General features: G+C 31.4%; 44 protein-coding genes and 10 pseudogenes (1 of these 54 running past the window's edge). 36 read left to right on the forward strand and 18 right to left on the reverse strand.

Annotated elements, in window-relative coordinates; genetic code table 11:
* Positions 1-1,162: 1,162 nt before the first annotated feature.
* Positions 1,163-1,537, reverse strand: a complete 375-nt coding sequence (locus G9F74_RS23575; RefSeq protein ID WP_098133011.1) for a hypothetical protein — start codon at positions 1,535-1,537, stop codon at positions 1,163-1,165.
* Between the two features lie 1,192 nt (positions 1,538-2,729).
* On the opposite strand from G9F74_RS23575, the pseudogene G9F74_RS30590 reads away from it, so the two are divergent.
* Positions 2,730-3,716 (forward strand): annotated as a pseudogene (locus G9F74_RS30590) (HAMP domain-containing protein); the annotation flags it as partial.
* Positions 3,717-3,839: 123 nt separating this feature from the next.
* Positions 3,840-4,658: a methyl-accepting chemotaxis protein gene (locus G9F74_RS30595; protein ID WP_395940742.1), complete on the forward strand. Its 819-nt coding sequence runs from the start codon at positions 3,840-3,842 to the stop codon at positions 4,656-4,658.
* A 204-nt stretch (positions 4,659-4,862) separates the two neighbouring features.
* Here G9F74_RS30595 and G9F74_RS23585 read toward each other — a convergent pair whose 3' ends face one another.
* Both G9F74_RS23585 and G9F74_RS23590 read right to left on the reverse strand, forming a co-directional pair.
* Entirely contained in the window at positions 4,863-5,024 is a 162-nt protein-coding gene (locus G9F74_RS23585; RefSeq protein WP_016107704.1) for a hypothetical protein, read from the reverse strand.
* Positions 5,024-6,139, reverse strand: a complete 1,116-nt coding sequence (locus G9F74_RS23590; protein ID WP_165406280.1) for a tetratricopeptide repeat protein — start codon at positions 6,137-6,139, stop codon at positions 5,024-5,026. Before G9F74_RS23590 ends, G9F74_RS23585 begins: the two co-directional genes overlap by 1 nt.
* 308 nt (positions 6,140-6,447) lie before the next feature.
* Here G9F74_RS23590 and G9F74_RS23595 point away from each other — a divergent pair.
* The 4 genes and pseudogenes from G9F74_RS23595 to G9F74_RS23610 all read left to right on the forward strand — a co-directional run.
* Positions 6,448-6,682: pseudogene (locus G9F74_RS23595) on the forward strand (hypothetical protein); the annotation flags it as partial.
* A pseudogene (locus tag G9F74_RS30455) lies at positions 6,671-7,115 on the forward strand (Holliday junction resolvase RecU); the annotation flags it as partial. The pseudogenes G9F74_RS23595 and G9F74_RS30455, both read left to right, overlap by 12 nt.
* 133 nt (positions 7,116-7,248) lie before the next feature.
* Positions 7,249-7,506 carry an ArpU family phage packaging/lysis transcriptional regulator gene (locus tag G9F74_RS23605; protein ID WP_165406281.1) on the forward strand — a complete coding sequence of 86 codons (258 nt, stop codon included), beginning with the start codon at positions 7,249-7,251 and terminating at the stop codon, positions 7,504-7,506.
* Positions 7,507-7,628: 122 nt separating this feature from the next.
* Positions 7,629-7,997 carry a hypothetical protein gene (locus G9F74_RS23610; protein ID WP_098631050.1) on the forward strand — a complete coding sequence of 123 codons (369 nt, stop codon included), beginning with the start codon at positions 7,629-7,631 and terminating at the stop codon, positions 7,995-7,997.
* A gap of 1,484 nt (positions 7,998-9,481) precedes the next feature.
* On the opposite strand, the gene G9F74_RS23615 is transcribed toward G9F74_RS23610, so the two are convergent.
* Positions 9,482-10,768, reverse strand: a complete 1,287-nt coding sequence (locus G9F74_RS23615; protein WP_165406300.1) for a glycosyltransferase family 2 protein — start codon at positions 10,766-10,768, stop codon at positions 9,482-9,484.
* Positions 10,769-11,053: 285 nt separating this feature from the next.
* Here G9F74_RS23615 and G9F74_RS23620 point away from each other — a divergent pair, with 285 nt between their 5' ends.
* The 9 genes from G9F74_RS23620 to pseI all read left to right on the forward strand — a co-directional run bounded on the left by G9F74_RS23620 (position 11,054) and on the right by pseI (position 20,388).
* Positions 11,054-11,821 (forward strand): glycosyltransferase family 2 protein, encoded by a 768-nt coding sequence (locus G9F74_RS23620; RefSeq protein WP_016107717.1) that lies wholly within the window; start codon positions 11,054-11,056, stop codon positions 11,819-11,821.
* A gap of 4 nt (positions 11,822-11,825) precedes the next feature.
* On the forward strand, positions 11,826-13,229 hold the full coding sequence (locus tag G9F74_RS23625) for a CDP-glycerol glycerophosphotransferase family protein (protein WP_016107718.1): 1,404 nt from the start codon (positions 11,826-11,828) through the stop codon (positions 13,227-13,229).
* Between the two features lie 229 nt (positions 13,230-13,458).
* A complete protein-coding gene (locus tag G9F74_RS23630; protein WP_033668408.1) occupies positions 13,459-14,484 on the forward strand; it encodes an SDR family NAD(P)-dependent oxidoreductase in 1,026 nt (341 codons plus the stop codon).
* On the forward strand, positions 14,481-15,443 hold the full coding sequence (locus G9F74_RS23635; RefSeq protein WP_016107720.1) for a dTDP-glucose 4,6-dehydratase: 963 nt from the start codon (positions 14,481-14,483) through the stop codon (positions 15,441-15,443). The genes G9F74_RS23630 and G9F74_RS23635 overlap by 4 nt, the downstream gene beginning before the upstream one ends.
* A complete protein-coding gene (gene pseC / locus G9F74_RS23640) occupies positions 15,443-16,648 on the forward strand; it encodes a UDP-4-amino-4,6-dideoxy-N-acetyl-beta-L-altrosamine transaminase (protein WP_165406282.1) in 1,206 nt (401 codons plus the stop codon). The genes G9F74_RS23635 and pseC overlap by 1 nt, the downstream gene beginning before the upstream one ends.
* Entirely contained in the window at positions 16,649-17,644 is a 996-nt protein-coding gene (locus G9F74_RS23645) for a glycosyltransferase family protein (protein ID WP_165406283.1), read from the forward strand.
* Between the two features lie 39 nt (positions 17,645-17,683).
* Positions 17,684-18,784 (forward strand): UDP-2,4-diacetamido-2,4,6-trideoxy-beta-L-altropyranose hydrolase, encoded by a 1,101-nt coding sequence (gene pseG / locus G9F74_RS23650; RefSeq protein ID WP_016107723.1) that lies wholly within the window; start codon positions 17,684-17,686, stop codon positions 18,782-18,784.
* Position 18,785: 1 nt separating this feature from the next.
* Positions 18,786-19,346, forward strand: coding sequence for a UDP-4-amino-4,6-dideoxy-N-acetyl-beta-L-altrosamine N-acetyltransferase (gene pseH / locus G9F74_RS23655; protein ID WP_165406284.1), 561 nt, complete (start codon positions 18,786-18,788; stop codon positions 19,344-19,346).
* Positions 19,339-20,388 carry a pseudaminic acid synthase gene (gene pseI / locus G9F74_RS23660; protein ID WP_165406285.1) on the forward strand — a complete coding sequence of 350 codons (1,050 nt, stop codon included), beginning with the start codon at positions 19,339-19,341 and terminating at the stop codon, positions 20,386-20,388. The genes pseH and pseI overlap by 8 nt, the downstream gene beginning before the upstream one ends.
* A gap of 780 nt (positions 20,389-21,168) precedes the next feature.
* On the opposite strand, the gene G9F74_RS23665 is transcribed toward pseI, so the two are convergent.
* The gene (locus G9F74_RS23665) at positions 21,169-21,501 is read right to left on the reverse strand and encodes a phosphoglycolate phosphatase (RefSeq protein ID WP_165406286.1); all 333 of its coding nucleotides are present in this window, start codon (positions 21,499-21,501) and stop codon (positions 21,169-21,171) included.
* A 1,258-nt stretch (positions 21,502-22,759) separates the two neighbouring features.
* On the opposite strand from G9F74_RS23665, the gene G9F74_RS23670 reads away from it, so the two are divergent.
* Positions 22,760-23,938, forward strand: a complete 1,179-nt coding sequence (locus G9F74_RS23670; RefSeq protein ID WP_165406287.1) for an FtsW/RodA/SpoVE family cell cycle protein — start codon at positions 22,760-22,762, stop codon at positions 23,936-23,938.
* Between the two features lie 311 nt (positions 23,939-24,249).
* Here the strand turns inward: G9F74_RS23670 and G9F74_RS23675 are convergent, their stop codons facing one another.
* The 3 genes from G9F74_RS23675 to G9F74_RS23685 all read right to left on the reverse strand — a co-directional run bounded on the left by G9F74_RS23675 (position 24,250) and on the right by G9F74_RS23685 (position 25,963).
* Entirely contained in the window at positions 24,250-25,227 is a 978-nt protein-coding gene (locus tag G9F74_RS23675) for a CgeB family protein (protein ID WP_165406288.1), read from the reverse strand.
* A 31-nt stretch (positions 25,228-25,258) separates the two neighbouring features.
* Positions 25,259-25,504 carry a CGEA protein gene (locus G9F74_RS23680; RefSeq protein WP_165406289.1) on the reverse strand — a complete coding sequence of 82 codons (246 nt, stop codon included), beginning with the start codon at positions 25,502-25,504 and terminating at the stop codon, positions 25,259-25,261.
* Positions 25,505-25,729: 225 nt separating this feature from the next.
* Positions 25,730-25,963 (reverse strand): CGEA protein, encoded by a 234-nt coding sequence (locus G9F74_RS23685; protein WP_165406290.1) that lies wholly within the window; start codon positions 25,961-25,963, stop codon positions 25,730-25,732.
* A gap of 1,319 nt (positions 25,964-27,282) precedes the next feature.
* Here G9F74_RS23685 and G9F74_RS23690 point away from each other — a divergent pair.
* The 16 genes and pseudogenes from G9F74_RS23690 to folE all read left to right on the forward strand — a co-directional run bounded on the left by G9F74_RS23690 (position 27,283) and on the right by folE (position 41,859).
* Positions 27,283-28,482 (forward strand): NAD(P)/FAD-dependent oxidoreductase, encoded by a 1,200-nt coding sequence (locus G9F74_RS23690; RefSeq protein WP_165406291.1) that lies wholly within the window; start codon positions 27,283-27,285, stop codon positions 28,480-28,482.
* 66 nt (positions 28,483-28,548) lie between these two features.
* On the forward strand, positions 28,549-29,970 hold the full coding sequence (locus G9F74_RS23695; RefSeq protein WP_165406292.1) for an MBL fold metallo-hydrolase: 1,422 nt from the start codon (positions 28,549-28,551) through the stop codon (positions 29,968-29,970).
* Between the two features lie 30 nt (positions 29,971-30,000).
* Positions 30,001-30,444 (forward strand): annotated as a pseudogene (locus G9F74_RS23700) (Rpn family recombination-promoting nuclease/putative transposase); the annotation flags it as partial.
* Positions 30,445-30,921: 477 nt separating this feature from the next.
* Entirely contained in the window at positions 30,922-31,956 is a 1,035-nt protein-coding gene (locus tag G9F74_RS23705; RefSeq protein WP_165406293.1) for a bis-aminopropyl spermidine synthase family protein, read from the forward strand.
* A 20-nt stretch (positions 31,957-31,976) separates the two neighbouring features.
* Positions 31,977-33,644, forward strand: a complete 1,668-nt coding sequence (locus tag G9F74_RS23710) for a carbamoyltransferase family protein (RefSeq protein WP_165406294.1) — start codon at positions 31,977-31,979, stop codon at positions 33,642-33,644.
* Positions 33,645-33,657: 13 nt separating this feature from the next.
* On the forward strand, positions 33,658-34,416 hold the full coding sequence (locus tag G9F74_RS23715; RefSeq protein WP_098133044.1) for a DUF5591 domain-containing protein: 759 nt from the start codon (positions 33,658-33,660) through the stop codon (positions 34,414-34,416).
* Positions 34,382-35,161 carry a glycosyltransferase family 2 protein gene (locus tag G9F74_RS23720; protein WP_098133045.1) on the forward strand — a complete coding sequence of 260 codons (780 nt, stop codon included), beginning with the start codon at positions 34,382-34,384 and terminating at the stop codon, positions 35,159-35,161. The genes G9F74_RS23715 and G9F74_RS23720 overlap by 35 nt, the downstream gene beginning before the upstream one ends.
* Before the next feature lie 11 nt (positions 35,162-35,172).
* Positions 35,173-35,973, forward strand: a complete 801-nt coding sequence (locus G9F74_RS23725) for a class I SAM-dependent methyltransferase (RefSeq protein ID WP_098141268.1) — start codon at positions 35,173-35,175, stop codon at positions 35,971-35,973.
* A 125-nt stretch (positions 35,974-36,098) separates the two neighbouring features.
* Positions 36,099-36,755, forward strand: coding sequence for a PIG-L deacetylase family protein (locus tag G9F74_RS23730; RefSeq protein ID WP_098133047.1), 657 nt, complete (start codon positions 36,099-36,101; stop codon positions 36,753-36,755).
* Between the two features lie 17 nt (positions 36,756-36,772).
* On the forward strand, positions 36,773-37,771 hold the full coding sequence (locus G9F74_RS23735; RefSeq protein ID WP_098141270.1) for an ABC transporter ATP-binding protein: 999 nt from the start codon (positions 36,773-36,775) through the stop codon (positions 37,769-37,771).
* Positions 37,768-38,559: an ABC transporter permease gene (locus G9F74_RS23740; RefSeq protein WP_098141272.1), complete on the forward strand. Its 792-nt coding sequence runs from the start codon at positions 37,768-37,770 to the stop codon at positions 38,557-38,559. Before G9F74_RS23735 ends, G9F74_RS23740 begins: the two co-directional genes overlap by 4 nt.
* A gap of 2 nt (positions 38,560-38,561) precedes the next feature.
* Positions 38,562-39,350, forward strand: a complete 789-nt coding sequence (locus G9F74_RS23745) for an ABC transporter permease (protein ID WP_098133050.1) — start codon at positions 38,562-38,564, stop codon at positions 39,348-39,350.
* A 12-nt stretch (positions 39,351-39,362) separates the two neighbouring features.
* Positions 39,363-40,028, forward strand: coding sequence for a 7-cyano-7-deazaguanine synthase QueC (gene queC, locus G9F74_RS23750; RefSeq protein WP_098141276.1), 666 nt, complete (start codon positions 39,363-39,365; stop codon positions 40,026-40,028).
* The gene (gene queD / locus G9F74_RS23755) at positions 40,028-40,519 is read left to right on the forward strand and encodes a 6-carboxytetrahydropterin synthase QueD (RefSeq protein ID WP_000426940.1); all 492 of its coding nucleotides are present in this window, start codon (positions 40,028-40,030) and stop codon (positions 40,517-40,519) included. Before queC ends, queD begins: the two co-directional genes overlap by 1 nt.
* A complete protein-coding gene (queE, locus tag G9F74_RS23760; protein ID WP_000036267.1) occupies positions 40,512-41,228 on the forward strand; it encodes a 7-carboxy-7-deazaguanine synthase QueE in 717 nt (238 codons plus the stop codon). Before queD ends, queE begins: the two co-directional genes overlap by 8 nt.
* Before the next feature lie 43 nt (positions 41,229-41,271).
* On the forward strand, positions 41,272-41,859 hold the full coding sequence (gene folE / locus G9F74_RS23765) for a GTP cyclohydrolase I FolE (RefSeq protein WP_000054142.1): 588 nt from the start codon (positions 41,272-41,274) through the stop codon (positions 41,857-41,859).
* Positions 41,860-41,987: 128 nt separating this feature from the next.
* On the opposite strand, the pseudogene G9F74_RS23770 reads toward folE, so the two are convergent.
* Positions 41,988-42,235: pseudogene (locus G9F74_RS23770) on the reverse strand (tyrosine-type recombinase/integrase); the annotation flags it as partial.
* Between the two features lie 1,112 nt (positions 42,236-43,347).
* Here G9F74_RS23770 and xerS point away from each other — a divergent pair.
* The gene (gene xerS, locus G9F74_RS23775; RefSeq protein ID WP_097888080.1) at positions 43,348-44,421 is read left to right on the forward strand and encodes a tyrosine recombinase XerS; all 1,074 of its coding nucleotides are present in this window, start codon (positions 43,348-43,350) and stop codon (positions 44,419-44,421) included.
* Positions 44,422-44,865: 444 nt separating this feature from the next.
* Here xerS and G9F74_RS23780 read toward each other — a convergent pair whose 3' ends face one another.
* The 4 genes from G9F74_RS23780 to G9F74_RS23795 form a co-directional block, all read right to left on the reverse strand.
* Positions 44,866-45,912, reverse strand: coding sequence for a M4 family metallopeptidase (locus G9F74_RS23780; RefSeq protein ID WP_165406295.1), 1,047 nt, complete (start codon positions 45,910-45,912; stop codon positions 44,866-44,868).
* Between the two features lie 171 nt (positions 45,913-46,083).
* Entirely contained in the window at positions 46,084-46,527 is a 444-nt protein-coding gene (locus G9F74_RS23785; RefSeq protein WP_001289218.1) for a hypothetical protein, read from the reverse strand.
* Positions 46,528-46,879: 352 nt separating this feature from the next.
* Complete coding sequence (locus tag G9F74_RS30200; RefSeq protein ID WP_260408078.1) at positions 46,880-47,062, reverse strand: histidine phosphatase family protein; 183 nt, start codon at positions 47,060-47,062, stop codon at positions 46,880-46,882.
* Between the two features lie 496 nt (positions 47,063-47,558).
* Positions 47,559-48,524: a S8 family peptidase gene (locus G9F74_RS23795; RefSeq protein ID WP_165406296.1), complete on the reverse strand. Its 966-nt coding sequence runs from the start codon at positions 48,522-48,524 to the stop codon at positions 47,559-47,561.
* 460 nt (positions 48,525-48,984) lie between these two features.
* On the opposite strand from G9F74_RS23795, the gene G9F74_RS23800 reads away from it, so the two are divergent.
* Together G9F74_RS23800 and G9F74_RS23805 are read left to right on the forward strand one after the other, a co-directional pair.
* On the forward strand, positions 48,985-49,632 hold the full coding sequence (locus tag G9F74_RS23800) for a YukJ family protein (protein WP_165406297.1): 648 nt from the start codon (positions 48,985-48,987) through the stop codon (positions 49,630-49,632).
* Between the two features lie 520 nt (positions 49,633-50,152).
* Entirely contained in the window at positions 50,153-51,094 is a 942-nt protein-coding gene (locus G9F74_RS23805; protein ID WP_165406298.1) for an endonuclease I family protein, read from the forward strand.
* Positions 51,095-51,385: 291 nt separating this feature from the next.
* Here G9F74_RS23805 and G9F74_RS23810 read toward each other — a convergent pair.
* Together G9F74_RS23810 and G9F74_RS23815 are read right to left on the reverse strand one after the other, a co-directional pair.
* Positions 51,386-52,431 (reverse strand): annotated as a pseudogene (locus G9F74_RS23810) (SpoIID/LytB domain-containing protein).
* Positions 52,432-52,498: 67 nt separating this feature from the next.
* Positions 52,499-54,261: pseudogene (locus G9F74_RS23815) on the reverse strand (peptidoglycan-binding domain-containing protein).
* Positions 54,262-55,148: 887 nt separating this feature from the next.
* Between G9F74_RS23815 and G9F74_RS23820 the strand changes: the two are divergent.
* Positions 55,149-55,982: pseudogene (locus G9F74_RS23820) on the forward strand (peptidoglycan-binding protein).
* Between the two features lie 755 nt (positions 55,983-56,737).
* On the opposite strand, the pseudogene G9F74_RS23825 reads toward G9F74_RS23820, so the two are convergent.
* The 3 genes and pseudogenes from G9F74_RS23825 to G9F74_RS23830 form a co-directional block, all read right to left on the reverse strand.
* Positions 56,738-57,112 (reverse strand): annotated as a pseudogene (locus tag G9F74_RS23825) (phosphodiester glycosidase family protein); the annotation flags it as partial.
* Between the two features lie 366 nt (positions 57,113-57,478).
* A pseudogene (locus G9F74_RS30700) lies at positions 57,479-57,634 on the reverse strand (alpha/beta hydrolase); the annotation flags it as partial.
* Positions 57,635-57,671, reverse strand: the 3' portion of a protein-coding gene (locus tag G9F74_RS23830; RefSeq protein ID WP_165406299.1) for an alpha/beta hydrolase. Its footprint extends 1,346 nt past the window's final position; the window shows 37 of its 1,383 coding nt (coding positions 1,347-1,383); the start codon falls outside the window, past its right edge; its stop codon occupies positions 57,635-57,637. It abuts the pseudogene before it with no gap.

Here is a 57,671-nt window from a genome sequence, read left to right on the forward strand (position 1 = left end):
AAAATAACCCTTGGAACAAGGGAGTTAGCTCGGCTGTCTTAGGACGAATTCGTTAGCTACCAAAAGTAACGACTAACCGAGAAGCCCCCACTTCAAACAGTCCGTTAGGACGTTAAGTGGCGGGTAGTTCACTGTGTTATTAAGCTACATCTTGAATACAAAGGATGCATTGGTCATTCTCACGAATGGATAAAATACGAGACTGGGAAGTTCCCTGAAAGTTACAGCAAAATAAAGTGGTAAGTACTTAATACAAGTGTATGTTAAAGAAGGATTTGCGGAGGATGTAATGAGAAAAAAGAACCCTGTAGGGTTCTTTTTCAAGGCATATTAACAGTAAGGAGAATCATGAAATGCTACTTCAAATCTTTATTAGGGAAAAGATTTTGAAAAAACTCAACATACGTCTATTTTTACATAAATGTAAGATATAGTAAATTGATAATATGTATACTTACTATTACCAATATTCAATTAATATAATTGAAACTATACGTATAATGTTAATAAACGTTTAGAAATCTAATATTAGATTTCATTGGTTAAAAAACTTAAGATATATCATTTCAAAAACTAACTAACATTTAAACGATTTCAATTGAAATCGGGTGTGTATTAACTCATACAAGCCTAATAAAATAAACAAAGACCCTGTAAACATACAGGGTCGGATACAGGGTTAAGGGAACGCATAGTTTCTTAAAATCATAATAACATGTATTTTTTGGATAGATATAAGAGGATTTTGACAAAATTAAGAACAAGACAGAAAATCTTTAAAAGAGCAAATGTGGTGCTGGAATTTTGATTCAGAATTAAACTACATGTTGATATTGTTACAAATTCTTGCGCATCGTGATCAAATTGTCTTTAAAGAAGAGGTTTAGATTAGAAGGATTATTGAATCTTCCTGAAAAAGAAAATGTTCTTTAGATTAACAGAAGAAAAGACACCTTTCGGGTGTCTTTTCTTTGAAAATACTCTATAATTAACTTTGGGGAAGGTAATGTTAGAGTATTCGTTTAGCATTATCTTTATATTTAATAAACCATGAAATTGAAAGGTTTTGTGGTTTATTTTTTTTGAACAATAGGTATTACAATTACAGTATTGGCAGTGTGCTATTGATCATAATAAGCATTTGGAGAAGTAGATTAAAAGTCTAACATCGAATAACGGTTCCGGAATATAGTGTTGCGAAATGATCTCCCATATCCCAGACGGTACTTGCCTGTATATAGCCCTTAAAGCCATCTGAAGAGTAATAAATCTCTTTTGGTATACTTTCTTTAGATTGGAAATGTGCTTTAGAGTATTTTACATAATGGTTTTTAATAACTTTTGATTCAGGCAGAATAGTGTTTTTTTGTTCCAATGCTTGTCTAGCACTAGCGGGTGGTATGAATTTTACAGTGTTTTGGTAATTATGATCTAAGGTGTCAGCTTGTACACTGTGTGAAGAAACAAAGACGCTTAAACTACTTCCCACAATTAATGTTGTAAATGCTAACTTTGAGAATTTTGTTAATCTACTCATCTTATAATCTCCTTTTCATTATTTTGTAAGGTATCTCCTTACACCTCACAGTCTATATCCACTACACAAGGGTGTACATACATATTGATAGACAAAATTCTACAAAATACCTCATGTTTTTGGGTTTGTGTATAATAATCCAATGTTTAATATTTTTCAGAAGTAAAAAGGTAGAGTTTATATAATAGAAAATGAATAATTTATGCAGAGCTTGTATATAAAATTATTGTTTAAATATTCTAAAATGAGTTGATAAAGATGCTGGGATGATTTTAGAAAACAAATAATTTTATAGGTGAAATTTAGATTCTAATTCTCTTTTTAAGTTTATTTATAGCAGCATTCACATGTGTGGATTATTGAGATTTAAATATAAAATATCTAAAGAATTTAGTGAAAGCAAACACTTTAAATATAAAAAAGTGAGAAAAATGATAAACATTCTTCTCACTTTCATCAATTAGGGTGGCATATACATAAATATGCGTTTGAGTGGATTTTGGATGAAAAATCCACATGCATAGTATAACAAAATATTTAAGGTTTTTTGCATGTAATATTGCATATGAAAAATATATAATTTATAAATTTTAATATTTAAAACTTATATATACATGTTACAATGAAATTCTCTAATTTATTTTATTCTTCTATTCGGAATTTATGGTTTAGTGATTCAATAAAACAAAAGTGACTGTAGTAAATAAATAAATGAATGAAATGATGCAGTTAGAATGGTTAAAAGGCAGTTAAATATAATTATTAAAAGAATAAATTCATTTAGTTATGTTTAGTGAATTTATTATGGTAAGGATTTCACTCGATTTGAATAGCGCTCAATTAAACTTTTATCCAAACAAAGTCAATAATTATTTTTTAAATAAAGTATGGTTTCATCCAGTTTATTTGGAATAATTCGTAGTCTAATAATTGCTTAATCTAGAAAAATAACATATTCGAAAGGAGGATAAAAAACGCAGCTTTTTAAATTTAAATATATATATATGAATATGTTTATAAAAGAGTGTAATGTTGATTTCATTTCGAATAATACTATAAATGAGCGTAGAGAGAAAATAAAGGAGCAAACATTTAAATAAAATATTTGAGTAGTATGAATGAAAAGGAGAAGTATATAGTGTTTAATATAAAAAGTAAATTAGAGCAAATAAAGCTTAAAACAAAGTTATCTATGGCATTTATAGCGATATTAATTATACCTAGTCTTATCGTTGGAATAACATCTTATGATGAGTCGAAAACAGATCTTAATGAAACAATTCTACAAACTGCGAAAGATAATGTGAGTATTTTAAATAAGATAGTTGATGATGAATTAGAAAATAAACATATAGATGTAACTCATTTTGCAAAGATACTCACACAAGGTGATTATAATCCTGATCAATTGCAAAATGTACAGAATAACTTTGATCAATATATACAGTTACATCCAGAGATAGAAACGATTTATACTACATCTAGTAATAATCAATTTATTCATGCACCTGTTGGAAAAATACCAGAAGGGTTTAATCCGTTAGAAAGTAGTTGGTATAAGGACGCAGTAAAAGCCAATGGAGAAATTATTGTTTCGTCTCCCTATAAATCAAAGGCTACAGGAAATATGGTAATTGCAATTGCAAAGCAAAATGCAGATAAAAGTGGTGTCATTGGTGTGGATTTAAATATTAATGATATTGTAAAAACATCCAAAATGATAAAAATTGGCAAGCAAGGATTTGTATCTATAGTAAGTCAAGATAAAACTATAGTTGTACATCCATCATTAAAGCCTGGAGAGAAGTTAGAGAAGACTTTAGCGGATGAACTGTACAAGAAAGAAAATGGAGTAATTACGTATAGCCTTAATGGTGAAGACCGAAACATAAGCTTTAAGACAAACAAAAAAACAGGTTGGAAAATAGCTGGTGTAATGCCCACGAAAGAAATTGAAGAGGCTACCAATCCTATTTTTTATAAAACGCTCTCTATAATAGGGGCTTCATTATTATTAGGTGGAATTGTAATTTTCTTCATACTTAGATCTATTATTAACCCATTAAGACAATTGGTTATTTCAGCTCAAAGAATTAGCCAGGGAGATTTAACTGAGAAAATAGATATTCGTTCAAAGGATGAACTTGGTCAATTAGGTGGTAGTTTCAATACAATGGCAGAGTCGTTACGTAATATTATTTCTCAAATTAACACATCTGCAGGACATGTAGCTGCTTCTTCTGAGGAATTAACTGCAAGCGTAGAGCAAGCAAGTGATGCGACAGAACAAATTACAAGAGAGATGGAAGAAATCTCGAATAGTGCAGAAGTTCAAAATAATGAAGTGGAGTCTGGAGCTAAATTAATTGGTGAAGTAACACGAAATATTCAATACGTAGCTACTAATGCTTCTGAAGTATCGGCTTCATCCATATACACAAAACAAAAAGCCAATGAGGGTGAACAATTAGTAGAACAAACTGTAACACAAATGCATTCTATACATCACTCTGTTTCACAATCCGATTATGTAATTAAATTATTAGATAAAAAATCGCAGAAAATCGGAAGTATATTAGAGGCGATTCAAAATATTGCGGAACAAACAAATTTATTAGCATTGAATGCAGCGATTGAAGCAGCTAGAGCAGGAGAACAGGGACGAGGATTTGCAATTGTTGCCGATGAAGTTAGAAAGTTGGCGGAGCAATCATCCGAATCTTCAATGGAAATTGGAAGTTTAATCAACGAAATACAAGCAGATGTACATGAGACTGTAAAAGCTATGAATGAAGTAGGAGTAGAAGTACAGTCGGGAATTCAGGTTGCGAATGATACAAAACAAAGTTTTTATGAGATTTCAAAATCTGCAAATGATATTGTATCAAAAGTGCATGGTATGGTGGGACTATCAAATAAAATGACAACTGATGCAATGAAAGTCGATACATCGATTGATCAAATAGCTATGGCTGTGAAAGAGAATTCTTCAAGCGTGCAAACGATAGCAGGCTCATCTGAGGAACAACATGCTTCTATGGAAGAGATAAACTCTTCAGCAATACAATTAGCACAGATGGCGGAAGAACTTCAAGAGTTAATTGGTGGATTTAAGATATAAGTTCAGATTCTAGGATAGAATCCTAGAAAGCGTGTTAAAGAATAAGAATTAAAAAGCTTATATTATGTAAATAATTATAATATATATTTTATAAAAAGATTAACTACTTTAAATGGTAGTTAATCTTTTTTAGTGTATCGTAAAACTTATGTTTAGAAAGAAGAAAGCTACAGGAAAAGTATAGTTCATATTTCGGCATTTAAATTAAATTTGTTGTGGTGCACCACCATGATCGCCAACACTATATGAAGGAGCAGGATAATGTCCATGTGTAGCAAGCTGATCTGTTTTAGAATATTGAGAAACTCCCACCGTTAACGCCCCAATAAAAGCAATACCAGATAAGAATAAGCTAATTTTTTTCATTATTTTAACACTCCTTTTTCGATTGATTTTCGTCTTGCTCGATAACAAATTTGGAAATAGTCACTTACTTTTTTGTGATTCTCTAATTGTCTACATTTTGTAGCAAATAATTCAGCGTATTCGACAACATATTCCCATAACTCTTCTTTCTCAAAGTATAACATTCCTTCTCGAATGATTTTTTCTGATTCTTCCAATGGAATGTTTTCGTTTAATCTTTTTAAAATAAAGAAGTGATGTATATATTCTTCGTTATGAATTTCTCTGCAAATCTTTAATCCCTTATCAATGAGTTTGCTAGCTATCAATTGTTCCCCTAATTTATAATGTTCCTTAGCTTGTAGGAAGATAGCCTTAAAGTGTGTAGGGATTTTATCCGTTACTTCTGAAAGATGACGAATAGCTAAAATAGACATGCTTTGATCAGAATAGAGCCACCCCATAGTACTTCTTACATATAACAACGAATCTTCTTCCTTATTCTTTTTTAGTAAATCAATTGCAGAATGTAGATATTCTTCTGCTTGTTCGTACTGCTTTAAATAGATACAGCAGCCACCTAGTAAGCTATTACAAAAAGCTGTTTTTACTTCATAACCTTCATACTTCGAAAAAATTGCTCTCGATTTATTTGCGTATTCAATAGAAGCGACCATGTTATAGGTATGATGATAAAAAGTAGCGATTCTATAGTAGAATTCAGCATGTTCAATTTCATCTGGTATATCTACTAATATCTTTTCTGTCAGTTTATAATGTTCCTCTGCCTCAGTATAATTTGATATAAAAGTGGAATGAATGGATTTAAAAAAGTGATAATAGAAGCGTAGAAAATGGTCTGTAGGCATATCATAATCGCTAATAGCATCAAAATTATTTTGTTGAATACCAAGGCTATCTGTTAAGACAGTGTAACGAAATTCCAGTAATGAGTAATACAGTAACAAATTTTGATCCTGACGTTCTTGATTCGGCTCAATGCTTAACTTGCCAATCTTTTCATCAATATTCTTTTTTAGATTAGTAGCTTTTACAACTTGTTGAGATAGCATAGATCGATACCAGTCGTTCAATAGAGAGGTTAATTGCTCATTTTCATTTACTGAAACACTCATTATATACTCCCCCATCCTATAGAAATGTCCTAATCCAATTTAATTGTTACTATCATAGCAAAATAGAAGAAAAAATGGAGTAATTTTACAACTTTTTCAAGGAAATTCAGAAAATGATCAATTCTTGTCGAATGTACTTAGAATTTAAGTAATCTCTTGGGCAATTCTTGTTTGTGTGAAAGGAGGGTACTTGAAAATGAAAGTAGAACGAATCTTTGAAGAAGGAGTCTTTTGTCGGAAAAGATAAAAGGGAGAGAAAGTCATGTTAGGAAAATTAGGTGAATCAACATATCACTGTATTAACAGAAATGAACAGTCAATACAGTGATATGTTGATGGATATAGGTATATAAAAGGTGTCTAATGAAAAAGAAGAGTTGCTTTTAGATAGTAAGAATGGAACGGCAATTCTTTTACTAGAAGAGACAATACGTTTAGAGTGGGAGGGAACAACACAGCGTGTTATTCGTACGATATTTGACTAAAAACAATGCAGCATATTCTAACACGGTAGTAGGAGAAGTTATTTCTTATAAAGGACGAGCAGTAGCATTTGAAGCGAAGTCTACAAATGAGATAAATCGATTTGATTTAATTTAAAGAACATTGCACAGCGTCAATTGGATTACTTAGAGAAGGCGGAGGAAATGGGGGCGGTTTCTTCCTTATAGGGTTCAGCAGGGACAAGTCAATATTCGTGGTACTACCATTAGTCATTCGGTCTTATGTAAGGATGTCGCAATAGCCAAAAGGAAAAAAGTCCATACCAAGAGCAGACTTTGATATTTATGGGTACCTAGTAGAACAAACTGAACGAGCACCAGTGGATTACTTACAATACATTGATGAAGCGGCAACTCCAGTTATGTTTGATGTCATGATTGAATTTGATGAGGACCATAAGAGAGTAGCAATTAACATTGAAGTAGCAAAAGAGAAGATAGCCAACAAGAAATGTAAGTTATTAAAGGTTTGATGGATAAGGGAAGCATGCAGAGTGGATGGTGGGGGCTACTCTGCATGCTTCCCTTATTTAACAATGAGATGGCAAAATTTCACGTACCTTATGTAATATTAAAAAGACAAATCCAGAAATAGGAGGATTACAGATGGAGCAATTAGCATCCTTTCCAGAAATCAATGACGAGACATATAAAGGGTTCAAAAATAAGTTTAAGCAAATAGATAAGGCGTTTCAAAACGTTCTTGATTGTGACGAAGCTGAAATAATTAAGATGAAGTACCTAAATGGAGAAAAGCTAAAAGATATTTTTATATACCAAGAGTTATCAATTAAAAGAGATCATTTCTACAATAAGAAAAAGAATGCAATTCGATTGATTGCTACGTCGGTGAGGACGATTTGATTTTTGTATATCCATTATTAACTAAAAATATTAAAAAATATGTAATTATGCATATTTAACCAAAAATAAATATTATTCCTATATAATGGTAATTGTATTTAACAAATTCTGGGGGTTTTAAAATGAAAAAATTAGGAAAAACACTTCTAACAGGTATTGTTTTATCAAGCGGACTTCTTTTTAGCACTTCTGATGCATTTGCATATTCATCGAAAGGTTCTATTGATTTCCATACTGATTATAATAGCTATGGTAAGGGCGCTTCATCTATTAATGTAGTGGGAGATGTACCTTATAGTAACAGTTTGGTTGAATTAGTTAGAAAAGGCGGAACTGTTGTACAACGTCATGATATTGGCGCTGGTCATTTCGATATATCATTGCCACTAGGCGGTGTTACACCGGGATTATATGATGTACGTGTAACATCAGATACAGGCGGCGTTCATAAGCAAGGTGTATTAACAAATTACCTAAGAGTAAAATTATAATTACTTATTATAAAGAATATAGTTTGAAGGAAAGGGCAGGATCATTCAATAATGATCCTGCCTTTTGTATTTATAAATCTTCGACAAAATCCCGACAAAAAAGGATACTAAATAGGGGGAATTTTGATAATGAAATCACCGGTATTCTTAATGTACAAACTCTTTGAAAACCGCATAACGAAGAGGATTAACACTCCTGTTAGTGAATGTTCTGATGCGAGAATGTCACGGTAACGTATATCGCATAGTAGGGCGGACAAGGCGGTAAGAACCCGTGTTAAGAAGAGAAGACCCATGAATATATAACAATGACATATTCCAGTGTAGCGGGTGTGAAATGACTCGCATTCGTCATGCTGTTTCTAATTATGTTCACTATCAGTTCAGAGACTGCCATATCCTCTGAGCTGATAGTGAACATAATAATTCTCTATTCTATATTAATGTCGTCTCTTGAAAATGGAATGGGGGTGGTTGCTCATGATTGAGTTACACTTGCATTAAATTTTTAGAGCAACAATGTTTTATCAAGTACATCAGTAATTACTCACGCTCTTTATTATTGATGTAGAAAACAAAGAGCTCTCCACTCTTTGTTTGAACTAACGTAGTGGAGCCTCCTCTCCAGCCCCTTGAAAGCTGTCACTTCAGTAATGTTTTTTGTATTATAAAGATAATTGGTTATTTATATGAGATATTGAGAATTAATTAGTATTATGAAATAATAAGGATAAATAGATTTTATGATGAGTGTGATCAATATATTTAATGTCTAATTATATATAGATGATCTTCTAGGGGAGGAGAAGTTAGTTTGCCAGAGGAGAACAAAAAAAGACTGTTTACACTGTTTTTATTATGTGTATCCTTAGCTATAACCTTAGTATCTAAAAAAATGGGATACTTTAATATCGCAGGTATAGGTATTCTGTTCGGGTTCGCTGTTATGTTAGCATCAATTGTTGAAAGTATCAGAGATAAGAAGAAAATCAAGAAACAGAATGAGAATTAGCATCCAACATGGGTGCTTTTTTTGTTGTATAGGGAGTACCGCCCCATAGCTATCAAGCTAAGATTATATAAATTCAATTTTAGGCGAGATTGTTTCTTTTTTTAAAAGGGTAAGTGTATGTTATTGAAAGATTTGTATACGAAATAAACCCTAAAGGGTTTCAATTTTTTGAATTAAGCGACTTGATTATCAGACAGGGGACAATTGTAAACGACACCTAATATGTTAGTTCTTGTCTTTCTTAAAAACATTATCTATCTGGCTTCGTGATAAGCATTTTAATGGATTATTTTTATTTATTTTATAAGTTAAGGAGAAACTTATATCATCCCATTAGGGGATACTACTATAAAAATGTGAATCTTTATTTAGTTTACTTTTATCAATCCGTTTAATTTTTTAATAATACCGTAAGTAATTATAGTACTTAGTTTAGGACCTCTTTCTATTGTTTTTTTACTATTCCTTGATTCTATTCTAAGTATTTTTCTGCTAGATAAGAGGGATAGGATGAAATAGGAGGGCCAATCTTAAAATAGGATAAACTGGTCTTTGAAATCGGTATACAGTTTTTAAATAAATACAGTTTTTGCAATATGTCTTTATCTATAGGGTGAAGCATGTAATCGGTCATGATGAAATAATTATGATGATAGATAAATACTTTTCCTTCTGGAAGAATCGTGTAATTAGATATATTTGGATAAATAGGTGGTCCATCTGAAAATTGATCTAAACTACGTTGTGAAACTTTAATAATTTCCTGAGTTGAAAATTTGAATTTGCGAAATGCTATGGTATTAATAAATGGTCGTTTTTGGTTATTTTCTATATAAAATAACTCTCCTTTTTCATTTTGTACAACCCGTAGATTTGGAATTGACTCTGTAGAGGTTATGGGAGGACCTTCTGTATATTTGTAGATAAATGGATTGGGGATTAAGATAATTTCATTTTGAGTATATTTGAAGTAGGAAAGCATGTCTTTCGAAATAAACCTGCGTTTAAAGTTATCAATTAAAAATACTTCACCGTGTGAATTACTAAACAAAATACCATTTAAATCTTTAGAAGGGAGGTTAGCATATAGGTTTTGAAAAGAGAAGGGTGTTTTAAAAGTAATATCGAGCACTTGGCTAATGGGATAAAAAGGTTGGAATGCATTTAGGCGTTTCCAAAACATTGCATCTCCAACAAACCAATATAAAGGATTTGTATCCCAATATTCACAGTACTTTTCATAGACCTTTAATAATATTCTTCTAGTATGCATAACTGAACAGTGGTCTACAACATTAGCAGCTGTATATAAAATTTTCGAAGCTTCTCTCACAAATTCATTTCTAGATTGTAGGTTATAATCAACATATTTTACGTATTGAGAAGAGTACACTACATCAATTTCAGGATGTTTCTCTAAGAAAGATAACATTTCAGCTAATCTATTTGGAAGGTATATAGTATCGTCCGTTAAATAGCAAATATAATCCCCACGGGTTAATGGAAGTGCCTCATTGATAAGTGTTGCATATCTGGTGGTTTTATATCTCTCATTATCTTGTATAAAACTATTCTTATAAGTAATTCGAGGGTCCTCTAGATAATTTTTTATGACATTTATCGTTTCTTGACAGGAGTTGTCATCCATAATAAACAGTTCCCATTCTTTATAAGTTTGCATTAGAATACTTTCAATGACTTGATTAATTAATGATGGCTTATTATAACTGGTAAGGATAATTGATATTAGGGGTTGCAAAGTTTCCACCTCTTCTAAGAATAAAGAATGTTTATTTAGTAAAGTGTAATAAATAAACATTCTTTATTAATACTCTCTTTTTTTGCACATGAATAGTTTATTACTTTTTCATAGATATGGTATGGACTATAGTGGAGTGAAAAAGATATATAGGTGAATATAAATATTGCTATTAATTTTAATAAATAAAGAAACCTTTTTTAAAATTATCGGAACGGATTGTCCTTTCTGTTTATATAATAACGTAACTGTTTTTGTATTTGTTGATAAGGAGGAGAGGGGTATTTGCCTAAAATTTCAGTTATAATGACAAGTTACAATAAGCCTGCGTTTGTTGAAAAATCGATATTAAGTGTATTAAACCAGACTTTTCAAGACTTCGAGCTTTTTATAATGGATGATGATTCAGATGAAATGACCCAGAAGGTGATTCAACCATTCATAAATAAGGAAAATGTTCATTTTTATAAAAGTAATGTAGCCCATATTTCTGAACGGACAAAAAGAGTCAGATATGCTGCTTTAATTAATGAGGCACTTAAGCATGCGAAAGGGGAATATATAACTTATATTACAGATGATAATCAATATGAAGAAGAACGCCTTAAAAAGATGTCTAGTTATCTTGATGAGAATGAAGATGTTCAAATTATTTACTCTGCATCAAAAACGATTCATATAGATGAATCAGATATGCCCACTAAAACGGTTGAAAGACCTGCAAAAAAAATTACGAATAATGCTCCATGTACCATTGATCATTGTTCTATTATGCATAGAGCCTCTGTTTTACCAATTCTTGAAAAAAGGTGGAATTCTTACTGGGATGAAGATCCACAGTTTTATCGGATAGGAGATGCACGCTTCTTTTGGAGGTTAAATCACTATTGGGATTTTTATCCCTTAAATGAAGTTTTAGATATTAATTATATTACTCCTCATTCAATACATGCGCAGTTATTTGCCGAAGAAAAAAATGAATTTGTACAACTATTACCACCACAAAGAACATGTAAAGAATTAAGAGAAGACTTAAGAAGAAAAAGAGGGTGAAATATTGAGTGACATTTATTTGGAAAATTACTGGTTATTAAATCTAGAATATATAAAAATTTTTTCAGAGTTAAAGCATTATAACATTCCTTTACCATTACTAAGTAATTTTTATCAATATTTAGATGAAGATATAAAAAATAAAATGAAAGATCATAATTTTTACAAGCAGCTGTCAATTGAGCCCATAGAGGAAACACAGTTACAGTTAGAGTTTGAAAAAATAATTTCTGTATTTCAATCAAAAGTAAAAAGAAAAAATCAAAATGGAGCAATCCTCCTAAATTCAGATTATCTCCGTTTTTCAGTAAGTAACTTTACCCACTTTAATCCAAATCAAACAAAGATACTAACAAGATCAAAAAAGACAGAACTTTACGGTCTTCCTACAATTTGTGCACCAGATTATATAAATAAAGCCTCTAATACCGCACATGTTTTCATAGAAAAAGCTAAAGAACTCTTTTTAAAGTTTAATAAACACCCACTATTATCAAACATGTTTTTTCAAAAAAAATTACTCAGCGACCTCCCTATCATGATTGAGAAACTTAATATGACCCATTTTATTTTTAAAGAACAAGATATTTCTGGTGTGATTGTTGGTACTACGGAAGATATAACAAGTAGAGCTCTTACTTTTCTTTCTAGAAGTGAGGGGATACCAAGTTATTGTCTTCAGCATGGTGCAATAATGGGAGAGGAAGCATACTTTCCAGTTTTTGCAACAAAGCAGGTCGTATATGGAAAATATGAGCAAGATTGGTACCTTCAAAAAGGGGGCTGTGAATCTCAAATTGAGATAATAGGGCACCCCAGATATGATGAGATCTTCAATAGAGCGTATGTGGATAAAAAAACTATTTTTAATAAATTAAAAATAGACCCCTCTACAAAAGTGATTTTTATTGCAACCCAGCCATTTAAAACTTCATTTTATATTGAACTGACTGAAAAGTTAGTGAAAGACAAAAATATTACGGTTATTATAAAGCCTCACCCTTGGGAAAAAGGGCGTAACCTAGTAGGAGAATATATTAGGTTAAGTAACGTATATCCTAATGTTAAATATATAACAAATGAAGTGAACATGTATGATGTCATTTTACATGCAAATCTTGTGGTTATCTCGAATTCAACAGTAGGGTTAGAGGCAATGTTATTAGATATACCTGTAGTTGTTTATAAATCTTTATTAGAGGAAAGGGATTATAAATATTACGATACATTAGATTGGCTTGTAAATCATTCTATGGAAGATATGATTAGCACGATTAAAAAAGTTCTAAATGATTCTTTACAATCAAATCTATCGAAAGAATTAAGAAGAAGATTTATTACTGAAAACTATCCGCAAGAAGCATGCACGAAAAGATTGATAAAATTAATTCAAAGTGAAAAAGATTAAACTCATCATCACTTACTAATGTTTGAAGTAAAGAATTACTAAAGCAATATCATTTCCTCAGTTTTCTATGATTAATATGTATCATAAATTTGTAATGGAAACGTATGTTTCAATATCCTTCAAGCTAGTTTATCTCTCGATAAATGGCTTGCCTATGGAACTACACACAATTTGAAAAGAGGTTTTTCTTAGCTAAAAGTAATTTCAATATGAGGAGGTATATATGTTCATGTTTTTTAAAGATAAAAACGTTTTAATTATTGGTGGAACAGGAACAATTGGAAAAAGTATTCTTTCTAATGTTCTACAGGAAAAGCCAAAAGTAGTAAGGATTTTTAGTAGAAGTGAATATAATCAATTTTTATTACAAGAAGAATTCAGGGATAAGAGTCAAAATATTCGTTATTTAATTGGAGATGTTCGCAATTATGATCGAGTGTTTAGTGCGATGGAAAATATTGATTATGTGTTTCATGTGGCCGCAATGAAGCATGTTTCTTTTTGTGAATATAATCCGTTTGAAGCAGTTTTGACCAATATTTTTGGAACACAAAATGTAATAAAAGCAGCAATTGCTCAGAAAGTAAAAAAGGTAGTTTTTACAAGCTCTGATAAAGCGATTTCACCAACAAATAATTACGGTGCAACAAAATTAACTGCTGAAAGATTGATTACATCAGCAGAATATTCAAAAGGTTCGAGTGAGACTATATTTGCCAGTGTTCGCTTCGGAAATGTTATGGGGTCAAGAGGTTCTGTTATTCCCTTATTTGAAAAACAAATTAAAGAAAACCAAAAAATAACTGTAACGGATCTTAGTATGAGTAGATTTATGATGACACTGAACCAAGCAACTATGTTAACAATTGAAGCAATGAAAATAGCAAAGGGTGGTGAAACTTTTATATTAAAAATGCCAGTTATTTCATTAAACCATTTAAGTGAAGTGATGATAGAAGAAGTCACAAAGTTATATGGATTGCCCAAGGAGACTATTAAAATTGAAGAAATCGGGTTAAAACCTGGTGAAAAAATGTATGAAGAACTTATGACACATGATGAATCTTTACAGGCTTTTGAATTACCAGAAATGTTTATCATTCCTAGCCCATTAAAAAAGGGTACTCAATATGAAAATGCAAAAAGGGCGAAGGCAGGGTTTTACCGTTCTGATCATCAAAATGCAATTACAAAAGAAGAGCTTAGAAATTTAATATTAAACCAGCAACTACTAACAGGAGGAGAGAAACTATGAAAATATTAGTAACTGGTGGTGCGGGTTTTATTGGTAGGTGGGTTGTAAAGAGATTATTGCAGGATAAGCATAAAGTATGGATAATAGACAACTTAGCAAATTCAACTACTGCAAATATTACCGAGTTTGCACACGATCTAAATTTAAAGCAATGCATTCAAGGAGATATTAAAGATAAAAAGTTAGTTGCTCAATTATTTGAAAATAATTCATTTGACCTTTGTTATCATTTAGCAGCGAGTATTAATGTTCAAGATAGTATAGATGATGCTAGAACAACTTTTGAAAATGATACAATAGGTACTTTTAATTTGTTAGAACAATGTCTTAAGTATCATGTCAAAATGGTCTTTATGAGTACTTGTATGGTATATGATAAAGCTACTAATATACAAGGGATATCAGAATTAGACCCGATTAAACCAGCTTCTCCATATGCTGGATCAAAAATTGCTGCTGAGAACATGGTTTTATCTTACTATTATGCTTATAAGCTGCCCGTAGTAGTTATTCGCCCATTTAATACGTATGGCCCCTACCAGAAAACAGGTGGTGAAGGTGGGGTTGTTGCCATTTTTATAAATAATAAATTAGATAATGTACCACTAAATATTTATGGGGACGGAAAACAAACGAGGGACCTTTTATACGTTGAAGATTGTGCAGATTTTGTTGTGGCAGCAGGATACTCTGCAAAAGCAAATGGTCATATTATCAACGCTGGAACAGGACAAGATATATCTATTAATAAATTAGCAGAATTGATTTCGGGAAATAAAGTAAGTATTCAACATGTAACTCATATCCATCCACAAAGTGAAATTCAAAAATTATTATGTAACTATGAAAAGGCAAAAACAATATTAAACTGGGAGCCGAAAGTTTCTTTAGAAGATGGAGTTATTAAAACAGAAGAGTGGATCAAATCTTTAAAAATTGCCCCTAAGGAGAAAGAGTGATGGTAAGGGAAATTCTCGCTATGCACGGAGGAAAGCCTGTTAGAGAAAAATATTTACCATATGGTCAGCAACAAATTGATGAATGTGACATTAAAGCTGTTGTAGACGTATTAAAAGGGGATTTTTTAACAACAGGACCAATGGTTCAGCGGTTTGAGGGAGCTATAGCGAAATATGCGGGAGCAAAATACGCTGTTTCCTTTTCAAATGGTACAGCTGCATTGCATGCTGCCTGCTTTGCAGCTGGCATAACGGAGGGAGATGAGGTAATTACAACTCCAATGACATTTGTAGCAAGTGCAAATTGTATTTTATATCAGGGGGGAAAGCCGGTATTCGCCGATATTGACAATGAAACATATAACATTAGTCCTAAATCTATAGAGGAAAAGATTACAAACAAAACAAAAGCCATTATTCCCGTACACTTTACTGGACAGCCTGTAGAATTAAATGCAATACAAAAAATAGCAAAAGAAAATAATTTGATTATTATTGAAGATGCAGCTCACGCATTAGGAGCCACATATAAAAATAAAAAGATTGGTTCTATTGGTGATATGACAATGTTTAGTTTCCATCCGGTGAAACATATTACTACCGGAGAGGGCGGAGTAATTACCACAAATAATCCTCTGTTTTATGAAAAACTTATTCAATTCCGTACGCATGGAATTGAAAGAAATCCTCAAAAACTTCTTGAAAATCATGGGCCTTGGTATTATGAAATGCAATTCTTAGGTTACAACTACAGATTAACGGATATACAAGCTGCTCTTGGTTTATCACAGTTAAGTAAATTAGACTCTTTTATTAAGACTCGAAAGAAATATGTAGACATCTATAATAAAGAATTTAGTTATTTATCTGAAATCACAATACCAAAGCAATTGCCTCAAACCGATTCAAGTTGGCATCTTTATATTATTCGCTTAAATACTAAATTATTAAAATGTAATCGAAAAGAAATCTACGAAGCATTACAAAGAGAAAATATCGGTGTGAATGTGCACTATATACCCGTACATTTACAACCGTTTTATCAAAAATTAGGTTATGGAAAAGGTATTTGTCCGCAAGCAGAAAACATATATGAGGAATTTATTACGCTGCCTCTATTTCCTAAAATGACGGAAGCTGATGTGTGGGATGTAATAAAAGCAGTAAGAAAAGTTCTTTCGTTTTATAGAGTTTCTAAAAATTAAATGAAAGGGGTGTTATTAAAAGTGCAAAACCAAAAATTGTTAAGAGCAGTTACAAAAGTTGATATTAGAAAAGGAGAGATTATTACAGCTAATAAAGTAACTATGGAATTAGATGTTGTAGAAAATGCGCTGAACGAGCTTGAAGCAGAGGAATTATTACCTCAGGTAGCTGTATATAATTTGTCTGCAGGTACCCCATTAACAAAAGAGGTTATTGAGCCTCCAAAGGTAGTAATAATTGTACTTTGCCGGTTAAAATCTACTAGGTTACCTTTAAAGGCAATATTGCCAATACACGGAGTTCCTTCCATTGAACGATGTCTTATAAATACATTAGCTATTCCAGGAAAACACCAGGTCATACTTGCTACTTCAGATATTGCACAAGATGACCCTTTGGAAAAATTTAATTTAGACGGGAAAGTTAAGATTTTTAGAGGTGATCCAGAAAATACCGCTGATCGCATGTTCCAAGCTGCAAAACAAGAAAATGCAAACATTGTCATACGGATTACCGGGGATTGTCCCGCTGTGTCACCAGAAATTAATACTTTTTTACTAGATGAACATTTGAAAAGCGGTGCAGATTATACACAGGCAGAGTTAAGTACGTTACCTGTCGGAACAGCAGGCGATGTTTTTACATTAGAGGCAATCGAACGACTACTACAAACCCCAAAACCTTTAACCTATGCAGAATACCTTCCGTTTTATTTTATTAATAATCCACATTTATTCCGGGTCAATATAGTGAAACTCCCTCCACCATTTTGTTACCCTAATTGGAGGTTAACACTAGACGAAAAACCAGATTTAGATATGTTCAATGAACTTTATAAAAGTTTGAATGTAAAATCTAATCCTTTATTTTTTTATCAAATAAAAGATAACATCCTTCGAAATCCTGAACTTATTCAAATTAATAGTCATGTGAAATTAAAATGGGCAAATCAACAATCATTAGTAGATGAGCTAAATAGAGAAACGATATTATAAATTAATAAATTTTAGTGCTTTTAGTGAGGAGGAAGTATCTTGCTTGAGAAAAAAATTGCCTTTCGCGCTGACGCATCTATTGAAATAGGTACTGGTCATATTATGCGTTGTTTAACATTGGCTCATGAGTTACGGAATAAAGGTGCTCAAGTATATTTCATTTGTCGTAAGCTACAAGGTGATTTGCATCAATACATTTTAAATAAAGGATTTCATGTGTTTTTATTAGATGCAGATAATGAAAATACGAATTTCTTAAGTACAGTACACGGGAGTTATTTAAACTGGCTAAAATATCATTGGTTTGTTGATGCACAGCAGACCAACGACATTTTATCGCAACTTCCCAACTTTGATTGGTTAATTATTGATCATTATGGATTAGATAATAAGTGGGAGTCTACTTTAAGAAAAAATGTAAGAAAAATAATGGTAATCGATGATCTTGCAAATCGAATGCACGACTGTGATTTGTTACTAGACCAAAATTTATACGATAACCTTAATAGTCGCTATAAAGATTTAATACCAGAGCACTCATTAGTAAAGTTGGGACCTAAATACGTTATATTGCGGCCGGAGTTTCATGCCGCTAAGAAATTTTCACGAAAAAGAACAGGAGAAATTGAGAGGATCTTTATTTTTTTTGGTGGGCATGATGTAACAAATGAGACATTAAAAACGTTAAGAGCCTTACAAAATATAAATAAAGATAACTTAAAAATAGACGTGGTGGTAGGAAGCCAAAATCCGTATAAAGAGGAGATTCAAACTTATTGTAAGAGTGTTTCTACCGCTTCATATTATTGTCAAATAGAGAATATGGAAGAGCTTCTCGTACGAGCGGATTTAGGGATAGGAGCTGGGGGCACAACTACATGGGAACGATGCTTTCTTGGATTACCTTCTATAACAATTACAACTGCCCAAAATCAAATCGAAGTAACCAAGACTGTAGCGAAGCTTGGAGCTACATGGAATATTGGTACAGCTGAAAGTGTTACGGATAAAGTAATTACGAAATGCCTAAACAAACTTTTATCAGATTCTAAAATAGTAAAAGAAATGTCTAATAAAGCCCTTTCTATACAGTGTGCGAGTAATTCATATGAAATAGCAAAAATTATTTTAGGAGGATAGTATGTTTAATATTAGGGATTTTCAATTGGAAAGGTTAGAAAAGAAAGATTTAGAACTCATTTTACAGTGGCGGAATACAAAAGAAATTCGCTCGGTTATGTATGAAGATCATCAAATAACAATAGACGAACATATAAAGTGGTATGAAAAACTAGAAGTGGATGATACAAAAGTTGCAAGACTATTAACATATAAAGAAAAACCAATTGGATTTGTTAATTTTACAAAAATAGATAAAATGGAGCGGACTTGTTATTGGGGATTTTATATAGGTGAAAAGCAAAGTGTAAGACGTGCCGGAACTGTATTAGGTTTATTAGCATTAGACTATATTTTTGAAACAAAAGACATACAAAAAGTATGTGCAGAAATAATAGAATCAAATCGTATTAGTTTAAACTTTCATCAGAAACTTGGATTTCAAGAAGGTGGAAGATATGAAAACTATATTTGCAGGGACAATGGTTTTATTGATGTCATTACAATGACCCTGTCTCATGAGCAATGGGCGGAAAGGAAAGAAGCGATAAAAAAAGAACTTGAAGGTGAAAAAAATGAGTAATGTATATATCGGAGGTAGAGAGATTGGCGATAGCTTGCCACCATTTATTATTGCTGAAATGTCAGGGAATCATAATCAATCATTAGACAGGGCGTTACAAATTGTAGAGGCAGCTGCAGAGGCTGGAGCACAAGGATTTAAGATTCAAACATATACTCCAGATACAATGACTTTAAATATAGAAAATGGTGATTTTTTAATTCACGATACAAAAAGCCTATGGAAGGGTAAATCACTTTATAATTTATATAAAGAAGCTTATACACCATGGGAGTGGCATAAACCAATTTTTGATCGCTGTATAGAACTAGGAATGATACCATTTAGTACGCCGTTTGATGAAACAGCTGTAGAATTTCTAGAGTCATTAAATGTTTCATGTTATAAAATTGCATCTTTTGAAAATACCGATATTCCCCTCATACGTAAAGTAGCCGCAACAGGAAAACCAATAATCATTTCGACAGGTATGGCTTCGATTGCTGAACTAGATGAAACAGTAAGAACTGCGAGAGAAGCGGGGTGTAAAGAATTAATTCTATTAAAATGTACAAGTACGTATCCTGCATCTCCAAAATCTACAAATATAGTTACCATACCTCATATGAAGGAGTTATTTAAATGCGAGGTAGGTTTATCTGATCATACACTGGGAGTAGGTGTATCTGTAGCGAGTGTCGCTTTAGGAGCCACAGTAATTGAGAAACATTTAACGCTCTCTAGATCGGATGGAGGAGTTGACGCTAAATTTTCAATGGAACCAGCTGAATTTAAATTATTAGTAAGCGAAACTGAAAAAGCATGGGAATCTTTAGGGAGTGTATATTATGGCCCTACTGATATAGAAAAAGATTCTTTAAAATTTAGAAGATCATTATATGCAGTAGAAAACATAAAAGCGGGAGAAGTCTTTACAAATGAAAATGTTAAAGCCATTAGACCAGGGAATGGCTTATTACCAAAACACTTATCCAAATTTATCGGAAAGAAAGCGAGTAAGGATATTAAAAAAGGAACACCTATTTCGTGGGATTTAATTTGATAGAGTGTAATGAAATGCTAAAAAGAATCTATTTTAAGAATATAAGAAAAAAGTTAAACAAGCATTGATATATTAACATTTGTTTGACGTATTATATGGGAAATACAAATTCATTACAATTATTTAAATCAAAATCTGGATAAACAAAAACAAATATTAATTTCTCTTTATTAATCATAACCTTATACTTTTTAAAGATTTTATCGCTTCTTTAAGTGCTGTAATTGTTCCCGTTGTTTTGGTATCAACGTGATAAATTTGTATTGTGAGAAGGGACGGAAAACACGACTCGAAAAGGTTCCTTTATAATCTGTATGTCTAAACGGTTTTATAATGACGGCACATAAAATACAGAACCAGCATATGGAACTGTTTGAATGCTATCGTTATTAGGGAGAGTTTTTACTCTTCCTTCAATTACCTGACGTGCAAGCAGATTAATGTATAAGGTGATTGAAAGAAGAACGAAACTGCATTTACCGTAACTTAAGTACAAACTAATAATTGATAACAAAGCATCCATTCGGGTGCTTTTTATTTTGGAGGAGGATGAATGATGCACCAACAAATTGATTTCAAGATTGTCATTCATGGTAGATGCAATGCGGATAATCGAGATGCATTGGAAAAATTTTATTACTAGGAATAACATGTCGGTTGATAAATGCCCTATAGAGTGCATTTGTAGAAATGAAATAGATATCGACTGTATTTCTGAATAAAAGTGTTATTTTAGTCAAAAGAGCATTTAGCATAAGTAAAATACCCCTTGATTTAAAATTATTTTTCAGATGTATACCTAATTGAATAGTTGTCACTAAAATTTACAATAACAGAAATTTTTTGTTCTTTATTATCTGCGGCATGTCCGTATAGGTGAACTTCATGTGTTCTATATTCTTTTGATGGACTAATTTTGTCAATTACAATATCAAGGTTCATATCTTTTCTAAAGTAACCAATAGTTACTAGTTCAGCAGTTTTTCTTACTTCCGGCCATTCTTCGCTGTATTCTTTTGGAATGAATTGAGATGAAACCGAGTGTATAAATAGAAGAGGAATAGTGATAAAAGCTATACTCACAATTCCGTAGCGTAATAAGTTTCTTCCCATTAATTTCACCTACCAATAGTGTTGTATTTAATCTAGTTAACAATCTAAACGTTAAACCAACATTAACCAATTAACTATCTATTTAGGTGACAATATTATTACAGATTTGTGAGAGGAATTGATCAATGTAAAGTTAATAAAATAGTTATTTTAATTGATTCATACCTTTATTTGAAAAAAATAGCCCTTACTAATACGTAAGAGCCCCATAAACAGAGAAAAAGTCGTATGTGATTCTATATAAGAATCATAATAGAATTTTAACATTTTAATATATAGTTGTCTATACCTCTTAGGTGTAATGTAACTGAACAAAATGCAATTTTAGTTGGAGATAGATTTAAAAGGCCCTGTTTTAGACAGGACCTTTAAAAAGGGCATTACAGTTAACAACTGAAGGTACCTTTATATTACCATTATTAGGATTTATATTCCATGAGTTAGGTGTTGAGAAATAAAAAAGGCAATCGTCGTTGAATAGCCCTTTGATTAAACGGAGTACTTTCAAACATAATGTATTGGAAGTCTTACGATATGTGTAAATAAAAGAGCAGCTAGTAAAAGTTAGCTGCTTAATACAAAAAAGAGAAGAACTACAGGGACGGTTAAATGAGTTCTGGCTTTTGCCTATCATTAGTATGTGGATGGAATGTTTAGTTTTATGCTGACAAACCAAAAAAGAGCACCTTTAAAAAGTGCTCTTTAAGGAAAAAGTGAGATATTGAAAAGTAAATTAGGGTTTATTACTTCAAGTTAATATATGACTATTTCATCATAATGTGACGATGGAACACTAAAGAGCAGCGAACAAAAGCTAACTGCTCGGCTCTCGATTAAGAGAGTTAGAGTGAGAAGAATTATAGGCAGGTTTATTAAAGCCTTGCCGACAGTAATGACGGCATATTGATTTCTAATCAAGGGTGTAGAGGGAAAATAAACAGAGCATACATTTTTGAACAGTTTGATGAAGATACAGACAATGAGGGGAAATAAGGGATAGATATGAATTATGAGACGCCGGAAGCTAAGTAATTCTGGATAAAAAGGACTTGTTCATTTTAGTTTAGGAAAAATTAAGATTTACTTATTATTACTTTAACTTTTTAAAGTGAAACCTTAAAAGAAAGTTTAGATAAAATAAAATTTCGCGTTATAACATAATAATGTAATTTTCATTTGAATACTAAAAAAACTTATAAAAAGGGTACTAGTAATTATTATGAAGCGTGGAATTTATTGAGTACTACAGGAGGGTTTCATGGGTAAAATAATAGTATTATTAAGGAGTCTAGATACAAAACTAATTTTAATTTTATGCATGTTTTGTATTATTAGTACCGCTGCAATTTATAGTAGTCAACAAACTGGTCAGTATGGAGGCACAAACTTTGCATTGCAGCAAGGTAGGAACTATATAATTGGTTTTGTACTGTTAATATTTGTTGCAAATATTGATTGGGATCAATGGCAAAAGTTATCTTGGCCATTGTATATTGTTGGTTCTGCGGCAATTGTTATATTAAAAATACTACCGGAGTCAACGTTTACTCCCGTTAAATTAGGAGCAAAAAGATGGTTTCAATTTCCTGTTATCGGTCAAATTCAACCATCGGAGTTTTTCAAAATTGCACTAATTATATTTGTCGCCAATTTAGTAGTGAATCATAATGCCAAATATATGATTCGGACATATAAAACTGATTTCATATTGGTCGGAAAAATTATGTTAGTTTCAATTCCTCCTATTGTTTTAGTATACAGTCAGCCAGATACAGGTATGGTGTTCTTATACGCAGCATCTATTGCATGTATTTTATTTATGTCAGGGATTCAAAAGAAATTAATTGCATTTTGTACAGTCATCCCGGTAACTATAGTATCTACATTAATATTTATATATATAAAATACCCAGATTTTTTCTTTAAAGAATTAGTTACTAGGTTAAAATTGCACCAACAATCACGCATTATAGGTTGGCTAAATCCAGCTGAAAATGCAGATCAAGGATATCAAACACAACAATCTCTTTTAGCTGTTGGAAGTGGTGAATTACATGGAAAAGGATACGGTCAAGGTAGTGTATATATTCCTGAAAAACATACTGATTTTATTTTTGCTACCATCGCTGAAGAAGGTGGATTCATAATTGCAGCTATCGTTGTATTGGTCTTGTTACTTCTTATATATCGAATAACTATAATTGCTTATTCAGCAGAGGATCTGTTTGGCACATTATTATGTGCTGGGACAAGTAGTGTTTTAACACTACAAATCTTCCAAAACATTGGTATGATTGTTGGAATAATGCCGGTAAAAGGTATTGCACTTCCTTTTTTGTCATATGGAGGGAGTTCTCTGTTTTCAAACATGATTATGATGGGGCTTATTTTATCGGTGCATAAAAATTATAAAAAATACATGTTTCAAGTTAATTAAAAGATAACAATGTGTCTAGGTATGTTTTTGTAAAGGTTAATTTCAAAAAACGAAAAGAAATAAGATATAGTCCGACTAGAAAACTAGAGGAAACTAATATTCCTATGTGAAAGAAAACATAAGAATATTGGTGAATAAAAGCAGTAGGTATCAGATTCTATAGGTAGATGATTCTATATTAAGTTCTATATTTATAGATGTTAGTGTGAATATACACCGTTTCTTATTTATCTATGAACATTATCTGTAGAATGAATAGATTAATTTAAAAAATCCCCTTGTGCATCCATATGCAGAAGGGGATTTTTATTTTAATGAAGGTGTGATTGTAAAATAGTCGTTATAAAATGGATTCTCTCATGAAAAGTATGCTGTGTAATAACTTTTGTATGGATTTTTTCGATCATTAATTTTTTCATAATCGTATCATTCAAATGAAGAGATATTTTATTTAAACAGTCCTCAAAGCTGTTATAGGATATAATTTCATCTTTATTGAAGAAAGATGAAAGATCAGATTTTTCTTCAATTATTTGAAAGCCTTGGCAAGCTGCAATATCAAATGTACGATTATTAATGGTATTATTTTTTACTTTATTTTTGTTTTTATTCTGTGGAAATAGATAACTACGATGAGGGTTTAATATAAGATTAGCGTTATTATAATAGAGTGCAACTTCTTGAGGTGGAATCCATTCTTCTATAATTTTAATTCTTCGGTGATTCTTCCATTTTTTAAATAACTTATTTTTCCAGTGTTGACCAATAATAGTATAATGATAAGGGGTTTTTTCCAAAAGAAACTGAATCAATTTTACCCGGGTTGGATAAGGATATCCAATAAACAATACTTCACTTTTATATTTTGAGTTTTTTAGACCAGGTTTAAATACATCTATATTAGTTGCTAAAGGTAAGTGATATACATTGGTATATCCTAAAGCTGTGTAATATTTAAGTGCTTCACTGTCAATAGTAAATATAAAATCGAAGTTATTTAATAGAAGAAGAGAAGTATCTATATAAAATGGATCCTCAGTTAACCAGACAGCTAATTTAATGTTCCTTTTTTTAAAATATTGGATTGCTTTTTGTGGTAGATGATTACCTAATAAGGTGAAAACAATATCGGGATGAAACGTTGTTGTAATGAAATCCAATTGCTGTATTAATTCACTAGGTTGTACTGCTAACCATTCGAAATTTTGATCGATAAGTGTTCCCTGTATGCTTTGATCTAAATATTGATAGATTTTTGAGTAACCAGAAGTAATGTATAAGAGTTTCATATTTCAATCCCTGCTTTAGGTTTAAAATATATTATGAGATAAATGTAACACTTTCTATTTCTTTACAACTAATCTTAGTAATACTTGTAGTAGGAGGAGTAACTGAATTTTCCTCTTCTAATGTGACGATACAAGTATTAGGGTTAAAATTTGTAAAAATAGCAGGTCCAATAATATTTCCAGATTTACCAGTCACAGTAACGACTTCGCCTGGTTGTAAATCTTTAAAAATACTACATATTCCACCTGAACAACCAAATAAATTGCATAAGAACAAATTTATCCCTCCTTTAAACAATATACTATATCATATGAAAGTTTGTAGAACGATGTGTAGACAAGTAACCGTTAGAAGAGAAAAAATTTAAATTAAAGCAACTTATTGAAATAATAGATACATTAGAAGGGAGCACTTTAGGGTATACTGATTAGATTTTTCATGAAAAAAGACATTCATTAGATTGTCTTAAATATGGATTAAGCTAGAACCATATAAATCATTTTAAGGAGTAGTTAAAGTCACACTTTCTATATCTTCACAACTTATAAATATAGTATTGGTAGAAGAGGGGGTAATCACATCTTCTTCAACTAAAATCACCGCACAAGTATTCGGAATGAATTGCGAAAAAGTAGCAGGACCAATAATTTGACCTGATCTAGTAGTAATTGTAACAATTGTTCCCACTGGCCATATAGAGAATATAACACAAGCTAAACCTTCACATGCTGCCATATTAAACCCTCCTAATTAAAAGTTTTAAGTATGTTTTAAATTCCAAACATTTTATAGTATATGTGGTAGAAATATGAAGTGCTTGGACTAATAGAAGTCACTTTCCGGTCTTATTTCTTCATGATTAATGTGATAACTATTAAATATTACAGTATGAAGGTTGAAAAAAATATGGTAAGCAGGTTTATGAATGTGGTATTACATAATTTAGTGATTAGCTATTCCAAGATCCAAATGATACGAATTGGAATGATAAAGTGGAGATATGGAAATTTCGAGCAACTAGAAAACTAAAAAAATCTTATTTACATGCAACTGTTCTTAAAAGGGCTTGTTAAGGGTAACAAATGAATGTTTGAAAATGTAGCAAAAAGTTGAACAAAAACGTTATCTGAAAAAAAGAACACAGATCAGTGCTCTTAGAAAGTAGACAATATGGTTTTTGGATTAGTATTTAATATCATATGCTCGTTTCGTTTAAGTGTGTAAACAAAATTAAAGAATAAAGCACATTTATTTGACACTCCCACTGCTAAAGCAACAAGCTGACTAGCGTCAGTGGGATTCTTGCTACCAAAGGCGAAGTCTATTTCTAGTATCGCTGACGTGCAAGATTGCGGTGTGCCATCACCACTCCGTATCCAGTTGATATAGCAGATACGGCACTCGTTCTATTACCAAACGAGTCAGATTGTGAGTTCTCAAATGTGTTTTAGCGTCTTTTGCTTGACGACTCAATCCATTTTACGGAGTAGAAGAATTTGTTACTCCAACCTGATATGTATTTTGTTTTCAGAGAACAAGATTGTTTTAGAGACTTTTACTTGTCTATTATAAAAATGATACCATTTCTAATATTTGATTTACAGAACGTATCCTCGGTATTTTATCTGTACATCGCATTTGACCTCACTCTCATCCCACCACTAAAGTGGGTGCTATCGCACCGTAGTAGGCTTTCTCGTTCGGAAAACCAGAGTTATTGGAATAAGTTTGTTTTTGTTCGTCCCCTGAAAAGGAGGGTGGACAAACCATACCAAATGAACTTGCATTTCATTATCTTTAGAAATTTAATGTTAATAAAGTGACATAGTATACAGGATAACATTGAAAAATATAAAGTTTGTAGTGTTTTAAATAAATTAAAGAAGTAACATAAGAGATTTACGCATATAGTAATGTCAATGGATAATATTAACAAAATATTCATTTAAATCAGATAAAATAATAGTGTTTATAACTTATAATAATATTACTACGATGAAAATACGGCTACTAATTAGTTAAATTAAAAATCAATTTTAGATAGGAAGAGGATAATGAAGACCAGAGATAGTTATAAAATTATTGTAATTGGTGCTGGGACTGCAGGACTATCTTCTACTGCACATTTATTACGAAATGTCCCCCTATTGAAAGAAAGTATAGCGATTATTGATTCGTCAAAAAAACATTACTTTCAGCCACTATGGAGTTTAGTGGGGGGAGGCATTGTTTCAAAGGAAAGTACGATGCGTGATCAAGAATCGCTTATTCCAAAAGGAGCAACGTGGATCCCTAAAAGTGTTGTTAAGTTATTTCCGACTGAAAATAGGATACTTTTAGATGATGGACTGCTGCTTGAGTATGAAATTCTTATTGTAGCAGCTGGTATACAAATTAATTGGGAAGGTATTAAAGGCTTAAAAGAGTCTATTGGGAATAATGGGGTTTGTAGCAATTATTCTTATAAATATGTTGATTCTACTTGGAGAGAAATTGAAAAATTTAAAGGAGGAAATGCGGTTTTTACCCACCCCAATACTCCTATTAAATGCGGTGGTGCTCCACAAAAGATTATGTATTTAGCAGAAGAGTATTTTTCTAATAGTGGTGTAAGAAACAACAGTGAGGTAATGTTTTATACTGCGAACGCTAACATATTTCAGGTTCCACGTTATGCAAATACTTTAGAACAAGTACTAGAAAGAAAGCAAATTATAACAAATTATAATAAAAACTTAGTAGAAATTATCGCCGAAAAAAGAGAAGCAATTTTTGAAGATACGCAAACACTGAAAAGAGAAACTGTACCATACAGTATGATCCATGTTGTTCCACCAATGGGGCCACCTAATTTTATTAAAGAGAGTGAGATAAGTGATTCTCAGGGGTGGGTAGATATAAACCCTTATACTTTACAGCATGTACAGTATAAGAATATTTTCGGACTTGGAGATTGTACCAATTTACCCACCTCTAAAACTGGGGCGGCAATTCGAAAACAAATACCTGTCTTAAAACAAAATATTATGGATGTACTTAACGGAAGAGACTTGCATGCTAAATATGATGGATATACATCCTGTCCGATTGTTACAGGATATAAAAGTCTTATACTCGCTGAATTTAACTATGAACATGAGCCCCAAGAAACGTTTCCATTTAATCAAGCGAAAGAACGGTATAGTATGTTTTTACTTAAAAGATATATGTTGCCCTATATGTATTGGAATTTAATGTTGAAAGGGATCTTATAGGAGAAGATAAAAAGTGGTTATAAAAGTTGAAAAGCAATTTGAAATAACTATTTGGAGGGAATAGCTATGCTTTTAAAATATTTTTATGATGAAAAATTAGCACATGCTTCCTATTTAGTCGGTTGTCAGAAGGAAGGTGTAGCAATTGTAATTGATCCAGGTCGCTATATAGAACAATATATAGCGTTTGCTAAGAAAGAGGGGATGGAAGTAATTGCTGCGGCTGAGACTCACATTCATGCTGATTTTCTTTCTGGATCTAGAGAACTTTCTAATCTTTATCATGCAAATTTATATGTATCTGATGAAGGAGATTGTGATTGGAAATATCAATATCTTAACGAAGGTCGATACAAATTGGTTAGAGAGGGCACAGAGTTTAAAGTAGGCCATATAAAATTTAATGTAATTCACACCCCAGGGCATACGCCTGAAAGTATTTCTTTTTTAGTAACTGATACAAGTCAAAATAACTATACCAATGATAAGCCGATAGGAATATTCACAGGTGATTTTATATTTGTAGGGGATATAGGAAGACCGGATTTATTAGAAACTGCTGTAGGCATGAAAGATACTGCAAAAATAGGAGCGAAACAATTATTTGATTCTATACAAAAAATAAAAATACTCCCTGATTATTTGCAAATATGGCCTTCACATGGTGCAGGAAGCGCATGTGGAAAAGCAATAGGAGCAATTCCAACTTCTACATTAGGTTATGAAAAGATGTTCAATTGGGCATTTCAGTGTACTGAGGAAAGTGATTTTGTATCGACTTTATTGACGGGACAGCCAGAGCCTTCAAAGTATTTTTCATTAATGAAGAATTTAAATAAGTATGGTCCGCCAATTCGTAAGAAGAGAAAAAGTACTGCTATTAATACAGTAGAAGAACTTCAAGAAATTTTGAGGGGTGTTCAGCAAATAGTTGATATAAGGGATGTAGAGTGTTTTGCTGCTGGCCACATCGAGAAGTCAATTAACATACCTTATAACAATTCTTTCACAACTTGGTGTGGTGGGATATTAGATTATAAAAAAGAAACTTTAATAATTTTAGATGCGGAAAAGGTTAAAGTGGAGGAAGTTATTAGAGACTTTGAGTCCATTGGCTTAGATAATATTATTGCTTTTGCACCTTCAAAGGTAATTCAAAGATTCCATAGTTTAGAGATTTATAAGGAAAAAACATCAAATGAATTATATCCGTTAATAAAAGATGGAAGTGTAAAGGTTATCGATGTGCGTAGTAAAAAAGAGTGGGAGGAAGGGCATCTTCATGATGCAATACATATCACTTTAGGTAATCTATTTGAGCGGCTAGATGATGTACCAGAAAATTGTCTAATAGTTTTACAATGTCGAACGGGGTTACGTTCCGCTATAGCAGCTAGCATTTTACAAAAAGCTGGTATAAAGGAAGTAGTTAATTTAAAGGGGGGATTTCTTGCGTGGAAAAAGTCGGGACTACCATACGAGAATTAATTTTTTTATAAATACTGAAACCTTTTTTAATTGCAAAAAGGAATGCCTTATAGCTCACTTCATAAAACGATTACCATAAACTTATTAAACTTTGTGATGTTTCCAGAATATGAAGCATTTCATACAACAGGAATCCTTTGGAATCAGCAACAACAAAAGTTATTAAGTGAAGATATAGAAGTTCATATTGTAGAGATTCCAAAGTTACTACAGCAATGGCGTGAAGAGAAAGTTAATCCGTGGGAAGACTCGTTTGTTCGTTGGTTATTATTATTACCAGCGAATGAAGATGAGTATCTCACACAAACATTGGAGGACATTGCCATGAACCAAGATCTGATTTTACAAAAAGCAATGAATAAGTGGGAACGTATGAGTCAAGATTCCTCTTTCCGTCAAGCATATGAAGCAAGGGAAAAGGCCTTAATGGATGAGTCTGCAAAGTTTGCTCATGCTCGTAATGAGGGAAAAAAAATAACCCCTGGAAATAAACATTTTTGAAAAATTTATAAAAAAGAAAATCGACAAAAATCTCTAAGAAAAGGCTCTACACTAGTTTTTCAAGGAATCATAATATATAAATTCAAACAATATAAATACCCATAATTATTCCTAATATTGTTTTATCAGGAAAAATTACACTTAATTTTCTGAATAATTTTTATCTACAAATACAATTTATTTATTAATCAGAAAATTCTATTTTCATGCTAATATTGGTGGTGCAGATCTGTTGCAAATATTTGAACTACACAATTATCTATAAAAGGGGGAATGTGAAATGGAAAAGGAATATATTCATGAAGAAATGCTAGAGCTTGAAGATCTTGAATTAGATGAAGAGGATTTACTAATTCGTGCAGGCAAGACATTAGGTTAAGTTTTTAAAATAGGGAGGTTACATATGCAGTTTAACTGTATATGTAACTTTTTTAAGGTAGGGTATACTGTATGAAAGAAAATAAGATTATTTTATTATATGAAAGATTTATTGAATTAGACTATGAAGAAGAGTTAGATAAAGTACCAAAATTAAAAAACAGAGGGGTACTTTTGAATTTTTGGAAAAAATGGTATGAAATTAGTGAAAAACAATTCGAATTTATAATTTGGAAGTCCATTAATACTGTAGATACTTTAGATGATCTAGTCAAAATAACTGGGACTTTAAGTTTGGCTTTAAGATTATTAAAAGTATTAAAAGAAAGAAATTTAGTTGAAATTATAGAAAATAAAATAAGGTTTTCACAAGATTTAACAAGTAGTATTTTATATGAACCAGCCTCTCTTCCTAATACAGGATATGAGAATAAAATAAACCAAAAAAAATATGCTCAATTTAAAGCTACTTGGGATAGTTCGTTGAGAAGAGCTGAAATAATAAATCAAGAGTTATCATCTAATAAAAATATCTTTTTTTGCGGAGATGATGATTATACAAGTTTGGCCCTTAAACAATATAAAAACAGAGAAATAAGTGTAGGAGATATTGATGAAGAATTGATTGAATATTTTAAACGTACAAACAATGATATTAAGTTTTATAATTTTGATGTTAGAAATGAAGTTATAGAAGATTTAAGGAATAAGTATGATGCAATACATTGTGACCCTATAGATGATGGTAGAGGGTTAGATTTGTGGTTAAATAGAGCTAATGAATTATTAAAAGGTCAAAAGGGTGATTTAATTTTTTTAAATGTAAGTGTTAAAAGATTAGGCAATAGGGCGGTTTATTTGCAGAATTTCTTGACATCTTTAGGCTTTTATTTAAAAGAAATTATTCACGATTTAAGTTCTTATAAAGTGGCTGAAGAGCCTTATATTGATGAAGAATTAATAAAAAAAGAATTAGATGGCATTGGTTTTTCTAAAGATACATTCCAAAATTTATATATTCAAACGGATATGTTGGTTTTTGTACGATTAATAGACAAACCAACCCTTTTTCCGCAAGAATATTATGAGATTAGAAGAAAAATATAAAATAACTGCGAGGTAATATAATGTATGTTTTAGGAGTCAATGGGTGGGACTTTGATGTTCATGATGCAAGTGCGTGTTTATTTTATAATGGTAAATTAATAGCTGCAGCTGAAGAAGAAAGATTTATTCGTCAAAAAAAGGCATTAGATAAAATTCCATATAATTCAATAGCTTATTGTTTAAAGGCAGCTAAAATTACTCCAAATGATGTAGATCATATTGTTATGGGCTGGGATGTAGAACAATTATATTTTGAGAAGTATTCAAAGAAGCTTAACAAAGATGAATGTCTTGAAAGGATTTTTCCAAAGGGAATTTTTAAGAGAGATAAAGATCCTCAGATCCATATGTGTTCTCATCATTTAGCACATGCTTCTGGTGCGTTCTTTAGTTCGGGATTCAATGAAGCTACTATAATAGTTATTGATGGAAGTGGAGAAGAAGAGTCAATAACTATAGCAAAAGGAAAAGGTAAAATAATAGAAGTACTAGAAAAATACCCGTTGGAACATTCTTTAGGTATTTTTTATGAAGCATTAACTGTATTTTCAGGTTTAGGGAGACATAATGAGGGGAAGTTAATGGGCCTATCCTCATATGGAGAAGAAATATTTGAATTTCCTGAAATACTGGAAAATCCTTTGAAACCAAATAAAAATACAGTTAGTATGAATGTTAAATATTTTTCGGTATTAAAAGATTGGATAAAAGTTATTAGCAGTATAACAAAGATAGCTCCTAATTATATTGAATATGAATATAATCCAATAGATTCAATACTATTAATGAATTCATCAGTAATGGAATATAAAAACATTGCAGCCTCAGGTCAGGCAGCCTTGGAAAGAGCAATTGTTAGGCTTGTAAAAAAAGCTGTTAATCTAACTGGAATTAATAATTTGTGTCTTTCGGGAGGAGTAGCATTAAATTGTATAGCGAATAGAATTATAGCTGATTTACCAGAAGTGGATAGTTTGTACATTCAACCTGGTGCTTCAGATTGTGGGGTAAGTATTGGAGCAGCTACATGGTTTCTTGCAGAAAATGGGATAGCGCCTATGTTCACTGTAGATCATGTATATTCTGGTCCGGAATTTCCTGATTCTAGTATCTTAAATATATTAAAAAAATATAATTTATCATATATAGAATTAGGTTCTAATAAATATGATAAATGCTCCGAGTTATTAATTCAAAATAAGATAATAGGAAGATTTTCTGGAAAGATGGAATTCGGTCCTAGAGCTTTAGGAAATAGAAGCATAATAGCTAACCCTCAGAATAAGGATATGTTAAATAAAGTAAATACTATTAAGAAAAGAGAGCAATGGAGACCATTGGCTCCTAGCATCATAGATGAAAACGTTTCTGTAGTATTAGAAGAAAAAATAAATAACCCTTATATGTTGTTAAATTCTACTGTTAAAAAAGAGGTACATCATTTAGTTCCAGCAATAGTTCATGTTGATGGATCAACAAGGGCTCAAGTAGTTACGAGGGATATGAATTCTGATTATTATGAAACAATCTATAACTTTTATCAGAAAACAGGGATTCCTGCAGTTATGAATACATCGTTTAATGTAGGAAAAGAACCAATTATATGTAACCCAAATGATGCTATTAGGTCATTTTATGGATCAGAGGTGGATGCCCTTTTATTAGGTTCATTTTTAATTCTTAAATAAAGGAGGAGAGATTTTGAGAAATAGAAATTATTCTAATCTACAAGATGAAAGGGTAAAGGATTTGGTACTTAATAAAAAAGGTTATCCTAACTACCCAGAATATATACTATTAGATTTAATAAAAGAGGAAACAGTTTTTAAACGAGGAGCTTGCTCAAATTATATTCATCATGAAGAGTTCAATACATGGCAGGAATATTTTTGTGGGGATTATTACGAAAAGCCTCAGGGGAAAAGAATTGCTTTTTTACAAGTTTGTTCTTGGGCTAAACCATATGACTTTTCATATATTGGTAAAAAAATTAGAGAAGTTACAAATAAATACCCAATGGTTCATCCAATTATTCTATCAAATGCGGGAATTATACCATATGAATACCAAATGAATCCTACTTTTTGTGCGTACGATTGGATGGATGACATTGAGGATCCAGTAATTTATGAAGAATTAATGAAAGAATATAGGGATAAATTGATACAAAGAATTAGGAGCTACCTAGAATCAAATTCATACGATGTAGTAGTACAATATGGTATACCAGTAAAAAAATATTCAATGGCTCCTGTAATTAAAGATATTTGTAAGGATCTAGGAATTACTTTTCTTTTAACCCCAGATATAGAAACATATAGAAATAATAAAGATAAATTAGTCGAGTTAAAGGATTCAGGAGAATTTTATTGTTTAGATGAAGTTTTGAGTAGTATGGATAATTGTTTAAATAAGGTGAGTAGATATGTTGAATCTATCAATTGTAATACCGGCTTATAATGATGTTAGATTGGAAAAGTGTTTAAAAAGTATTGATGAAAATGTAGAGGTTGTCGTTGTCTTAAATGGTGCAACAGAAGAAGTAAGAAAAATCGCTTATTCTAGCAATGCAATAATTGGGGAATTACCTACACCTAATTTAGCAAAAGCTTATAATTATGGAATTGAAATTTCTAGTAAAGATAATGTGTTAATTATGGATTCAGATTGTGTTTTTATGCCAGGTACCATCAATAAGTTATTCAAATTATTAGATGCAGGACCTTTGGCTAAAGGAAGGGTGATGTTTTCCTTTAACAGTAAAATTGGAAAAATCATTGCACGCGCAAGACATATACATACTTGCAAAAAAAATGCATATTCACCTCCATTGGCATTTAATAAAGCAATCTTAGCAAAGGTAAATGGATATTATTTTGATGAGAATTTATCTTGGACAGAGGATTACGATTTTGATATTAGAGTTAAATCTGCAAATCTTAAGATTTTATATGATGATAAAGCAAGAATTATTCATCCAGAGTTAAGCATTAAGCAAGATTTGAAAAGTTCATTTAATTATGGTGTAGGTCATGCACGTGGGGTTTTACACAAAAAAGATGGTTATTATGAACCTAAAAATAAAACGAAGTCCATTATTAACTCATATAAGTATATTAAAAAAAAATACGGTTATTTAACTGCTTTCTATCTCATATTTTGGCAGCTTGCCTTTTATAGGGGATATAAAAAAGAAATGTATTAAGGAGGAAAACAATGCAGCAACAATACGATGAAATTTCTGAATTATACGACATTATCATCCCAGAACCTGATGGTATTTTTGATTTTTACAGTGGTTTGGTAAAAGCAAATGATGAAGTTTTAGATTTGGGGTGCGGTACTGGTAGATTATCTTTTATTCTTGCTGAAAAAGGCGCGAATGTAACTAGTGTTGATATATCAGCAGGAATGATTGAAAAAGCCAGTAAGAAGTTAGATGAGATGCCAAATATTAAGGATAAAATAGAATTTAAGGTTTCTTCTGCTACAGATTTTAAGTCTGAAAGAAAATTTGATTTTATATTTATGTCTGGTGGTGTATTTGAATATTTACTTACACCGTCACAACAAAAATTAGCTCTTAGGAACATTAAATTATTATTAAAAGAAGACGGGATTTTTGTTTTCGATATTATTACACCTCCAACTATTCTTCCTTATTCTAAGAGAGTGAGTGATGGAGGAAATACTCCTATTAAAGGGGAGAATTTTAAAAAATATAAAATTAAATCATGGGATGTCGTAAAAGCAGATCATTATAAGCAAATAGTTGAAACCACTTGTTATTTTGAGGTTTATGACATAACAGATAATTTTTTAAGTGAAAAAAATTTTAGATTTCTTGCAAAATATACTTTACCATCCGAAATGCAGTATCTCTTAGAAATAGAAGGATTCAGTATAAAAAATTTTTATGGTGATTACAATAAAAATCCTTTTGGGAGGAATAGTGAATTTATGATTTACGAATGTGGGAAGCAAGGGGAAAATTTTAATGATATACAGTGTGAATAGACGCTCTTAAAAAGTATATTTTTCTAGTGGAAATAAAATGTATCCAGTTAGTATACTCCAGAGTAAATAATTTTTAATTAAAATAATAGGTAAATGATTTACCTGTTCAATAAAGGTGATGCTGAATGAAGGATATTGTAAAAAAACATTTAGTTATAGCGCCACACCATGACGATGAAGTCATTGGCTGTGGTGGAACAATTGCTCAAGCTATTAGTAAGGGTGAACATATAAAAGTAATAGTAATTACAAAAGGAGATTTATCTGGAGGAGTAGGAGATTTAAATGAAATTATTTCAAATAGAGAGAACGAGTGTATAAATGCTTGTAATACATTAGGGATAGAAAAAGGAGATATTAAATTTTTAAAGAAACCAGACAGATCACTTGTGTATTCTTTAGATTTTGTTGAAGAAATTATTCATGAAATCTCAAAATATAAGCCTAATTTTATTTATTTCCCCCATGATATGGAAAGTGATAGGGATCATCGAATAGTAAATGAAGTTGTATCAGAAGCAATATTCCTGTGTCAATCGGGGTTCTTAAAAGAGAATTGTGCTCCGATGTGTTTACAGTATGAAGTATGGACTCCCATGAAAAACTATCAGGTTGTAAAAGATATTACCAGGTTTATTGAACTGAAAAAAGCATCAATTAAAAAATATGAATCCCAACTTAAAACATTAAATTTGGTTGATGGAGTTTTGGGGCTAAATTCTTATAGGGGTATGCAGGCAGGAGTGCAATTTGCAGAAGTTTTTAGAGTGGTAAGTAAGTAGTAAAAAGGAGAGAGAAGATGGATATCATTGAAATTGAAAATGTATCAAAAACTTTTGAAAGAGTAAAAATTGAAGAAGGATTAATAAACTCTTTCAAGAGTTTATTTAAAAGAGAAAAAGTCAAGGTTACTGCTTTAAGTGATGTGTCATTCAAAATAAAAGAAGGTAAAATAATAGGGCTTATTGGCGCGAATGGTGCTGGTAAGTCTACCCTAATGAAAGCCATGGTTGGATTAATTAAACCAACTTCCGGGAGAATCTTGATAAATGGATTTAACCCTCATGATAAGAAGAAAGATTTTTTAAAGTCTATTGGTGTTGTTTTAGGACAAAAAAATCAGCTATGGTGGGATCTTTCCCCTTACGAAACATTTTTATTACATAAAGAAATATATGAGCTGTCTGATACAGAGTTTAGAAAGAATGTAGATGAATTAGCTAAAAATCTCGGGGTATCAGAAATTCTTAAATCGCCAGTAAGAAATCTATCGTTAGGAGAGAGAATGAAATGTGAGTTAATTGCTTCAATCTTACACTCACCTAAGATATTATTTTTAGATGAACCGACTATCGGATTGGATTTTCTTGCTCAAAAGAATATCAGGAATTTTCTCAAAAATTATTGCAAAGAAAGGAATACAACAGTTGTAATAACTAGCCATTATTTCCCAGATATATATGAGCTATGTGAAGAATTAATAATATTGAAGAATGGAGAAGTTGTTTTTAATAACAATTTCAAAAAAATAAAAGAAGAAATTAAAAGTTATAAATATATATATCTTAGCTTTGAAAATGAAATAAATTCTCAAGATCTTAAGAAATATGGCGAAGTTAAAGAGTCGGATAAATTTAGTGTAACAATAAAAGTTCAAGATAAGTTAGTGAACGAGACCATATCTAGCATATTAAAAGAATTCAATGTTATTGATTACAATTTGACTGAAATGTCATCACAAGACCTCATTGAAGATATTTATTCAATGGAATCGACTGGAGTGAAAATAACAGTATGAAGAAGTATTTAAAACCAATGATGCTTTCATTTCAAGCGGTTTTTCAGTATCGCATGAATGTTGTATTATATATGATTTTTGGTTTAATACCGCTTGTGGCTTTAATACTATTGTGGCATTCTCTCTTTGAAGCACAAAGCAATATTCAGGGTTATACTCTTGAAATGATGATTACTTATGTAATAATTGCTAAGTTAATTGAACTTTTACTAATTCCTGAAATGCACTGGTCGATAAATGAGGAAATACAATCCGGTGAATTATCAAAATATCTTATAAAACCATTTTCATACTTTGGATATTGGTTTAGCCATAATTTAGGTAACAAAATTATTCATTTACTGATGTCAGTGATACCGATAATACCGATAATATTCCTGAACAGGGATTATTTCCTTTTACCTACTTTAAAATATACTTTCCTGTTCATTCTTTCAATAGTAGGAGCGGCAATACTTTATTATATGATTTATTATTTGATATCACTCTTCTCATTTTACTTTGTAGAGATATCATCCTTTTTCTTTACTGTAGATATAGTATTAGAATTATTATCTGGATCGCTTATTCCGCTTGAATTTTTACCAACTCCATTAAATACAATAACTCAGTTTTTACCTTTTTCATACTTAATTCACTTTCCGGTAAATGTATATTTAGGAAATTTAAGTGGCACTGAAATTTTAAATGGTTTAATTTTACAAGTGGTATGGTCTTTAGTTTTCTATGTCCTTATTAGAGTACTTTGGAAGAAGGGGTTAAATAAATATGAATCTGTTGGTGCATAAATATGATTAGATATTTAAAAATGTTAAAAGCAATTCTTAAAATTAATTTAAGTAATATTATGATGTATAGAGTTAACTTTTTTTTAAATATATTAGATAGCGTTGTTTGGTTCATTGTTACATTAGTATTTTTTAATAGTATATTTGATAGTTTTGGTAATATTAATGGTTGGAATACAAATGATATTTATTTGTTAATTGGAACAAGTGAGTTGATAAAATCTTTGATGTTTACTCTTTTTATTAATAATCTACCGTATATACCGAGTTTAGTTAACCAAGGAAGTTTAGATCAGATATTGTTTAAACCTATTAATAGTCAGTTTCTAGTTTCATTAAGAAAGCTTGATTTAGGGAACTTAGGGAACTGTTTACCAGCCGTACTGTTAATTAGTTATGCATTATTACAAAAGGGAGAGAGTGTTAGTATTGTAAATGGATTTTCTTTCTTGGGTCTATTGTTTTTAGGGATTATACTCTCGTATTCTCTGTGGTTTATTTTAATGACTTTATCTATATGGTTAACCAAAGTTGAAGGTATGCATGAGTTATTTCTTGGTACTATGACATTACTTAGATACCCATCTTCCTTATATAAAGGAATAAGTCGATTTGTTTTTTTATTTGTTTTTCCTATTGTTATTGTTAGTAATATTCCAACCTATGCTTTAATTGGTCGATTAGAACTAAACGATATATTCGTGTTAATGAGTTATTCTATTGGATTTTTTATTATTTCAATTTATTTTTGGAAGTTTGCCTTAAGATATTATAACAGTGCAAGTAGTTAAGGGGAGAACAAAATGTACTCTAATGATAAAGCAATAGTTGTTTTTAGTGGTGGACAAGATAGTACAACATGTTTATTTTGGGCAATAGAGCAGTTTGTGGAGGTGGAAGCTGTAACATTTAACTACAATCAACGTCATAAGTTAGAAATTGATTGTGCAGCGGAAATTGCGAATGAGCTTGGCATTAAACATACAGTGATAGATATGAGCTTACTAAATCAGCTAGCTCCCAATGCGTTAACGAGAATAGATATGGAGATTACACACGAAGAAGGGGAATTGCCATCGACATTTGTAGATGGGCGGAATTTATTATTCTTATCATTTGCTGCTGTATTAGCAAAACAAGTTGGAGCACGTCATATTGTAACGGGTGTATGTGAAACTGATTTTAGTGGTTATCCAGATTGCCGTGATGTGTTTGTGAAATCGTTAAACGTTACATTAAATTTATCTATGGATTATCCATTTATCATTCATACACCACTTATGTGGATTGATAAAGCAGACACGTGGAAATTATCTGATGAACTTGGCGCGTTCGAGTTTGTTAGAGAAAAAACATTAACATGTTATAACGGAATCATTGGTGATGGTTGCGGTGAATGTCCAGCATGTCAACTTCGTAAAGCAGGATTAGATACGTACCTACAAGAACGCAAAGAGGAGAATGAATAATGGAAAACTTTTTCGGGTTTCGCATTGTAGAAAATTTGCAAAAAATGGACAAGGATATTCAGCTTGAGCAATTAAAATACCATAATAAAAGAGTAATGGTTAGCAAGGAATTTACATTTGATGCAGCACACCATTTGCACTGTTATGAAGGGAAATGCAAAAATTTACATGGTCATACATACAAAGTTGTATTTGGTATTAGTGGATATGTAAATGATATTGGACTTGCAATTGACTTTGGAGATATAAAAGAAATTTGGAAAAACGAAATAGAGATTTATTTGGATCATCGCTATTTAAATGAGACATTACCAGTGATGAATACGACTGCGGAAAATATGGTTGTCTGGATTTATGAAAAGATGGCGGAAGCATTAATAAAAGGGAATCGAACAGAAGAATATAAAGGAGCTCGTGTCGAATTCGTACGTCTCTTTGAAACACCAACGAGTTATGCAGAAGTAAGGCGGGAGTGGATACTTGATGAGTAAGATTCCTGTGTTGGAGATATTTGGCCCAACCATTCAAGGAGAAGGCATGGTTATTGGACAAAAAACGATGTTCATTCGCACAGCAGGTTGTGACTATAGCTGCTCTTGGTGCGATTCAGCCTTTACATGGGATGGCTCAGCAAAAGAACAAGTTAGACAAATGGCGCCAGAAGAAATTTGGAATGAACTTGTTGAAATTGGTGGAGAAAATTTTTCTCACGTTACAATTTCAGGTGGGAATCCCGTTTTGCTGAAGAATATTCAGTTTCTTCTTACTGTATTAAAAGAGAATGGAATTCGTACAGCGATTGAGACGCAAGGGAGTAAGTGGCAAGAATGGTTGCTTCAAATTGAAGAAGTGACAATTTCGCCTAAACCACCAAGTTCAAAGATGAAAACAGATTTTACAATGCTAGACTCTGTTATTCATAAATTAGAAAGAAAAGATTTTAGTTTAAAAGTGGTTGTATTTGAAGATTATGATTTTGAATATGCAGTAAAGGTGCACAAGCGATATCCGCAAGTACCATTTTTCTTACAAGTTGGGAACGATGATACGAAAACGGTGGATGATGCAGCGCTTATTAAAAACTTATTACAGAAATATGAACGATTGATTGAAAAAGTTGTACAGTGTAAAGAAATGAATGATGCAAAAGTATTACCTCAACTTCATGCTTTAGTATGGGGAAATAAACGAGGTGTATAAATAAGAGCATTTTATGAATAAATTAATAAGGTGGAGATAATAGATGAGCTTAAAAACAATTCAAAGTGTAGAAATAGATACTGACAAAATTGAAGTAGCAGTAAAAATGATTCTTGAAGCAATTGGAGAAGATATTAATAGGGAAGGTATTTTGGAAACCCCAAAACGAGTAGCAAAAATGTATAAGGAAGTTTTTCAAGGTTTAGGTCAAAACCCTTCTGAACATTTGTTAAAAATATTTAATGAAAATCATGAAGAATTGGTATTAGTTAAAGAAATTCCGTTCTATTCTATGTGTGAACATCATTTGGTACCTTTTTTTGGAATAGCTCATATAGGTTATATTCCTAATAATGGAAAGGTAACTGGGTTAAGCAAATTAGCTAGAGCTTTAGAAACCATATGCAAAAGACCACAGTTGCAGGAAAGAATAACCAATGAATTAGCAAATGTAATTTTTGAAACTTTAGAGCCAAAAGGTGTAATTGTAGTAATTGAAGCTGAGCATATGTGTATGACAATGAGGGGTGTGAAAAAACCTGGTTCAATGACTATAACTTCATCATATAAAGGAATATTTAAAGATAATAGTACACTCCGAAGTGAAACCTTAAATTTGATAGAGAGATAGAATTATATTGTTAATTGAAGTCTATGCAGTATAAATATTTAAAACAATTCAAACGGACAAGGTAAGGTGAAACGGGATTATTTGTTTAACCTTGCCCTATTTCGATTTTATAATATGCTAATTATAAATTAAAATTCATCATCACCAATTAAGTTCCCTACATCATTATCCCCTTTGTAAGTCTTTGCTTCAAGTAATTTTCTTTTGTAGTTCTATCATTTTTATGGCCAACTGCAGCCACTATGACATGAGGTGCTAGCCCCTTATAATCATATAAGTACTGTACATAAAAATGCCTAAAGAAATGAGGGATAATTCATATATTCTCTGTAAAAGGTAACTGGGTGTCTTTTATAATTTTAGAGATATATTGTGACTACTATTCTCTTTTTGTATACAAAAAGAATTGATTAGTACTGAAGTAATGTATGTTCTATCTAGATAGTTAAGTTTGTAATGATGTTACAGTAGGGAAAGGTATGCAGCTGAAAAACCGCAAAAGGTGTTTATAATAACTTATTAATATTTAGTTTACATAACCTTTATTATAGGTATGTGTAAAAAAGAACAGAATAAATCTCAAATTGAAAAGAATACTTATGTTATTGAGACAGAAGAAAAAATTTAGAAGTTATATTTTGAAACCTGTATTAAAATCACATTTAGCGGAATGCTCATCTAAAACAAGTACAATATAAAAGTACTAAAGGAAACACTCTATTTCGAAAGCATAAACAATTAAGTTTTGTGAAAAATACAATCCATTTAGTCTTAGGCGATTAAATTGTTTTGTATTAAAGTGTATTTATATACTGGATATGTCCTATAAGCAATCATGTAATCAATATCAATATGTATAGTTGAATGTATCTGAAACTAAAAGATATTCAGGCTGATGAAGTGGAAAGTGAATGACGTATTTTGTTTGATGAGAATAAAAGTTAATATGAAGAGGTGAAAAACAAACACTTCAAAACTTCGCACGAAATACCAATTTTACGAACAATAAAATGTTTATATAAAAATCTAATACGGTATCTAGGGATTTCGAGCTCAGTTTCATGACTTTTGTTCTGTTTGGATATTTACATATAGTTCATATCTTCTATGGAAATTATCAAATATTGAATTATTCTTTGAAAATTTTTATAGTAAATTACACTTCAATTTATAAAAGTTGTTCTTATGTTGATCTATTTAACTCCTCATAATCATAATTAAATTAACCAATTCGTATTTTATAACAACTTTTAAACAATTTTGCACACCTGTAAATTTGATTTTTGTACTGATTTTATAGCGTAATACAGATTTATCACTTGCTTATCTATAACTTTTTTTAGAATGATTACACTATCCTTATTTAATTTCGAGTATATTTTAGCATCCCATAATTTAATTATGTAAATAAGTCTGTGTAAAAATTGAATTTAATGCGAACTTGTGTTCGAGTATTTTTTCTGTTATAGTGTATATGAGGTGATTTTTATGGATTACAGCAAGCAACGTCAAAAATCCGTACATCGTAAAAAATTATACGAGAATCTAAATGAAATGCCCTTTTATATAGAAGAATTTGTGGAGTACAAAGAATTGCATGATGCCTCTCCCTCCACCCTACTGAATTATGTATATGATTTTAGAGTCTTCTTTAATTGGCTACTATCTGAACAAATTATAGATTTTAAGCCGGTTAAAGACATATCCTTCTCTGATTTGGAGAATTTAAAGAAAAAAGATGTTGAGAACTTTATGCGTTTTCTAAAACTGCAACAAAACATGCAGAATTCCTCTGTTAACAGAAAAATTTCAGCCTTAAAGTCTTTATTTAAGTACCTTACCGCCCTATCAGAAAATGATGATGGAGAATGTTATTTTTATAGAAATGTAATGGCTAAAATAGAAATACATAAAGATAAAGAAACATTAAATGCTCGTGCAAAACGTATGAGATCTAAGATATTTCATAATGATGACGATCAAGAATTTTTGAATTATGTTAAGTACGAACATGAAAAATCTTTAACAAAACATCAGTTGTTCTATTTCCTAAGAGATAAAGATCGTGATGTAGCTATCCTCTCCCTCTTTCTTGGTAGTGGTATTCGAGTAAGCGAATTGGCTGATCTACGTATGGAAGATATAAACTTAAAAGAAAGACTAATTGATGTAATCCGAAAAGGAAACAAAGAAGATTCTGTATGGATTACACCAATTGCATTGAACGACCTTGAAAAGTATATGGAAATTAGAGATAACAAATATGCTCCAGGAAAAGAATTAAAAAATGTGTTTTTATCAAAGTATAAACATACTGCACAACCACTTTCCGTTAGGGCTATCCAAGATATAGTAGAAAAATATACTAAAGCCTACGGTAAAAAAATGTCTCCTCATAAATTAAGACACACATTGGCAAATAAATTGTATATGGAAGAAAAAGACTCATTACAAGTCATGCAGCAACTTGGGCATACCAGCCAAGATACGGCTTTGCTATATACACAACTTGGGGAAACAACTATTAAAGATAGTTTAGGAAGAATAGGAAAGAATAAATAATAAAAGGTTCAGCTTCCTATGATTGCTGAACCTTTTATTATTTATTGAGATTTTCAATTTTATTATATAAAAAATACATAGTTTATCTACCGCTTTGTTTGGGATATGAGTGATGAAAAATATTAATAAAGTATTTAAAAAACTATTTTCGATTTGAATGTAGATATATTTGCGCGAATTTCTGTTAGATAACCACAATTATATGTTTACCACGGCTTTTTCCTTTCTCTTTTGAGAAATATTCTGGTTGATCTCCATTACCGTGCTTCATATGAAATTTTTGCATGCCGGTTGTTAGTTTCAATTGAATAAAATGATTTTGCTGAAGATCTAACTTCAATTCGAAAATGTATGCTTGTCCTTCTCAAAAAATTGCAAAGCAAAAAGGCACCTAAGTAAGGTGTCTTTTTGCAAAAATCATTTCCTCATCTATGTTTAAATAATTTAAGATTTTGAGATACCTACATCACTAAATGCTTTGTTTACAACTTGATCTGTGTTTTGGGGCATTTTCCCTTCGTTTATAAGAACTTTCGCGGCTTTTAGAATTTCTTCAAAAGCATCATGGAAGCCAGAATTAGGGTGAAGATGCGGCCATGCATTGTACCATAATATTGCAGCATTATCTGTTCCTATTCCTTTAGACACGAGATAAAATGCTTTGTTTGGGATACCACTGTTTGTATGCACGATATAACTTTGTCTTTTTTCTTCAGTCTCAAAATTAAGGTTACTACCATCATCATATTTATCCATGTGATTTGGCTGAGAATCATGTTCGTTTGCGGTTCCTGGTTCTTTCATTGAGCGAAGGGCTTTTCCAGGAAATTTAGGACCAATAATTTTATCACCAATTAACCAATCAGCATTCTGAGCATTTTGACCCAAATGATATTGTTTTATTGCACTACCAATACAATCAGAAAAGCTTTCGTTAAGGGAACCGGGTTGATCATGATATTCGAGTTTAGATGTATACTGTGTTACACCATGGCTCATCTCATGGGCTATAACATCAATTCCTCTTGTAAAATCAATGAAGATTTCACCATCACCATCACCGAAAATCATTTGTTCTCCATCCCAAAAAGCATTCATAAAATGATTACTATAGTGAACGTTAAAAATAAGATCCAACCCACGATTATCAATAGAATTACGATGTAATACCTTTTTATAATATTCTAAAATGACTTTTCCAGCATCATATGCTTGATTCGCATCTTCATCATCCGTAGGTGAATCTCCCTCATCCCGAACTAATTTATGCTGAGGTTGTTCTGTATGTTGACAATCATAAACATGTATAGTGGCTTTATGCCCTTTAGTGTTCTCTAATGCAGAATCCATTATTTCTTGATTTTTAATTAGACTCTTTCTTTTCTCATGAATTTTTTTAGTATGTTCTAAGCTCTTTTGCGCTTTTTCGCTCCCTTTTTCTGCAAACTTTTCTAATAAGTATTCTGGAACAATACTTTCAACTTTTCTCATAATTATCATTCCTTTTCTATAATAGGTATTTTGTACCCAAAAGAACTCATTGTTTGTTTATTTTTTCCATATCCTTATCCGATGAGAATAAAAAACATATCTATTGATTGGTAAATAGCAAAAATGACTACTCTAATAATAAATATTTCTTCCTATATTTTCTGCAAATTTTTATTCGTAATGTACACCATTATAATTTACAAAACCCACTGGGTGATGCGTGAAATGTATGACTGGATCACCTGGATTCCCAATTCCTACTTTTACATGTGTTTTATCAACATATTCTCCTTGCAATTCAATTTCTGTCCCTTCTTTTAAGCCTGGAATTGGATTTTTCAACCCTAATTTATCTCCAAAACGAATTGCACAGAAGGCTTCATTTTCTACTAAAGATTTTTGTGCACCTTTTATATCAATAACTTGTATATTATTAATTAAAAAATGCTGATGTGTTCCGCCTTCTGAATTAGAATCATCTTCTTCAACTAATTTAATTGTTGCTTTTACATGCACAATTGGAGCATGAAATGAAAGTGGATTTCGATGATGCTCCATAAAATGATCTGCTAACGTATTACCAAAATGCGGATGTCGTTGTAAATGTTCACTCATAGTTATTTTCTCCATTTCTTAATTTTACTTACATCTTTTAATAATTTGAAAGTGCAACAATTTTAAAATAACACTAATCTTTTTGTGGATTTTAACCAGATAATTTTCACTTTTAATCAGATAGATTTTCATTTGTCCAGTTTATAAATTGATTTAAACTAATTAAACCAACAAATTCATATCCTAATCCCAATCCTTTTGGTTTTAAAATAACTGTATCTAAAAAACCAAGCGATTGAATAGATTCATCAAAAGAATAATCATGAGCGATGAATATCCTATTTACTTGCGAGTTAGGTTCTGTTTCAAATATTCTAATTAGCTTTTCTTTTACTAGTCTCTGTTGTTCATTTCAATTATCAATATTTAAGTTGTTAATCTCAGCTAATTCATCCATCACTTCTATATTTTGTTTCCCAAAAGCCAGTTTGCCTGTGTCTTTAGTTCGACAATAAGGGCTTGTAAATACTGGGTATTGAACGGGTACTGTTTGTTTTCTAAAGATTTCTCCTAATTTTTCAGATTTTTTTCCCATTATCGGTTAAGTTGCTTTGCGTTTTGCAATCTTTCAGATCTAGTACTCCTCCTGGTTCTCTTTCCTTTTCTCCATGCCTTAGATATAGATTATATCCGCCAGCTTTAATGGCTTTTAATAATGAATAATCTAATGTCTCTGTGTTTCCAATTCTGTATCATCCATTTTCCTAATCCTTCTTTCTTATTTAAAGCAATTAATTCAAGAATTTATTTATAATTAACAACCGAAAAATCCAAATGAATTTCTGTGAATTTTTCCGTTAAAGGGAAGATCACTAGTCGTTGCATTTTATATTATTCGAATTTAACATTATGATGTAACGATTGTTAGTCTTGATAAAAAACTTCATAAATTTATCGTAATTGAAACACACGATATCTTCACATGAGTATGACACCAATTACTAAATGAAGTTGCAAACTTATCTTTTAGTAATTTTACTGGAATAATATTGTATACTGACGTTAATACTAGTAACCCTATAACTTCTATTTTATTCTTTTGCCAGGTCTAACAAACCATTACCTACCAAACGCTTGGAATCAGCAAGAGCTGTTGTTCTTTTAATCAATTGTGCATAAATTTCATCCTCAGATAACGTTCTATCAAATTGTTGTTTACTTTCACAAAGTTTAATAATTAATGCTGAACCACCTGATATATGTGGAGTTGCCATTGATGTCCCACTTAATGTTGCATAGCCTCCACCTTTATAAGTTGATAAAATCCCTACTCCAGGCCCAACTAAATCTACATTTTTATTTGAATCACTAAAAGGAGCTATTTTTTTATTAAAACCAACAGCACCAACTTCTACAACCTCCTGATATGAACCTGGGTAATCAAACTCATCTGTATTACTGTTATTATCTCCTCCATTACCAGCTGCACAAACAACTAATACATCATTATTCACTGCATTTTTTACAGCTTGATGTAGTTCTGGTACATCTTGAGGTCCGCCTAAAGACATAGAAATAACTCTTACTTTTTCTCCATTAGGGCCTCTCCAGTTTACTGCATAATTAATCCCATTTATTATCCATTCATAAGCACCCGATCCATTTGGACCGCCTAATACTTTAACAATAAGTAGCTTAGCTTGTGGGGCTACTCCTAAAACACCTTTATTATTTTCTGTAGCAGCAATCGTTCCCGCCACATGCGTTCCATGACCATTTAAATCAGAATAATTATCAGGATCACTATCATTATCAGTAGTAAAATTTTTCCCTCCAATAATACGATCCTTTAAATCCACATGATCCGTTTGACATCCAGTATCTAGGACTGCAACCACAATATCTTTTCCTTTTTCACTTTTTTCCCATACTGCCGGAGCATTTATAAATTTGACGCCTTCAGGTATTTCACTAACTTCACTAACAACTTCTAACACCTCAAAAGGGATTAACCCTACTTCGTTACTCTTTACATCATTTGAATTATTTTGACTCATATCTTCACCTCATATAATAGATTTTGATTGCTTTTAAACAATCAAAATCTATTCTCTACATATATCTCACTAAATATGCAACTCATATACAGATTGCTCTAAAAATCTTCAAAGTGATAGTATTTAAAAGACATTCTCTTAGTTTATGTTTTAACTTTGTGTCACTTTTATTGTCTTATTAAAAAATCATTTTAATATTAACTTTAGTTTATTTAACATTGTTAAATAAAAGCTAGTTTCACTGTTATAAACGCTCTTCATAGTTGTTATATATTTTAATTAATATATACGTAAAATAATATAATCTATTTAGCACCTATTATTCATAAACTTTTTGATTATAAATTTTTAATAGAAAAAATATTTTTTCTCACATTTTTACTAATATAACTTAAGAATAAAAAATAAAATACAGATAATACTATATTCTGTTTAAATAAATTTTTAGGAGCTGATAGTAATGCCAGTAAAAAATTATGGGGTTTTAAAGGGTCAAGTAGTAGGATATACCCCTCCTGACGATAAGGATAACACACCTCATTTTACAGTTAATATCTCAGATAATAATAACCATGAATACGAAATTATTATTAATGTCAAATCAAAAAAAAATCCATCTGAGTTATTGTACTATGCGGGTAAAAATTTTCATTCTGAGCAAATTACAAACCTACCTAACTTAAATTACGGCTTCACAAACATTACTAATAATAATAGAGAAATTGCACTGGATTATATTCGAGGTAATTTACTTGACCGCTGTAAATTAGTCCCACTTCCAGTAACTGCACCTGGAGATGATAACGATTTACAAGATAAATTTTTGAATTACATGAAAACATCTGAAAATAATCCAACAGTCGATATTTATGCATACGGTGAAAAAATCCCTCCTGGAATTCATGATGTCCACATGAACCAAGGAAATGTGGGAAGTTTTAAAAAAGATGATGGTATTTGGCAAGATGGTGGAGTACTTTTCCATTATAAAGACGTTAATAAATGGGAAGCTGTCTTTTTAGCATTCCAGTCACAATCATGGTGTACGGATGACTCAGGACATGCAATTAAACCTGTTGAAAACTGTAATTACAAAAGTGATTGTTAGTAATCAAGTTTAAAAGTAAAAATGTTTATTTCGAGAATAATTAAAAAGTATTATATAAATATATTCCTATTTTAGATTAAAGAGTGGTGTAAACTTACACTGTCTCTTTTCTAAAATACAAATAAATTGGATTATCGTTATTCATCTGCTTTTCAGATGAAACATGACATTCGGGTTCATAAGTATTGAAAACATATCGATCACCTTGCATCAAGATGATTTTGTAGGAATCCATTTTATCTATAGTTCAAATGTTTAAATCGCATTATTAAATTATCAATAATATAATAAAAGAATGTACAATTAATATTATATTTTCTCGATTATAAGTACCAAAACTTTTGGTTACCAAGGTTCTTACTATTAAAAGTAAAACTCACTTTAGTATTAATGTACACAAAGAATTATTAATATTTTCGTCCCTTCACTAAAATTAAGGATATTCTTAAGTAACTCTATAAAATCAATCAGTATATTATATAAATATAATAATACAATTATGAAGAAAGGGCTATTTCTTATGACAAAAAACAATTCAAGTATTCCAGAAAATGAGTTTTCAACCTTATTAATGAATGAAAATGAACAAATTGAACTTCTTAATAAACTTAATAAAAATAAAGGTATTATTGAAAACGATTCAAAAAAATACTTTGATGAAGATGCGGAGAAAAACATTATAGCATCTTATTATAAACCAATTAATTTTGATCAATTAAAACCAAGTGAATTATTTAAGGCTTTGTATTCTTTAATAGAAAATACACATAAACCCGTCAAATATAACCCAGCACAATATTTATATAATTGGGTAGATTTACAAGTAGACGGAAATTTAAAAAGTATCTACTCTGGAAACATAAGAAAACCAGAAGAAGTTATTGCTGAAGACATTGAAATAATCACCAAACGAAAAAATGAATTAGATTCACTTCTGACTAATCACTCATTAACTAAAAATGAGTTAGAAACCCGAAAAAAGCAAATTGAAGAAAACAATAAATTGAACTGTGAACACGTAGTACCACAATCTTGGTTTCATAAACAGGAACCAATGAGAGGTGATTTGCATCATTTATTCGCATGTGATCCACAATGTAACTCGATGAGAAGTAACTATCCTTATCATGATTTCCCAGATTATGATAAGGGGATTGAGCTGGAATCAATTAGACAAAAGTGTGGGAAATTAGAAAAGAGTTTATTCGAACCTGAATACGCTAAAGGTATAGTAGCACGAGCCACTTTATACTTTTTACTAAGATATCCAGATAAAATTACAAATGACAAAGAAAAAAACATAGACATTGAATTATTACTTAGATGGCATGAACAATATCCAGTAAGTATTTATGAAAAGCATCGGAATCAAAGTATTCAAGACACTCAAGGGAATAGAAATCCCCTTATCGATTTTCCCGAATATGGTCGTAAAATTGATTTTTCATTGAGCTCTTCTTGAGTTTTTTTAAAATCTAATAAATATAAGTTAAAAAGCTTAATACTTACTCCCTTACCTTTTTAAGGGGGGAGTTTTCTTTATTTTAACAAAATAAACCTAATATAAACTTTTTAATAATTATATACAGAAAAACCATAGAACCTAATTACTTCTACGGTTTTAAATTAATATTTATTTTTTGAGTACCCCATAAAAACCTTAACGTTTTCAGGTAGTATTTCATATCTTATAATATTTCTAACAATAACACTGTTCGGTTGCCTTTCTAGATTTCCATTGTTAACTTATTGATTATAAAAAGTTAATCTCTGATAGTGGATAAAAGGCACGAATTATACTTACATAATCTTTCCCCTGATCAGCAAGGTATATACTTCCCCATCTACAGAAGTATTCATTTGAATCATTTCTTATGCCGCTACAGTAATTAATTAGTAGTGGTTCAATACTATACGGTCTTGTAATATATTGATTAAATATCTCGTCAACTATCTCATCAATTTCAGAAAAAGTACTTCTACCATAATTAAAAGATTGATCGAACAAAGACGTGCTACTGATTGTAAATCCTCTTTCCAAATAATGCTCATTATATATACGATTTAATACAAATGATGTTATACAAATTATATTAGCCTTAATAGCTTCTTTTGGCCATGTTGGGTAAAGTTCTGAAGCAGCTACATTTTTATATATTCTTTAAATTCCACTTTATATCTTGGCGCTAATTCATTAGGATTTCCATCATGAACTATAATGTATTGAGGTATTTTGAAGCTATTTGCATGTTGAGGAAAGTGTGAAAACCGGGGATAGTTTGACTGAAGTTGTTTTTCTAAATAATATTCAGTTAATGCATATTGAGGAACATCAATTGTTTCAATTAATTGAAGTTCTCCTGTTCGATTAACAGGAAGCATTTCCACTCTTTGTTTCGCTGTAGTTTCCGGAAAGATTTGTACACCTCTAACTATTTTAACTCCATAGTTAGGTGCTTCGACTGTAAGAATATATTCTGTATAAGGTTTTGGTCCTGAAGGATTATAAGAATACTCTTTAGGAGGCGCTGATAGAGAAATGGGACTTGTTAAACCAATGTCATTTGTTTGGAGTATAGCAATAACTTGACCACTATCATCCTGCTTACGAATGAATACCCTTGCACCCTTAATGGGTTTATCTGTATTCATTTCATAAACAGATACAATTAATTTACCAGTTGATACCCGATAAGAATCCCGTGTATCATAATAAATTTGATTTTCATTTAAAAATGGATGCGGTTGATAATAAAATTGCTGGCCTAAATCCAATGGATAAGAATAATTTTCATTCAAATCTATTCGTCCTCCTTCTATGTCTGTTCATTTCATTATTCCTTGTTACTTTCACATATATCACTAATTAAGAAAAGGGATAATATCTATTATTATTGTAGAATGATTGTGTCTGCTGATAATTGGACACATTTGTCATAGAAGGGGGATAAATGGATAATCGGTTATGATTTTGAGAAGGCACTTGTGTTTTAAGACTTAATTCTGTATTCATTTGCTGTGGAATTGAATTACTTGTTAAAGACCTTCGGGAAGTTCCCATAGTATATTCTATCTCTTCAAGGACCATCCATAGTTCCTTACGCACTACTCCTGTAACAGTAAAACTTTTTATCTTTTGAAACTCTTTCACTGAACTTCAGTTCCAAGTCCAAAAAAACCATCTAATTGTCCTTCGTAAAAACCATAATCCTTCAATAAATTTTGTAATCTCCTTACAAGTTCTCCTTGGCTACCATTCTGCATAATAGGATACATGCCAGGGAGATTTGTAACATACACATAAATATCATTCATTTTATTCCAAGTTATTTCATCTACAGCCCCATTTTCAGAAAGTTGGAACTGTCTTTGAAAAGCCTTAACTGCATATGCAGTACTTGAATTGAACGTACCGTTTACTCTTACTTCAGGAATATCTGTATATCTTTTTCTTATATGGAATAAATATTTTTGAATGGTTTCAACAGCTGCATTTTGATCCCCTTCTTTTATGATTTTCCCTGGGAAAGATTTAATAACTTGTATAAATTCCGCTAAACGGATTTCAATATCTTTATAGTAATATTTCAAAATCTCCAAATAAGTCATACCTTTTTCCGCTAGGCAGTTTGTTCCCCACTGATATAGCATTCCTGGTCGTTTAGCATATAAGCATGTTTGCTTTTTCCCATCACGATATTGTGCAAAAAACGGTGTGTTTTCTCCATGTTTTGCAAGATATTGTTTAAATACCTCCTCCACTGCATCATCAGTAGATTCAAAGGTATTTCTCCCATGAGTATACTTTTGATCAAACTGTGTAGTACTTGTGATGTCGAATCCTTTTCCTTTAAAAGGGTTTACATAAATACGATTTAATGTAAAAGTCATTATGCAAAGAGCATTAGCTAACAATGCTTCTTTTTTCCAATTGGGATAAACCTCAGAAGCGAGCACATTTTTTATATAATCTTTAAATCTCATCTTGTAATTTCTTGCAGGTGTATTTGGATGACCATCGTGAACGGTAATAAATTCAGGTATTACAACATCCCTATCTCTATCTTCCCTTATCTCTTGTTGCATCTCGAGTTCTTTTTGTAGTTCCTGTTGGGATTCCTGCTGGGGATATTGTCCGATTAATGTATGTTCCGGAATATCAATTATTTCAACAAGATCCCGTCCTTCTGCTCCGCTAATGGGTATAAGTTCCATTTTCTGAACAGCAGTAACATCTTCAAAAATTTGTGTACCGCGCAGTACTACAGGTGCATAACCTGCAGCTTCGATGGAAATTGCATATTCTGAATAAGGTTTAGATCCTAAAGGGTCGCTCGCATTCTCTTTAGGGGGTGTAGGCAAGGCAACTGTATTCGTTTCACCGAATTCATTCGTATATAAAGTAAGAACCTCACTTTGTCGGGAAGCTAAAATACGCCCTTCATTTGTCATTTTATAAATTGATACTTTGACACCCTTAATCGGTCTTTCTGTGTCTTTTTCATATATTTTCGCGAAAATTTTTCCACTTGGTTGCCGATAAAGCGCCTCTTGCCCTTCATGACTCACTCCTGCTACAGAATATGGTGGTTTATAATCTCCTGAAGAATATGGATGAGAATTATACAAATTCACCTCTCCTCTCGTTAAATCCTATTTATATTAAAACTCTAGTATATAAACAAAATAAAAAGGCCCTTTATCCATGATATTATGCTCAACTCTATTTTTTGAAATCATATAATTGCCTATTTTCTTTAAAGATTCTCTAGATTTTTTAAAAAATAAGTATGGACTACTCTATTTTTACTTGACCACTTCCTGCCAATCTATCCGAAATAATTCTTCAATTCAAAAGATTAATCTAGTTATACTTTTGTTACATACTATAAAAGTTAAATAACCTTATTTACAAAGATAATTTTATATAACTCCATTCTATACTTGCCTAAATCCTCTCTAGAATTATAAGAATGCACAAATGGACAGCTCTATTTTTACTTCACCCTCTTCTGCTAATCTATCCGAAATAATTCTTCAATCCAAAAGATTAATCTAGTTATACTTTTGTTACATACTATAAAAGTTAAATAACCTTATTTACAAAGATAATTTTATATAACTCCATTCTATACTTGCCTAAATCCTCTCTAGAATTATAAGAATGCACAAATGGACAGCTCTATTTTTACTTCACCCTCTTCTGCTAATCTATCCGAAACAATTCTTCAATCCAAAAGATTAATCTAGTTATACTTTTGTGGCATACTATAAAAATTGAATAACCTTATTTACAAAGATAATTTTATGTAATTCAAATTTATACTTGCTTATAACAAAGAAATTTATAAATTAAAGATATCAGTTGATTTATAAAGCACCGTTTTGAATTTTAGCAAGTTGTGTGAATACAACTGAAAATATTAACCGCTATTTCTTTTACGATTAGTACCTGTCATATTAAAGTTCAATTCAACTATAATAAATAACAGTATTCTAAAATCAAGGGGTGAAATATGGAGAGTTTACCCACTCTTAAATTAGGCTCTACAGGCTATTATGTAACAGTTCTCCAATTAAATTTAAGCGGTTTGGGAGTAAACTACGAGAAACTTGCTATTACCGGCTTTTTTGATGAAAAAACAAATAAATGCACAAAAATTTTCCAAGAAAAAACTAAATTAAATCCTAATGGAATAGTAGAAGTTCGCACTTGGAAATCATTGTTTGAGAACGTATTATTAATACAAAAGAAGCTGCAATCTATAGGAATTTATTTTGGAGCACTTAATGGGATATTTGATGCATCAACTACTCAAGCTACAAAAAAATACCAAAAATAGCAAAATTTATACCCTTCCGGTGATATTACACCGAGAACACGCCACAAATTATTTAATCCCGATTCTCAATCTGAATTTTATACTAGCTCTAATCATTTACACTCCTTACACCCATATGTGGAGATGTTGGCTAAAGAGTTTCTTCAATTAACAAAAGCTAATGGCTTAGATGTTCGAATATATTCAGTGTTTAGGAGCTGGAGTGAACAAGACCGGTTATTTTCTTTAGGAAGATGGAAACCGGGTAAAAAGGTTACAAACGCTCGAGGCGGGGAATCATATCACAATTGGGGATTAGCCTTTGATGCTGCACCTTTCGAAAATAACTCTATACCTTGGGGTAACATCAAAAAATTCAAACAAATGGGGTATATAGGAGAAAAACTTGGTTTAAATTGGGGTGGGCGTTTTACTAACCTAGTTGATCATCCACATTTCGAATATTCTTTTGGTTTAAGTACTTGGGATCTCCTTAACGGTATTAAACCTCCTATTTTAGATATATAACTTTCATATAATTTGATTCATATCGAGAAGTTTTTCTATTCACAAAGAAAAAGCATTCGACCGGATGCTTTAATTGTTCATTCTAAAAGGTGAATAACCAATTACATACTTATTGTCAGTAAATCCAACTATAGCATCCCTTGTCCGAAACTAATTCTTCTCCCATCTACTCCGAGGGCACTAGGAAATAACTCTCACACTCTGAGAAAGGGGTCTTAAAATGATAAGACGGCTGTGGCTGCCTGCGATTGTATAACGCCTGGACCTATAAATGGAGCAACTTTCCAAAAGAAAAGCCCTATATTTATTGGACTACTAATCTCAATAAGTAGTCTCATAAATATAGGGATCATTTTAATTACTATATAACCACGTCCAGAGCAAGATATTTTTGAGAATCACCGATCCTGGCTACCGATCACAATGAACAAGTCCACTGCATTACGCTACAACAGATGCTATCGGGATAGGGCACGGCCTTAATCAGAAAGATAATCGATTCAAAAGCATTTACAATACGAGTGTAGAGTTCCCCGTCTATATAACTCTTGAACTTTCTATCATCTAATTGCACAACTTTAAATACAACATTTACATCTGGTTTAGACCCTGATACAAAACATGAGGAATATCTATAAAATTATTGAATATAATTATACTGCCAATCATAATTCCTACTCGCACCGCCACGGATGCGTATTTTTTTGCTTTCTTTTTGAACAATATTCACTATTTTCGCTTTCCATTATTTATACCTATTGTGAAGTAAAGCTTGCATCAAATTTATCTAATGTTTTGGTATTTACTTTTTCTCCATCTATTGTCATCTTTATTTTTTGCTTCGAATTTGCTGTTACCACCCAAGCATTCGATAAATAACGATCTTCATGGGATAATGTAGAAGGTGAATTTATAACCTTTCCTCCTAAATATAGTGTAGCAGAAGAACCTCCATCCATAGCCATTGCATTTATTGCTCCTTTTTCATATAGAATATCTTGGCACTCTTTTAACGTGGCCCCTATGCTATATGTCTGCCTACCGTCTATCATTAGAAACATTATTGTGCCGTCCTCTTTTTGAGCCATTATACTACGTGGAGCAGAGCCCCAACCACAGTCCCCTTCTGTTTATTCACGATTATTATATACAACGATTATCGAGAAAATATGGAGATGTAAAATGTATAAAATAAAAAAGACATGCACAATTTTTTTAATATTTTTCAGTAAAATATCTCTTGCTTAGGTATTTCATGCACCGTAATTGTTAATTATATATAAAATATAGTTAACAAGGAGATTTCTATTCCAAAAGAAAAAAGCACCCATCTGGATGCTTTTTTTATTATATATATCTACTATATACTACTTCATCTTGATGGCTATGCGGGTTATTTCAAAGTGACCTTTTTTATCTTTCAGGTAGATTTAATTAATAAAAATAGTCCTATCTTAAGTACTGAAATTGGCTATTAAAAAGTATCGTTGCACATTTTATTTAGATCTTCCTTGCCCCCAAGCAGCGATATCATTTATAACATACTCAGGAATATTTGTAGGGCTATAATACTCATCTGGTTTACTTAATTCCCCATTTCCTTCTGTGAAGAAGTGATTTAATTTTGGATATGGTCGATAATCAATGTTATCTTATTTTTTTGTCTCGTTGACCCATGTAATAATGTCC

The sequence above is a fragment of the Bacillus sp. EKM202B genome (assembly GCF_011066025.1).
Taxonomy (GTDB): Bacteria; Bacillota; Bacilli; order Bacillales; family Bacillaceae_G; genus Bacillus_A; species Bacillus_A toyonensis.

What these genes read in the sequence shown, in the direction of transcription:
- G9F74_RS23610 (WP_098631050.1), top strand. Translation starts at nt 7,629, where the DNA reads ATGAAAAAATTAGGAAAAACACTTCTAACAGGTATTGTTTTATCAAGC.
- G9F74_RS23690 (WP_165406291.1), top strand. Translation starts at nt 27,283, where the DNA reads ATGAAGACCAGAGATAGTTATAAAATTATTGTAATTGGTGCTGGGACT.
- xerS (WP_097888080.1), top strand. Translation starts at nt 43,348, where the DNA reads ATGGATTACAGCAAGCAACGTCAAAAATCCGTACATCGTAAAAAATTA.
- pseI (WP_165406285.1), top strand. Translation starts at nt 19,339, where the DNA reads ATGAGTAATGTATATATCGGAGGTAGAGAGATTGGCGATAGCTTGCCA.
- G9F74_RS23645 (WP_165406283.1), top strand. Translation starts at nt 16,649, where the DNA reads ATGAAAGGGGTGTTATTAAAAGTGCAAAACCAAAAATTGTTAAGAGCA.
- G9F74_RS23705 (WP_165406293.1), top strand. Translation starts at nt 30,922, where the DNA reads ATGAAAGAAAATAAGATTATTTTATTATATGAAAGATTTATTGAATTA.
- G9F74_RS23630 (WP_033668408.1), top strand. Translation starts at nt 13,459, where the DNA reads ATGTTTTTTAAAGATAAAAACGTTTTAATTATTGGTGGAACAGGAACA.
- queD (WP_000426940.1), top strand. Translation starts at nt 40,028, where the DNA reads ATGGAAAACTTTTTCGGGTTTCGCATTGTAGAAAATTTGCAAAAAATG.
- pseH (WP_165406284.1), top strand. Translation starts at nt 18,786, where the DNA reads ATGTTTAATATTAGGGATTTTCAATTGGAAAGGTTAGAAAAGAAAGAT.
- folE (WP_000054142.1), top strand. Translation starts at nt 41,272, where the DNA reads ATGAGCTTAAAAACAATTCAAAGTGTAGAAATAGATACTGACAAAATT.
- queC (WP_098141276.1), top strand. Translation starts at nt 39,363, where the DNA reads ATGTACTCTAATGATAAAGCAATAGTTGTTTTTAGTGGTGGACAAGAT.
- G9F74_RS23805 (WP_165406298.1), top strand. Translation starts at nt 50,153, where the DNA reads ATGACAAAAAACAATTCAAGTATTCCAGAAAATGAGTTTTCAACCTTA.
- G9F74_RS30595 (WP_395940742.1), top strand. Translation starts at nt 3,840, where the DNA reads ATGGAAGAAATCTCGAATAGTGCAGAAGTTCAAAATAATGAAGTGGAG.
- G9F74_RS23795 (WP_165406296.1), bottom strand. Translation starts at nt 48,524, where the DNA reads ATGAGTCAAAATAATTCAAATGATGTAAAGAGTAACGAAGTAGGGTTA.
- G9F74_RS23695 (WP_165406292.1), top strand. Translation starts at nt 28,549, where the DNA reads ATGCTTTTAAAATATTTTTATGATGAAAAATTAGCACATGCTTCCTAT.
- G9F74_RS23800 (WP_165406297.1), top strand. Translation starts at nt 48,985, where the DNA reads ATGCCAGTAAAAAATTATGGGGTTTTAAAGGGTCAAGTAGTAGGATAT.
- G9F74_RS23735 (WP_098141270.1), top strand. Translation starts at nt 36,773, where the DNA reads ATGGATATCATTGAAATTGAAAATGTATCAAAAACTTTTGAAAGAGTA.
- G9F74_RS23575 (WP_098133011.1), bottom strand. Translation starts at nt 1,537, where the DNA reads ATGAGTAGATTAACAAAATTCTCAAAGTTAGCATTTACAACATTAATT.
- G9F74_RS23685 (WP_165406290.1), bottom strand. Translation starts at nt 25,963, where the DNA reads ATGGCAGCATGTGAAGGTTTAGCTTGTGTTATATTCTCTATATGGCCA.
- G9F74_RS23665 (WP_165406286.1), bottom strand. Translation starts at nt 21,501, where the DNA reads ATGGGAAGAAACTTATTACGCTACGGAATTGTGAGTATAGCTTTTATC.
- G9F74_RS23670 (WP_165406287.1), top strand. Translation starts at nt 22,760, where the DNA reads ATGGGTAAAATAATAGTATTATTAAGGAGTCTAGATACAAAACTAATT.
- pseC (WP_165406282.1), top strand. Translation starts at nt 15,443, where the DNA reads ATGGTAAGGGAAATTCTCGCTATGCACGGAGGAAAGCCTGTTAGAGAA.
- G9F74_RS23780 (WP_165406295.1), bottom strand. Translation starts at nt 45,912, where the DNA reads ATGAGAAAAGTTGAAAGTATTGTTCCAGAATACTTATTAGAAAAGTTT.
- G9F74_RS23730 (WP_098133047.1), top strand. Translation starts at nt 36,099, where the DNA reads ATGAAGGATATTGTAAAAAAACATTTAGTTATAGCGCCACACCATGAC.
- G9F74_RS23675 (WP_165406288.1), bottom strand. Translation starts at nt 25,227, where the DNA reads ATGAAACTCTTATACATTACTTCTGGTTACTCAAAAATCTATCAATAT.
- G9F74_RS23740 (WP_098141272.1), top strand. Translation starts at nt 37,768, where the DNA reads ATGAAGAAGTATTTAAAACCAATGATGCTTTCATTTCAAGCGGTTTTT.
- G9F74_RS23720 (WP_098133045.1), top strand. Translation starts at nt 34,382, where the DNA reads ATGTTGAATCTATCAATTGTAATACCGGCTTATAATGATGTTAGATTG.
- G9F74_RS23745 (WP_098133050.1), top strand. Translation starts at nt 38,562, where the DNA reads ATGATTAGATATTTAAAAATGTTAAAAGCAATTCTTAAAATTAATTTA.
- G9F74_RS23605 (WP_165406281.1), top strand. Translation starts at nt 7,249, where the DNA reads ATGGAGCAATTAGCATCCTTTCCAGAAATCAATGACGAGACATATAAA.
- G9F74_RS23590 (WP_165406280.1), bottom strand. Translation starts at nt 6,139, where the DNA reads ATGAGTGTTTCAGTAAATGAAAATGAGCAATTAACCTCTCTATTGAAC.
- queE (WP_000036267.1), top strand. Translation starts at nt 40,512, where the DNA reads ATGAGTAAGATTCCTGTGTTGGAGATATTTGGCCCAACCATTCAAGGA.
- G9F74_RS23785 (WP_001289218.1), bottom strand. Translation starts at nt 46,527, where the DNA reads ATGAGTGAACATTTACAACGACATCCGCATTTTGGTAATACGTTAGCA.
- G9F74_RS30200 (WP_260408078.1), bottom strand. Translation starts at nt 47,062, where the DNA reads ATGGGAAAAAAATCTGAAAAATTAGGAGAAATCTTTAGAAAACAAACA.
- G9F74_RS23725 (WP_098141268.1), top strand. Translation starts at nt 35,173, where the DNA reads ATGCAGCAACAATACGATGAAATTTCTGAATTATACGACATTATCATC.
- G9F74_RS23585 (WP_016107704.1), bottom strand. Translation starts at nt 5,024, where the DNA reads ATGAAAAAAATTAGCTTATTCTTATCTGGTATTGCTTTTATTGGGGCG.
- G9F74_RS23710 (WP_165406294.1), top strand. Translation starts at nt 31,977, where the DNA reads ATGTATGTTTTAGGAGTCAATGGGTGGGACTTTGATGTTCATGATGCA.
- G9F74_RS23635 (WP_016107720.1), top strand. Translation starts at nt 14,481, where the DNA reads ATGAAAATATTAGTAACTGGTGGTGCGGGTTTTATTGGTAGGTGGGTT.